Annotated in this window: 50 protein-coding genes (1 of these 50 cut by a window edge); 27 read left to right on the top strand and 23 right to left on the bottom strand. The window is 68.3% G+C overall.

The features are described from left to right. Together ABD210_RS17350 and ABD210_RS17345 are read left to right on the top strand one after the other, a co-directional pair. Window positions 1-432 carry the final stretch of a 3-deoxy-7-phosphoheptulonate synthase gene (locus tag ABD210_RS17350; protein ID WP_344112601.1) on the top strand. 672 nt of this gene lie to the left of the window's left edge, so the window shows 432 of its 1,104 coding nt (coding positions 673-1,104); the start codon falls outside the window, past its left edge; its stop codon occupies window positions 430-432. Between the two features lie 157 nt (window positions 433-589). After that, window positions 590-1,003 carry an ester cyclase gene (locus ABD210_RS17345; protein ID WP_344112600.1) on the top strand — a complete coding sequence of 138 codons (414 nt, stop codon included), beginning with the start codon at window positions 590-592 and terminating at the stop codon, window positions 1,001-1,003. A gap of 458 nt (window positions 1,004-1,461) precedes the next feature. Here ABD210_RS17345 and ABD210_RS17340 read toward each other — a convergent pair whose 3' ends face one another. Beyond that, window positions 1,462-2,475, bottom strand: coding sequence for a LacI family DNA-binding transcriptional regulator (locus ABD210_RS17340; RefSeq protein ID WP_344112599.1), 1,014 nt, complete (start codon window positions 2,473-2,475; stop codon window positions 1,462-1,464). A 138-nt stretch (window positions 2,476-2,613) separates the two neighbouring features. On the opposite strand from ABD210_RS17340, the gene ABD210_RS17335 reads away from it, so the two are divergent. Genes ABD210_RS17335 through ABD210_RS17325 form a run of 3 tightly spaced genes read left to right on the top strand, consistent with a single transcriptional unit; the run spans window position 2,614 to window position 5,487 of the window. After that, window positions 2,614-3,621, top strand: a complete 1,008-nt coding sequence (locus ABD210_RS17335; RefSeq protein WP_344112598.1) for a substrate-binding domain-containing protein — start codon at window positions 2,614-2,616, stop codon at window positions 3,619-3,621. A 1-nt stretch (window position 3,622) separates the two neighbouring features. Beyond that, entirely contained in the window at window positions 3,623-4,642 is a 1,020-nt protein-coding gene (locus ABD210_RS17330; protein WP_344112597.1) for an ABC transporter permease, read from the top strand. Beyond that, complete coding sequence (locus ABD210_RS17325) at window positions 4,639-5,487, top strand: ATP-binding cassette domain-containing protein (protein ID WP_344112595.1); 849 nt, start codon at window positions 4,639-4,641, stop codon at window positions 5,485-5,487. The genes ABD210_RS17330 and ABD210_RS17325 overlap by 4 nt, the downstream gene beginning before the upstream one ends. Here the strand turns inward: ABD210_RS17325 and ybaK are convergent, their stop codons facing one another. After that, on the bottom strand, window positions 5,488-5,979 hold the full coding sequence (gene ybaK / locus ABD210_RS17320) for a Cys-tRNA(Pro) deacylase (protein ID WP_344112594.1): 492 nt from the start codon (window positions 5,977-5,979) through the stop codon (window positions 5,488-5,490). A 17-nt stretch (window positions 5,980-5,996) separates the two neighbouring features. Continuing rightward, a complete protein-coding gene (locus tag ABD210_RS17315; RefSeq protein WP_344112593.1) occupies window positions 5,997-6,710 on the bottom strand; it encodes a helix-turn-helix transcriptional regulator in 714 nt (237 codons plus the stop codon). An 84-nt stretch (window positions 6,711-6,794) separates the two neighbouring features. Between ABD210_RS17315 and folE the strand changes: the two genes are divergently transcribed. Continuing rightward, a complete protein-coding gene (folE, locus tag ABD210_RS17310) occupies window positions 6,795-7,445 on the top strand; it encodes a GTP cyclohydrolase I FolE (protein ID WP_344112591.1) in 651 nt (216 codons plus the stop codon). Between the two features lie 77 nt (window positions 7,446-7,522). Here folE and ABD210_RS17305 read toward each other — a convergent pair whose 3' ends face one another. Then, a complete protein-coding gene (locus tag ABD210_RS17305) occupies window positions 7,523-7,843 on the bottom strand; it encodes a hypothetical protein (RefSeq protein WP_344112590.1) in 321 nt (106 codons plus the stop codon). Between the two features lie 415 nt (window positions 7,844-8,258). Between ABD210_RS17305 and ABD210_RS17300 the strand changes: the two genes are divergently transcribed. Both ABD210_RS17300 and ABD210_RS17295 read left to right on the top strand, forming a co-directional pair. After that, on the top strand, window positions 8,259-9,707 hold the full coding sequence (locus ABD210_RS17300; protein ID WP_344112589.1) for a 3' terminal RNA ribose 2'-O-methyltransferase Hen1: 1,449 nt from the start codon (window positions 8,259-8,261) through the stop codon (window positions 9,705-9,707). Next, window positions 9,707-12,283, top strand: coding sequence for a polynucleotide kinase-phosphatase (locus ABD210_RS17295; protein WP_344112588.1), 2,577 nt, complete (start codon window positions 9,707-9,709; stop codon window positions 12,281-12,283). The genes ABD210_RS17300 and ABD210_RS17295 overlap by 1 nt, the downstream gene beginning before the upstream one ends. Window positions 12,284-12,292: 9 nt before the next feature. On the opposite strand, the gene ABD210_RS17290 is transcribed toward ABD210_RS17295, so the two are convergent. From ABD210_RS17290 to ABD210_RS17280, 3 genes are all read right to left on the bottom strand, one after another. Continuing rightward, complete coding sequence (locus ABD210_RS17290; RefSeq protein ID WP_344112587.1) at window positions 12,293-12,874, bottom strand: TetR/AcrR family transcriptional regulator; 582 nt, start codon at window positions 12,872-12,874, stop codon at window positions 12,293-12,295. A 55-nt stretch (window positions 12,875-12,929) separates the two neighbouring features. After that, on the bottom strand, window positions 12,930-13,793 hold the full coding sequence (locus ABD210_RS17285) for an aldo/keto reductase (RefSeq protein ID WP_344112586.1): 864 nt from the start codon (window positions 13,791-13,793) through the stop codon (window positions 12,930-12,932). A 785-nt stretch (window positions 13,794-14,578) separates the two neighbouring features. Beyond that, entirely contained in the window at window positions 14,579-15,556 is a 978-nt protein-coding gene (locus ABD210_RS17280) for a carbohydrate kinase family protein (protein ID WP_344112585.1), read from the bottom strand. A 95-nt stretch (window positions 15,557-15,651) separates the two neighbouring features. On the opposite strand from ABD210_RS17280, the gene ABD210_RS17275 reads away from it, so the two are divergent. From ABD210_RS17275 to ABD210_RS17260, 4 genes are all read left to right on the top strand, one after another. Next, the gene (locus ABD210_RS17275) at window positions 15,652-16,293 is read left to right on the top strand and encodes an O-methyltransferase (protein ID WP_344112584.1); all 642 of its coding nucleotides are present in this window, start codon (window positions 15,652-15,654) and stop codon (window positions 16,291-16,293) included. Further along, window positions 16,290-16,931 (top strand): ABC transporter ATP-binding protein, encoded by a 642-nt coding sequence (locus ABD210_RS17270; RefSeq protein ID WP_344112583.1) that lies wholly within the window; start codon window positions 16,290-16,292, stop codon window positions 16,929-16,931. Before ABD210_RS17275 ends, ABD210_RS17270 begins: the two co-directional genes overlap by 4 nt. Next, entirely contained in the window at window positions 16,928-18,490 is a 1,563-nt protein-coding gene (locus ABD210_RS17265) for a DUF6297 family protein (protein WP_344112582.1), read from the top strand. Before ABD210_RS17270 ends, ABD210_RS17265 begins: the two co-directional genes overlap by 4 nt. A 131-nt stretch (window positions 18,491-18,621) precedes the next feature. Beyond that, window positions 18,622-19,035, top strand: coding sequence for a hypothetical protein (locus ABD210_RS17260; RefSeq protein WP_344112581.1), 414 nt, complete (start codon window positions 18,622-18,624; stop codon window positions 19,033-19,035). A 247-nt stretch (window positions 19,036-19,282) separates the two neighbouring features. Here ABD210_RS17260 and ABD210_RS17255 read toward each other — a convergent pair whose 3' ends face one another. Both ABD210_RS17255 and ABD210_RS17250 read right to left on the bottom strand, forming a co-directional pair. After that, window positions 19,283-21,520, bottom strand: coding sequence for an RICIN domain-containing protein (locus tag ABD210_RS17255; RefSeq protein ID WP_344112580.1), 2,238 nt, complete (start codon window positions 21,518-21,520; stop codon window positions 19,283-19,285). A 170-nt stretch (window positions 21,521-21,690) separates the two neighbouring features. Then, a complete protein-coding gene (locus ABD210_RS17250) occupies window positions 21,691-22,602 on the bottom strand; it encodes a peptidoglycan recognition protein family protein (protein ID WP_344112579.1) in 912 nt (303 codons plus the stop codon). Between the two features lie 314 nt (window positions 22,603-22,916). Here ABD210_RS17250 and ABD210_RS17245 point away from each other — a divergent pair, with 314 nt between their 5' ends. Further along, complete coding sequence (locus ABD210_RS17245) at window positions 22,917-23,276, top strand: hypothetical protein (protein WP_344112578.1); 360 nt, start codon at window positions 22,917-22,919, stop codon at window positions 23,274-23,276. A 202-nt stretch (window positions 23,277-23,478) separates the two neighbouring features. Continuing rightward, window positions 23,479-24,453, top strand: coding sequence for an aldo/keto reductase (locus ABD210_RS17240; protein WP_344112577.1), 975 nt, complete (start codon window positions 23,479-23,481; stop codon window positions 24,451-24,453). Here ABD210_RS17240 and ABD210_RS17235 read toward each other — a convergent pair. The 3 genes from ABD210_RS17235 to glnA all read right to left on the bottom strand — a co-directional run bounded on the left by ABD210_RS17235 (window position 24,437) and on the right by glnA (window position 27,418). Further along, window positions 24,437-24,736 (bottom strand): hypothetical protein, encoded by a 300-nt coding sequence (locus ABD210_RS17235; RefSeq protein ID WP_344112576.1) that lies wholly within the window; start codon window positions 24,734-24,736, stop codon window positions 24,437-24,439. The genes ABD210_RS17240 and ABD210_RS17235 overlap by 17 nt on opposite strands. A 32-nt stretch (window positions 24,737-24,768) precedes the next feature. After that, on the bottom strand, window positions 24,769-25,830 hold the full coding sequence (locus tag ABD210_RS17230; RefSeq protein WP_344112574.1) for an LLM class flavin-dependent oxidoreductase: 1,062 nt from the start codon (window positions 25,828-25,830) through the stop codon (window positions 24,769-24,771). A 163-nt stretch (window positions 25,831-25,993) separates the two neighbouring features. Further along, window positions 25,994-27,418 (bottom strand): type I glutamate--ammonia ligase, encoded by a 1,425-nt coding sequence (gene glnA / locus ABD210_RS17225; protein WP_344112572.1) that lies wholly within the window; start codon window positions 27,416-27,418, stop codon window positions 25,994-25,996. Window positions 27,419-27,586: 168 nt separating this feature from the next. Here glnA and ABD210_RS17220 point away from each other — a divergent pair, with 168 nt between their 5' ends. Together ABD210_RS17220 and ABD210_RS17215 are read left to right on the top strand one after the other, a co-directional pair. Next, window positions 27,587-28,051, top strand: coding sequence for an RDD family protein (locus ABD210_RS17220; RefSeq protein ID WP_344112571.1), 465 nt, complete (start codon window positions 27,587-27,589; stop codon window positions 28,049-28,051). Between the two features lie 40 nt (window positions 28,052-28,091). Next, window positions 28,092-29,006 carry a GIY-YIG nuclease family protein gene (locus ABD210_RS17215; RefSeq protein WP_344112569.1) on the top strand — a complete coding sequence of 305 codons (915 nt, stop codon included), beginning with the start codon at window positions 28,092-28,094 and terminating at the stop codon, window positions 29,004-29,006. 26 nt (window positions 29,007-29,032) lie between these two features. On the opposite strand, the gene ABD210_RS17210 is transcribed toward ABD210_RS17215, so the two are convergent. The 4 genes from ABD210_RS17210 to lipA all read right to left on the bottom strand — a co-directional run bounded on the left by ABD210_RS17210 (window position 29,033) and on the right by lipA (window position 32,501). Then, the gene (locus ABD210_RS17210) at window positions 29,033-30,310 is read right to left on the bottom strand and encodes a class I SAM-dependent methyltransferase (protein WP_344112568.1); all 1,278 of its coding nucleotides are present in this window, start codon (window positions 30,308-30,310) and stop codon (window positions 29,033-29,035) included. Between the two features lie 84 nt (window positions 30,311-30,394). Beyond that, a complete protein-coding gene (locus ABD210_RS17205; protein WP_344112566.1) occupies window positions 30,395-30,766 on the bottom strand; it encodes a VOC family protein in 372 nt (123 codons plus the stop codon). Between the two features lie 69 nt (window positions 30,767-30,835). After that, complete coding sequence (locus ABD210_RS17200) at window positions 30,836-31,531, bottom strand: DUF4191 domain-containing protein (RefSeq protein WP_344112565.1); 696 nt, start codon at window positions 31,529-31,531, stop codon at window positions 30,836-30,838. A gap of 25 nt (window positions 31,532-31,556) precedes the next feature. Continuing rightward, window positions 31,557-32,501, bottom strand: coding sequence for a lipoyl synthase (gene lipA / locus ABD210_RS17195; RefSeq protein ID WP_344112563.1), 945 nt, complete (start codon window positions 32,499-32,501; stop codon window positions 31,557-31,559). Between the two features lie 75 nt (window positions 32,502-32,576). On the opposite strand from lipA, the gene ABD210_RS17190 reads away from it, so the two are divergent. The 5 genes from ABD210_RS17190 to ABD210_RS17170 all read left to right on the top strand — a co-directional run bounded on the left by ABD210_RS17190 (window position 32,577) and on the right by ABD210_RS17170 (window position 38,061). Continuing rightward, window positions 32,577-34,046 (top strand): sensor histidine kinase, encoded by a 1,470-nt coding sequence (locus ABD210_RS17190; protein ID WP_344112562.1) that lies wholly within the window; start codon window positions 32,577-32,579, stop codon window positions 34,044-34,046. Continuing rightward, complete coding sequence (locus ABD210_RS17185) at window positions 34,039-34,719, top strand: response regulator (RefSeq protein ID WP_344112561.1); 681 nt, start codon at window positions 34,039-34,041, stop codon at window positions 34,717-34,719. The genes ABD210_RS17190 and ABD210_RS17185 overlap by 8 nt, the downstream gene beginning before the upstream one ends. A gap of 199 nt (window positions 34,720-34,918) precedes the next feature. After that, on the top strand, window positions 34,919-35,818 hold the full coding sequence (locus ABD210_RS17180) for an ABC transporter ATP-binding protein (protein WP_344112560.1): 900 nt from the start codon (window positions 34,919-34,921) through the stop codon (window positions 35,816-35,818). Continuing rightward, window positions 35,815-36,987 (top strand): ABC transporter permease, encoded by a 1,173-nt coding sequence (locus ABD210_RS17175; protein ID WP_344112558.1) that lies wholly within the window; start codon window positions 35,815-35,817, stop codon window positions 36,985-36,987. The genes ABD210_RS17180 and ABD210_RS17175 overlap by 4 nt, the downstream gene beginning before the upstream one ends. 108 nt (window positions 36,988-37,095) lie before the next feature. Then, a complete protein-coding gene (locus tag ABD210_RS17170; RefSeq protein ID WP_344112557.1) occupies window positions 37,096-38,061 on the top strand; it encodes a LysR family transcriptional regulator in 966 nt (321 codons plus the stop codon). A 98-nt stretch (window positions 38,062-38,159) separates the two neighbouring features. On the opposite strand, the gene ABD210_RS17165 is transcribed toward ABD210_RS17170, so the two are convergent. Both ABD210_RS17165 and lipB read right to left on the bottom strand, forming a co-directional pair. Next, window positions 38,160-39,719: a hypothetical protein gene (locus ABD210_RS17165; protein ID WP_344112555.1), complete on the bottom strand. Its 1,560-nt coding sequence runs from the start codon at window positions 39,717-39,719 to the stop codon at window positions 38,160-38,162. 196 nt (window positions 39,720-39,915) lie between these two features. Beyond that, window positions 39,916-40,647 carry a lipoyl(octanoyl) transferase LipB gene (lipB, locus tag ABD210_RS17160; RefSeq protein ID WP_344112554.1) on the bottom strand — a complete coding sequence of 244 codons (732 nt, stop codon included), beginning with the start codon at window positions 40,645-40,647 and terminating at the stop codon, window positions 39,916-39,918. Between the two features lie 120 nt (window positions 40,648-40,767). Between lipB and ABD210_RS17155 the strand changes: the two genes are divergently transcribed. After that, window positions 40,768-42,654, top strand: coding sequence for a protein kinase domain-containing protein (locus tag ABD210_RS17155; RefSeq protein WP_344112553.1), 1,887 nt, complete (start codon window positions 40,768-40,770; stop codon window positions 42,652-42,654). Window positions 42,655-43,431: 777 nt separating this feature from the next. On the opposite strand, the gene ABD210_RS17150 is transcribed toward ABD210_RS17155, so the two are convergent. Further along, window positions 43,432-43,800, bottom strand: a complete 369-nt coding sequence (locus tag ABD210_RS17150; RefSeq protein ID WP_344112799.1) for a hypothetical protein — start codon at window positions 43,798-43,800, stop codon at window positions 43,432-43,434. Here ABD210_RS17150 and ABD210_RS17145 point away from each other — a divergent pair. Further along, a complete protein-coding gene (locus tag ABD210_RS17145) occupies window positions 43,684-45,291 on the top strand; it encodes an HNH endonuclease signature motif containing protein (protein WP_344112551.1) in 1,608 nt (535 codons plus the stop codon). The genes ABD210_RS17150 and ABD210_RS17145 overlap by 117 nt on opposite strands. 500 nt (window positions 45,292-45,791) lie before the next feature. On the opposite strand, the gene ABD210_RS17140 is transcribed toward ABD210_RS17145, so the two are convergent. The 3 genes from ABD210_RS17140 to lpdA form a co-directional block, all read right to left on the bottom strand. After that, entirely contained in the window at window positions 45,792-46,706 is a 915-nt protein-coding gene (locus ABD210_RS17140) for a TIGR01777 family oxidoreductase (protein ID WP_344112550.1), read from the bottom strand. A 245-nt stretch (window positions 46,707-46,951) separates the two neighbouring features. Next, window positions 46,952-49,015, bottom strand: coding sequence for a 2-oxoglutarate dehydrogenase, E2 component, dihydrolipoamide succinyltransferase (sucB, locus tag ABD210_RS17135; protein WP_344112549.1), 2,064 nt, complete (start codon window positions 49,013-49,015; stop codon window positions 46,952-46,954). Between the two features lie 112 nt (window positions 49,016-49,127). Next, window positions 49,128-50,528, bottom strand: coding sequence for a dihydrolipoyl dehydrogenase (gene lpdA, locus ABD210_RS17130; RefSeq protein WP_344112548.1), 1,401 nt, complete (start codon window positions 50,526-50,528; stop codon window positions 49,128-49,130). A gap of 173 nt (window positions 50,529-50,701) precedes the next feature. Between lpdA and ABD210_RS17125 the strand changes: the two genes are divergently transcribed. Continuing rightward, the gene (locus ABD210_RS17125; RefSeq protein WP_344112547.1) at window positions 50,702-51,016 is read left to right on the top strand and encodes a hypothetical protein; all 315 of its coding nucleotides are present in this window, start codon (window positions 50,702-50,704) and stop codon (window positions 51,014-51,016) included. A 75-nt stretch (window positions 51,017-51,091) separates the two neighbouring features. Here the strand turns inward: ABD210_RS17125 and ABD210_RS17120 are convergent, their stop codons facing one another. Further along, window positions 51,092-52,585 (bottom strand): leucyl aminopeptidase, encoded by a 1,494-nt coding sequence (locus ABD210_RS17120; protein ID WP_344112546.1) that lies wholly within the window; start codon window positions 52,583-52,585, stop codon window positions 51,092-51,094. A 105-nt stretch (window positions 52,586-52,690) separates the two neighbouring features. Between ABD210_RS17120 and gcvT the strand changes: the two genes are divergently transcribed. The 3 genes from gcvT (at window position 52,691) to ABD210_RS17105 (ending at window position 57,100) form a co-directional block, all read left to right on the top strand. Further along, the gene (gcvT, locus tag ABD210_RS17115; protein WP_344112544.1) at window positions 52,691-53,797 is read left to right on the top strand and encodes a glycine cleavage system aminomethyltransferase GcvT; all 1,107 of its coding nucleotides are present in this window, start codon (window positions 52,691-52,693) and stop codon (window positions 53,795-53,797) included. A gap of 493 nt (window positions 53,798-54,290) precedes the next feature. Next, on the top strand, window positions 54,291-55,298 hold the full coding sequence (locus tag ABD210_RS17110) for an ABC transporter permease (RefSeq protein ID WP_344112543.1): 1,008 nt from the start codon (window positions 54,291-54,293) through the stop codon (window positions 55,296-55,298). A 41-nt stretch (window positions 55,299-55,339) separates the two neighbouring features. Then, window positions 55,340-57,100 (top strand): ABC transporter substrate-binding protein, encoded by a 1,761-nt coding sequence (locus ABD210_RS17105; protein WP_344112542.1) that lies wholly within the window; start codon window positions 55,340-55,342, stop codon window positions 57,098-57,100. The last annotated feature ends 47 nt before the right edge of the window (window positions 57,101-57,147 follow it).

Here is a 57,147-nt window from a genome sequence, read left to right as displayed (position 1 = left end):
GCTCCCGCGATCCTGCATACCCGCGGCAACCCCGACTGCCATCTCGTACTGCGCGGCTCGGACGCCGGGCCGAACTACGACGCCGGCTCCGTCGCGGGTGCTCAGGAGTTGCTGCGCAAGGCGGGTCTGCCGGAGCGGGTCGTCGTCGACGCGAGCCACGGCAACAGCCGCAAGGACCACCGCCGCCAGCCGGAGGTCGCCGCCGAGATCGGCCAGCAGGTGGCAGGCGGCAACCGGGCGATCGTCGGGGTGATGCTGGAGTCGTTCCTGGTGGAGGGCCGCCAGGACCTCGACCCGACCCGCGAACTCACCTACGGCCAGTCGATCACCGACGCCTGCATGGGCTGGGAGACGACCGAGGAAGTGCTCGAGGGACTCCGTCAGGCGGCGTTGGCACGGCGACCTACTGGCGATCGCGGGCCGCGCCTCTGATGACCTCGCTGACCTGGCCATGACTGCCTCTTGCCAGCGAGCGTCGGGGGGAGGAGCGTGAGGGAGATCAGGGGGCGGCCGGGGCTGGTCATCGGGGCCTGTCGCGTGGGCCTGGGGCATCTGTGCGCGGACCGGCGCCCCGAAGGGGAGCAGGGTCATGTCAAACATCGAGCTTCACCAGGACGTGCACCGAGCGATGAGTGAGAAGGGGGCCGAGGAGGCCGCGGAGTACTTCTCGCCGGACATCGTCCTCACCGACGAAGCCCGCGGTCTCACGCTGAAGGGCAAGGAGCAGGTGACCGGCTGGCTCGCGGCCTGGAAGTCCGCGTTCTCAGACGCCCGGATCGCCGACGCGACCTACCTGGAATCGGGTGACTGGACGATCTCGCGGTTCCAGGGCCGGGGTGTGAACGACGGCCCGCTGGGCGAACTGCCAGCCACCGGCCGGCAGTTGGACCTGCCGTTCTGCGAGTTGGTCCGCTGGCAGGACGACCAGTCGGTGGAGGTCGCGATCTACTACGACACCGCCAGCATCATGGTCCAACTGGGCCACATGGACCCGCCTGCCTAGAGACCAAGGCAGAGGTTCCCGGCAGCCACTAAGCCCTTGCGTCCGAAGAACCGCGGGGCAGGACCTCCGGTTCTTCGGACGCAGCCGCGCGGGTGCTTGCGGGCGCTTGCGTCCGAGGTGCCGTGGGGCTGGACCTCCGGTTGTTCGGACGGAGTCGCGTGGGCGCTGCTCGCGGGCGCTTGCGTCCGAGGTGCCGCGGGGCTGGACCTGCGGTATTTCGGACGCAGCCGCGCGGGGCGCTTCCGTCCGAGCGCAGCTCACGGGCGCTGGCGTCCGAAGGACCGCGGGGCTGGACCTCCGGTTGTTCGGACGCAGTCGCACGGGCGCTGCTCGCGGGCGCTTGCGTCCGAAGGACCGCGGGGCAGGACCTCCGGTTGTTCGGACGCAGTCGCACGGGCGCTGCTCGCGGGCGCTTGCGTCCGAAGGACCGTGGGGCAGGACCTCCGGTACTTCGGACGCTAGCGGTGGGCTGGGGTGCAGCCGCAGGACTCGCGGTGCATGATCTCGGCGGGGAGGCGGACCGTTTGCGGCGGCGCGTCCGGGTCGGTCATGCGGCGGAGCAGCAGTTGTACTGCGCGGGCGCCGATCGCCGCGGACGGTTGAGCGACGGTGGTCAGGCCTGGGCTGAACAGGTCCGCCCAGGCGAAGTCGTCGAAGGCGGCAACGGCGAGATCCCGCGGCACCCGGACGCCGGCGGCCTTCAGGGCGGCGAGCGCGCCGATCGTCATGTTGTTGTTGGCGGCGAACACCGCGGTCGGTGGATCGGGAAGATCCAGCAACGCCAGCGCCGCCTTCCGACCGCCTTCGCTGGTTGACGATCCGTCCAGAACCAGTGACGGATCGACAGGCAGTTCCGCCCGCTGGTGGGCGAGGCGGTAGCCGCGGAGTCGCTCCGCGCTGGTGGAGAGCCCGGCGATGCCGGCGACCATACCGATCCGGGTGTGACCGAGCGAGATCAGGTGGTCGACGACCGCCGCGGTCGAGGCCTCGTTCTCGACGCCGACCTGGTCGACCCGCAGGTCCGGGTCGATCCGGTCGACGATCACATATGGCACTGGGTGGTCCCGCAGCAGCGGCAGCGTGAGCTCGCGCCAACCGACGGCCGGTGCGATGACCAGGCCCTCGATGTGATGGGCGAGCAGGTTGGCGACGGTGGATGCCTCATGCCGGGCGTCGTCGCGGGTGTCCACGATGATGACGTTGAGCCCGGCCCGGGTGGCCTCGCCGTCGATGCCCTGGATGAGCTCGACCCAGTACGGGTTGGAGGCCGCGGTGATGGCCAGGCCGATCGTCTGGTTGGACCCGGCAGCCAGCGACCGCGCGATCGGGTGGTGCTCGTAGCCGAGCAGCCGCATCGCGCGATGCACCTGCTCCCGGGTCTTCGGCGCGACCAGGCGGGTCCCGTTGACGACGTGGGAGACCGTGCTCACCGAGACTCCGGCGGCGCGGGCGACGTCGGTCATCGTGACCATCCGTGGATGGTGGTCGCCCACGGTCCTTTGCGCAAGGGTTTGCGCAAAGGCTTGCGAGCGGTTCCGGCCCGGGTCTAACTTCGCGACACCCCCGCTCGGGTCCTGGTCCCGGGCGTCCGGACCCCGGAGGGCAGATCCGTGGCACCCAGAAAGTGGCATCTTGCTGTGGCCGTGCTGTGCATGACCAGCGTCGCCGCCTGCACCCAGACCAAGTCGGGCAGCGACAGCAGCGGCGGCTCGAGCAGTGGGCCGGTCAAGGTCGGCCTGGTCACCAAGACCGACACCAACCCGTACTTCGTCAAACTGCGCGAGTCCGCCAAGGCCGCGGCCGAGGCCAAGGGAGCGACCCTGATCGCGGTGGCCGGGAAGTTCGACGGCGACAACGAGGGCCAGGTGGCCGCCATCGAGAACCTCGTCCAGCAGGGCGTGAAGGGCATTCTGATCACGCCGAGCAACTCCACCGGCATCCTCGGCGCGCTGAAGCAGGCCAAGGACAAGGGCGTTCTGGTGATCGCCCTCGACACCGAGACCGACCCGAAGGACGCCGTCGACGCCACCTACGCGACCAACAACGTGACCGCGGGTGAACTGCAGGGCAAGTACGTCAAGGCCTCTCTCGGCCAGACAGCCCCGAAGGTGCTGCTGATGGACGGTACGCCGGGCGGCACGGTGGACCAGCAACGGCACCGCGGCTTCCTGCAGGGGATGGGCCTCAAGGACGGCGACCCGGCCATCCTCGGAGCCGCCCCGACCAACGGCGACCAGAACAAGGCGCAGGCGGCGATGGAGAACCTGCTCCAGCGCAACGCGAGCATCAACGCCGTCTACACGATCAACGAACCAGCCGCTCGCGGCGCCGTAGCGGCGCTGGCAGCCAAGGGCCTCTCGGGCAAGGTCGCGGTCGGGTCGATCGACGGTGGTTGCCAGGGAGTCGCCGACGTCAAGGCCGGCAAGTACCTTGCCACCGTGATGCAGTTCCCGAAGAAGATGGCCGAGCAGGGCGTCGACGCGGTGGTTGCCTTCGGCAAGGACGGGACCAAACCGTCGGGCTTCCAGGACACCGGCGCCCAGCTGATCACCGACAAACCCCTGCCGGGCCTGGACAGCAAGGACAGCACGTGGGGCGCCCAGAACTGCTGGGGCTGAGATGGCGACGCGCACGGAGGCCCGAGCGGCCGACACCGACAGCGGCGGGGCGCTAGGGCTGCGGAACCGCACGACGGACGCGTTCCTGCACAATCCCGCGTTGGGGCCGCTCGGCGCGCTGATCATCGCGGTGATCGTCTTCAGCGCGACCACCAGCACGTTCCTCACCGTGGACAACCTGTCACTGGTGGTCCAGCAGTCGCTCGTGGTCGCCACCCTGGCTCTCGGCCAGACCCTGATCGTGCTGACCGGCGGCATCGACCTGGCCAACGCCGCGATCATGGTGCTCGGCACGATGCTGTTCGCTCGGCTGGTGACCGAGGGAACCGTTCCCGTGCTGGCTTTGCTGGTCGGGTTCGGGGTCTGCGCGTTGCTCGGTGCGGTCTCCGGTGGCCTGGTGACGTGGCTCAACCTGCCGCCGTTCATCGTGACGCTCGGCATGCTGACCGTCATCCTCGCGATCGGCCGGCTCTACTCGCAGGGCAACTCCTGGCCGGTGACCGACTCGTTGCTCGGCGTGCTCGGCCAGGGCGGGTATCTGTTCGGCCAACTAAGGGTCACCCACGGGATGACACTCGCCGTGGTGATGTTCGCGATCGCCTGGTACGCGCTGACCAAGACCGCCTGGGGTCGCCATGTGTATGCCCTGGGCAACGATCCGGAGGCGGCCCGGCTGACGGGTATCCATGTCGGCCGGACCCGGTTCAGCGTCTACCTGATCGCGGGTGTCATCTATGCGTTCGCGGCCTGGCAGGCGCTCGGCCGGATCCCCAACGCGGACCCGAACGCCTTCCAGACGGGCAACCTGGACAGCATCACCGCCGTGGTGATCGGCGGCACCAGCCTGTTCGGCGGTCGGGGCAGCGTGATCGGCACGGTGGTCGGCGCGTTGATCGTCGCCGTACTGCGAAGCGGGCTGACCCAGGCCGGTATCGACAGCCTCTACCAGGACGTCGCGACCGGCGTACTGGTGATTGCCGCCGTCGCGTTCGACCAGTTGGCGCGCAGGAGATCACGATGACCAGCCCAGCAGCAGCTCCCGAAACAAGCCCGGCGACCACCCCCGCTCTGCAGGCCCGCGGCCTGGTCAAGCGGTACGGCCGGGTGACTGCGATCGACGGCGCCGACTTCGACCTGTACGCCGGCGAGGTACTCGCCGTGGTCGGGGACAACGGTGCCGGCAAGTCGAGCCTGATCAAGGCCTTGTCGGGCGCGCTGATCCCGGACGAGGGCCGGATCCTGCTCGACGGTCAGGAGACGCGGTTCCACTCGCCGCTGGAGGCCCGGCAGGCGGGGATCGAAACCGTGCACCAGACCCTGGCGCTGGCCCCGGCCATGGACATAGCGACCAATCTCTTCTTGGGTCGGGAGTTGCGCCGGTCCGGGCCGGTGGGCTCGCTGTTCAGGTTGCTCGACCAGGCCTCGATGCGCCGGCAGGCCCAGGAGCAGTTGGATGCCCTCGGCATCGAGACGGTGCAGCACATCGGGCAGATCGTGGAGACCCTCTCCGGAGGTCAACGTCAGGCGGTCGCCGTCGCGCGGGCGGCGATGTTCGGCAGCCGGATGGTGATCATGGACGAGCCGACCGCCGCGCTCGGCGTGAAGGAGTCGCGTCAGGTGCTGGACCTCATCCGCCGGATCCGGGATCGCGGCATGCCGGTCGTGCTGATCAGCCACGACATGCCGCAGGTGTTCGAGTTGGCCGACCGGATCCACGTCCATCGCCTCGGCCGCCGGGTGGCGGTCGTCCGGCCGGCCGATGCCACGATGAGCCAGGTGGTGTCGCTGATGACGGGAGCCCTCCGCATCGGCGACGAGGGCGCCCCGCCCGACGTCACCGATCAACCCGCACCGCGGATCAGTTGATCAGCGGGCGATCGGTGCGGTTCGGGCCGTGGTGATGGAGATCAGGTCAGTGGGGGAGAGGCCGAGGTCCAGGCCGCGGCGGCCGCCGGAGACGTAGACGGTGTCGTGGTCGGTGGCGGTGCTGTCGACGACCGTCGGCAGTTGCCGCTTCTGGCCGATCGGGCTGATCCCGCCGACCACGTAGCCGGTGATCCGCTCGGCTGCCGCGGGGTCGGCCATTGCTGCCTTCTTGCCGCTGAGCGCGGCCGCGACTGCCTTCAGATCGAGTTGCTTGTCCACCGGCACGACACCGACCGCGAGCTTGCCGTCCACCTCGACGAGCAATGTTTTGAACACCTGCGCTGCTTGGAGTCCCAGCGCTTCCGCGGCTTCGAGCCCGTAGGACTTCGCGGCGGGGTCGTGTTCGTAGGCGTGGGTGGTGAACGGAAGCCCTGCCTTGGTCAGGGCGACGGTCGCCGGGGTTCCCTGCCCGCTCTGCTTGGTCTTGGCCACGCGCCGAGCCTAGTGCCCTAGTGCTTTGCGTCCGTCGTGAGGCGAACGCAGCAATGACCGGCATCGGGGCTGAGTTCGGCTTCGAAGTCCGCGTTACCGAGGCCGCGGAGCAGGCCGGTCAGCAGGTGCTGGTTCATCCCGCAGACCAGGGCGGGATGTTCCTTGGCCAGCGCGTGGAACGGGCAGTTGCCCAGCAGGATGGCGTTGCCGTCCCGCCGAGGCTCGAATCCCTGCGCCTCGAGCACTCTGGTGAGCGTGTCGATCCCAGCGAGTGTGTCGTCGGCGTTCGTCGGGAGGCGCGTGGTGCGGCCTGTCCGGCCGAGAGTCTCGCCGTACTGGTCGGAGCGGCGTGCAAGTGCTTCGCGAGCGGGTTCTCCGGAGGCCTCGGCGTCCTCGATCGCGGCGGCCAGCAACCGGCCGGCCACGTCGTACGCGCGTTCGGGGAGTGAGACCTCCACTTCTTTGTCGGAGCGTCGATATAGCTTGGCTGGACGGCCGGCACCTGGTCCGAAGCGGCCGGTACGGCGCTCGAACACCACGGACAGCAGGCCCTCGTCGGCCAGCTTGTCGAGGTGGAAGGCGGCGGTCGTGCGGGGGAGTTCGAGGGCGGCGGCAGCTTCGTCCCTGCTGACCGGCGCGGGCTGGCGGACCACGTGTTCGTAGAGCCGCCGGCGGGTCGGTTCCTCCAGCGCGGCGACGGCGACCACGCTGGTCAGCCGTGATTCGTCCACGACGGCAGTCTATAGCCAACTTTCGTTGACTAAATAGTGAACCAGCTTCTAAAGTCGAACACTCTTGACGTTGGAGGAGCGCAGATGACGACGATCCGCTCGGCGGCCGAACCCTTCACCCCTGACGACGACGTCGCCGAGGGGGCCGTTCCACCGTTGCACGTCGTCGGCGGGCGGGCCGAGATCGACCTGCCGGCGGCAGAGCGGGCGATCTCGGATCTGCTGGTGGCGCTCGGGCGTGATCCGAGCAGCGACCACCTGGCCGACACCCCGCGCAGGGTCGCGCACGCGTACTCCGAGCTGCTGACGCCGCGGGAGTTCAACCTGACCACGTTCCCGAACGACGAGGGGTACGACGAACTGGTGCTGGCGCGGGATATCCCGGTCCAGTCGCTTTGCGAACACCACATGCTTCCGTTCCAGGGGGTGGCGCACGTCGGGTATCTGCCGGGCGAGCGGATCCTCGGGCTGTCGAAGCTCGCCCGCGTCGTCGAATTGTTCGCGCGGGACCTGCAGGTGCAGGAGCGGCTGACCAAGCAGGTGGCCGACTGGCTGCAGGACCAGCTCGCACCGAAGGGTGTCGGCGTGGTGATCGAGGCCGAGCACCTGTGCATGTCGCTGCGAGGGGTCCGCGCCCCCGGTTCCCGCACAGTCACGTCGGCCCTGCACGGCATGCTCCGCGAGAACGCCGGCTCCCGTCAGGAGTTCTTCGCCCTCACCGGCATCAACGCCTGACAGCGCAGTACGAATCACCCGCGCCAGGCGGACGCGCAGTACGGACGGCGCGGGCGGGCGCGCAGTACGGCGGTGGGTCAGGCGGTTGCGACGACCGGTGGGTGGTGGGTGTGGCGGCCGGTGGCGAGGATGTGCGCGACCTCGCCGGGCAGGAGGTCCGTGCCGGGCACCGGTTCCATCTCCGAGACGTCCAGCCAGCGCACCACGGTCGCACCGCAGTGGCCGTGCACGGCGAGGATGGAGTCGAGGTCCGGCCAGACGGCGGTGGAGGGGTTCTGGCCGTGCCAGCGGAGGGCGACCGATCCGTCGGTGAAGACGCATCCTTCGGCGACCGTTCCGGTGCCGGAGACTCCGCTGATGTCCGCGTGCCGGACGAGTTCGAAAGTCTGGGGTTTCACCGGCGGACCTCTTCGGTCCTGGCTGTGATTGCTGCGCGCTGACTGTTCCTGCTGGGTTGGCCTGAGGGAGCTGCCATGGTCCTTTCCCCGTGGTTCGGCGTGGTCGGATACTCGCCACAAACCGGGGGACCGGCACGGACTGTCAGCGGGGAAGGACGGCCTGTAGCGACTCATTGTCTGCAAAACAAGCTAGAACCAAACCGGCCTGACACGCCAGAGCTAACCGGGCGTGTCTCAACCTTCGATCTGCCGCAGCCCGCCAGCCGAAAAGCCTCGGCAGTAGCGTTTCGCCCCCTTTCAGGCGGGAACACGGCCTCCTCCTGACAAAGGTGGCTGCTGAAATTCGGTACTTCTGACAAAGGCCGCTGTGGAAATGCACGGGCCGGATGAACAGGTGGCGTGGTCGAATACGGAAGTGTTCCTGACCATCGGCACCACCTCGACCGGTCTCAGCGCTCCAGCGACGGAGCTCGGCTTCCTGTTGCACAAGAACCCGGCGCGCCCGCAGTCGTTGAGCGTCGCCGGCGGCACGGCGCATGTCGTGTACCCGGAGGCGACGGACGAGCGGTGCACGGTCGCCTTGCTGCTGGAGGTCGACCCGATCGCCCTGGTCCGCTCCGGCAAGGGCAGGGCCGCCGAGGGATTCACGCTCGGCCAGTACGTGAACGATCGCCCGTACGCCGCTTCCAGCCTGCTCGCCGTTGCCCTCGGCAAACTCTTCCGTACTGCGATGATCGGCCGCTGCGACGCACGCCCCGAACTGGCCGCGCGGGCGATGACGCTGGACATCCGCGTGCCGGCTCTTCCCTGTCGCGGTGGTGCGGCGATGGCCGCGCGGCTCTTCAGCCCGCTGGGGTGGTCCGTCGACGCGCGGCCGGTTCCGCTCGATCCGGAGATCCCCTCGTGGGGAGACTCGCGGTACGTCGATCTGCGGCTGCACGGGGATCTGCGGCTGGCGGACGCGCTGAACCACCTCTACGTACTGCTGCCGGTGCTCGACGATGCCAAGCACTACTGGGTCGGTTCCGACGAGGTCGACAAACTCGTGCGTGCGGGCGAGGGCTGGCTCGGCAGTCATCCGGATCGCGAGCTGATCTCGAGCCGCTACCTGGCCCACCGCAAGCGCCTGACCGACTCGGCCTTGGAGGCCCTCGACCGCCTCGCCGAGGTGGATGGTGAGTCGATCGTCGACTCGCAGGAGGAACCGCTCGCCGAGGTAGGCGACGATTCGCCGGCTGAGGGGGATCGGCGGTTTTCGCTGGCGGTTCAGCGGCGTACTGCGGTGGTCGAGGTTCTGCGCGAGCTCGGGGCGCGGCGGGTGGCGGATCTCGGGTGCGGCGAAGGTGTGCTGGTCGCCCAACTGCTGAAGGACTCCTCGTTCAGCGAGGTGGTGGCGACCGACGTCTCGGCGCGGGCTTTGACGTACGCCGAGCGGCGGCTGCACGTGGACGAGATGTCCGACCGGAAGCGCGAGCGGCTGCGGCTGTTCCAGTCTTCGGTGACGTACGCCGACGCACGTCTGGCTGGGCTGGATGCCGCGGTCCTGATGGAGGTGATCGAGCACGTCGATCCGCCGCGACTGCCCGCTCTCGCGCACGCAGTCTTCGGCGCCGCCCGTCCTGGCAGTGTCGTGGTGACCACGCCGAACTCTGAGCACAATGTGCGTTTCGAGACATTGCCGGCCGGCGCCTTCCGGCACCCGGATCACCGGTTCGAGTGGACTCGCGCGGAGTTCCAGGACTGGGCTGCGTCAGTCTGCCGGGTCTATGGGTACGACGTGTCGTTCCGGGCGGTCGGGCCGGATGATCCCGAGGTCGGCCCGCCGACCCAGCTCGCCCTGTTTCGCCTGAAGGAGGCCGCGTAATGGCGCGCATCGACATCCCCGCGCTCAGCCTCGTCGTGCTGATCGGCGTCAGCGGCTCAGGAAAGTCCACCTTCGCTCGCAAGCATTTCCTCGGCACCGAGGTGATTTCCAGCGACTTCTGCCGCGGGCTGGTATCGGACGACGAGAACGACCAGGCGGCCACCAAGGACGCATTCGACCTGCTGCACTACATCGCGTCCAAGCGTCTGGCTGCCGGGCGACTGACCGTGATCGACGCGACCAACGTGCAGCCGGAAGCGCGAAAGCAGCTGGTCGCTCTGGCCCGCGAGCACGATGTGTTGCCGGTGGCAATCGTTCTGGATCCGCCGGAGAAGGTCTGCCTGGAACGCAACGCGCAGCGGCCTGATCGGCAGTTCGGCCCGCACGTGGTGCAGCGGCAGCGGCAGCAGCTTCGCCGCGGCCTGCGTAGCCTCAAGCGGGAGGGCTTCCGCGGCACGCACATGCTTGGCGGCCTCGAGGCGATCGATGCCGTCAGCATCGAACGGACCCGGCTCTTCAACGACCTGAAGGACCAGACCGGGCCCTTCGACATCATCGGCGACATCCACGGCTGCCGCGTCGAGCTCGAGCAGTTGCTCGTCGACCTCGGCTACACGATCACCAGGGACGCCCACGGTCGCCCCATCGACGCGGAGTACGCCGCCGGGCCGGCATCGGTCGGCGACCAGGCGAGCCCTGGCTCCGTCGGGTCGGTGCGTCGGGTCGTGTTCGTGGGGGATCTGGTGGATCGGGGGCCCGACACGCCGGGCGTGCTGCGGCTGGTGATGGGGATGGTTGCCGCCGGCCACGCTTTCTGCGTGCCGGGCAACCACGAGGACAAGCTGCTCCGGGCGCTGCGCGGGAAGAACGTCAAGGTCACGCACGGGCTGGAGGAGTCGCTTGCCCAGCTCGCGGCCGAGCCGGAGGAGTTCCGGACGGCGGTCGAGACCTTCATCGACGGGCTGATCTCGCACTACGTGTTCGACGACGGCAAGCTGGTCGTCTCGCACGCCGGGCTGGTCGAGCGGATGCACGGCCGCACCTCCGGCCGGGTCCGCGCCTTCTGCCTGTACGGCGAGACGACGGGTGAGACCGATGAGTTCGGCCTGCCGCTGCGCTACCCGTGGGCCAACGACTACCGCGGCCGCGCGATGGTCGTCTACGGGCACACTCCGACGCCGGAGCCGGAGTGGATCAACAACACGATCTGCCTCGACACGGGCTGTGTCTTCGGCGGCGCCCTGACCGCGTTGCGGTACCCGGAGCGCGAGCTGGTCTCGGTGCAGGCATTCGAGCAGTACTACGAGCCGGCCAAGCCGTTGCAGGCGGCAACTGCTGCGGCCCGCGAGCCCGACGTGCTCGACATCACCGACGTCACCGGACGCCGGGTGATCGAGACCTCGACGCACGGGCGGCTCAGCGTGCGCGCCGAGCAGGCGGGTGCGGCGCTTGAGGTGATGAGCCGCTTCGCTATCGATCCGCGGTTCCTGCTGTACCTGCCGCCGACGATGAGTCCGGTCGCCACCTCGCCGCTGCCGGGTGTGCTGGAGCACCCGACCCAGGCGTTCGAGGCGTACAAGGGCCAAGGGGTCACCGAGCTGGTCTGCGAGGAGAAGCACATGGGCTCGCGGGCCGTCGTACTGCTGACCCGCGACGACGACGTGGCCGAGAAGCGGTTCGGGCTGGCCGGTCGTGGTGCCGTCCACACCCGGACGGGTCGGTCGTTCTTCGATGCCGAACTGACCGATGAGTTCCTGCTTCGGTTGCGGGCGGTTGTCGAGGAGGTCGGGCTGTTCGACGAGCTGGACTCCTCGTGGCTGCTCCTCGACGCCGAACTCCTGCCATGGAGCGCCAAGGCCATCGACCTGCTGAAGAACCAGTACGCCGCTGTCGGCGCGGCGGCTCGTGCTTCATTGCCTGCGGCAACTGCTGCGCTGGAATCCGCCGTCGCGGCGGGGCTTGACGTGGGTGATCTGCTCGCGCGGACCCAGCGGCGGACGGTCAACGCGTCCTTGTTCAGCGAGGCCTATCGACGGTATTGCTGGCCGACCGAAGGGCTCGACGGAGTACGGCTGGCGCCGTTCCAGGTGCTTGCCTCCGAGGGGGCGACGTACCAGGAGAAGCCGCACGCCTGGCACTTGGCCGTGGCGGATCGTCTGGTCGCGGCAGCGCCTCCGTTGATCACGCAGACCCGACGGCTCTTCGTGGACGGGGAGTCGTGGGCCGAGGGCATCGCCTGGTGGCAGGAGCTCACCGAGGCCGGTGGTGAGGGCATGGTGGTCAAGCCCGCCGCGAACCTCGTCCGCGCGGTGAAGGGGCTGGCGCAGCCCGGGTTGAAGGTTCGCGGGCAGGAGTACCTGCGGATCATCTACGGCCCGGACTACACCGAGCCTGCGAACTTCGAGCGGCTGCGGAACCGCAACCTCGGGCACAAGCGGTCGATGGCGCTGCGGGAGTACGCCCTCGGACTGGAGGCGCTGGAACGGGCTGCTCGAGCCGAGCCGCTCTGGCGCATCCACGAATGCGTCTTCGCCGTGCTCGCCCTCGAGTCGGAGCCCGTCGACCCGCGGCTCTGACTCCCCGCGCTAGTGCTTCAGCAGGCCGTGGAGGGCGGCCGACGAGATCGCGTCGGCCTCCTCCTCGGTCAGCGGAGCATGCCCGGTCATCAGCCGGAAGATCAGCGGTCCGAAGAGGACGTCGGTCGCCGTCCCCGCGCTGATCTCCGGGTTGGCGTCCCCGCGGTCGAGCGCGCGCTGCCAGAGTTCACCGATTGCCGCCCGTCTCGCATCCAGGAAGTACTCCCGGAAGTACGGCGAGGCGGCCGGGTCCGTGACACTTGCCGCCAGCAACTGGGCGAACACCTTGCCGTGCCGGCCGGCGTAGAACTTGCTGACGTGGCGGACCTGCTCGGTCAGGTCGGCTTCGGTGTTTCCCGTGTCAGGCAAGGGGATCTCGGCCGCCATCTCCCTGCCGAACGCCTCGGCCGCGATCGCCGTACGGGACGGCCAGTGCTTGTAAATCGTTGCCTTGCTCACCCCGGAGCGGGCGCTGATCGCGTCGACTGTGGCCGCGGCCAGGCCGCCTTCGGCCAGCAGGTCCTTGGTTGCGCAGAGCACCGAATCCTTGGCCTTCAGGCTGCGCGGATGAGCGGACTGCTCAAACATCATCGTGGTCCTTGGCGCCGAACCCAACGGGACGCGTCGGTGACGAAGCAGACGCTCATCAATCGACCGCCTCGGTGAGCCGGGCGAACTCGTCGTCGGTCAGGTTGATCTTGGCGGCGTTGACGTTGTCCTCGACGTGCGCGACAGAGGACGTGCCGGGGATCGGCAGCATCACGGGGGAGCGCTTGAGGAGCCACGCGAGAGCGAGCTGCGACGGGCTCGCGTCGTGCTCACGGGCGATCGCATCGAGCGGGCCGCCGGCCTTGGCGAGACCACCTGTGGCGAGCGGGAACCAGGGGATGAAGCCCAGCCCGTTCTGCTCGGCGTACTCGAGGACCGGCTCGTCGTCGCGCTGGCTGAGGTTGTAGAGGTTCTGCACGGACACGATCGGGGCGGTCTTGGTCGCCTCCTCGAGCTGCGCGACGCTCACCTGGGACAGGCCGAGGTGGCGGATCTTGCCTTCCTGCTGCAGGGTGGCCAGCTCGCCGACCTGGTCGGCCAGCGGTACCTTCGGGTCGATCCGGTGCAGCTGGAGCAGGTCGATCCGCTCGAGGCCGAGGTGTCGGAGGCTCAACTCCACCTGCTGACGGAGGTACTCCGGGCGGCCGATCGGGACCCAGCCGCCGGGGCCGGTACGGGCGAAGCCGGCCTTGGTGGCGATCACCAGGCCTTCGGGGTACGGATGCAGCGCCTTCTTCAGCAGCAGGTCCGCGACGAACGGGCCGTAGGCGTCGGCCGTGTCGATGAAGTTCACGCCGAGCTCGACCGCTCGCCGCAGTACGCGGACCGCCTCGTCAGGGTCGCGCGGCTCGCCCCAGACGCCTTCGCCGGGGAGCTGCATGGTGCCGTACCCGAGTCGGCGAACGGTGAGGTCGCCGCCGATGGTGAATTCCCCGGACGCGACTGCGACTGCTTCGGACATTTCCATCTCTCCTAAGTAAACTGAACGTACAGTTCACTTTAGTCCGCGGATCTCCTCGCACAAGCGCTCGCTAGGCCACTCCGCGGAGGGGGCTCCGCGCGAGGCCGCCAGGCGGCAGGTTCTCGCGAGGCAGCTACGCGGAGGGTGTACGCGGCGCGCGGGTGATTGTTTCAGGGAGGGGCTTGCTCTCGCTCAGCGGTGGATGCGGTTGCGCCCGCTCGCGGAGGGGTTACCCCCTGAAAGTGTGGGTTGCCCCATCAGATTCAAGTGGGGCAACCCGCAAGATCAGGGGGTAACCCCTCCGCTGGAGCTGAGGGGCCCGGGCCGTGGGAACGGGGTGCGCCCGGGCCGAAGGGCGTTGCCCCTGCGGGGCCTGGGGGCCGTGGGCAAGGGGGTACGCCCGGGCCGAAGGGCGTTACCCCCTGCGGTGGTTACCCCTAGCACTAACCGGAGTTTGTGATGTTGCGGGGACGGGCCCGGACTGCCAGCGGTCACGAAGCGGCGACCTTGAACACCAAACAGGGGCCGCGGACACGAAATAACGTGTTCAAGGCCCCGACTACCTGTCCCACGCCCCCACTCTTGGTCAGGGCCGCACCCACCCTCCGCGGCCCCCCGCCGAAAGGCATCACGAACTACGGCTGTCGTAGTAGGTGGAACCGGGGGAACGGCCGACACCTGGCGCGGATCCGGGGCGCTGGCCGAACCGCCCGCGCAGACATCCGAGGCGGCGCCTTCGGGGAGGGAGCCGACGGAGGAGGGGCGGTTCGGCGTACGGGTGGAGTTTAGAGGTCCAGGGCCTTCGCGGCGGTCGTTGCTGCGGGGTCGCCGTAGGCGGTGGCTAGGCGGCGGAGGAAGGCCGGGCGGTCGAGGGTGTACTCCTGGGTGCCGACGGTTTCGAGGACCGTGGTGGCCAGGGTGCAACCGATCTGGGCGGCCGCTTCGTGGTCGAGGTTGGAGGCGCGGCCGGTGAGGTAGCCGGCGCGGAAGGCGTCGCCGCCGCCGGTCGGGTCGACCAGGCCGGGGGTGGGGACGGCGGGGATCTTGGCGATGATGCCGGCGGCGTTCTCGATCACTACGCCGTCGCCGCCGTGGGTGGTGACGCGGACGCCGACCCGCTCGAGGATCTCGCCGTGGCTCCAGCCGGTCTTCTGGACCATCAGGCCGGACTCGTACTCGTTGCTGAACAGATACGTCGCGCCGTCGATCAGCTCACGGATCTGCTCACCGTCCATCCGGGCGAGCTGCTGCGACGGGTCCGCGGCGATGTCGATGCCGTTCGCCTTCGCCAGCGCGGTGTGCCGGAGCATGCCGTCCGGGTCGTCCGCACCGATCAGGACGAGGTCGATGCCACCCGTCGCGGTGTTGATCGCGCCCAGGTCGAGCTCCCGCGCCTCGGCCATCGCGCCGGTGTAGAAGGAGGCGATCTGGTTCGCGTCGAGATCCGTAGTACAGGTGAAGCGTGCGGTGTGCAGGTTGTCGCAGATGCGGACGTGGGTGATGTCGACCCCGGCCGCCTCGAGCGCGGCGCCGTAGTCGGCGAAATCCGAGCCGACCGAGCCGACCAGCAACGACTGCTGCCCGAGCTGGGCCATGCCGTAGCAGATGTTCGCGCCGACGCCGCCGCGGTGCACGACCAGTTCGTCGACCAGGAACGACAACGACACCTTGTGCATCTGCTCTTCGAGGAACTGGTCCTTGAAACGTCCAGGGAACGTCATCAGGATGTCGGTCGCGATCGATCCGGCGACGGCGATCTGCATACTGGGGTCTCCTCGGAGGGGTGGTTGTCGAGCGGTCTGGCAACCCGTAGAGACTACAGGCGACGGAACCACGACGCAGAGGACGGCGGGATTCGATGGGCAATCAGGTTCTGGTGACCGAGGAACTGCACGACTACATGGTCGAGCACGGGATGCCGCTGGACGAGATCGCGCGGGACCTGGTCGAGGAGACCCGGGCGCTCGGCGGGGTTTCGCAGATGCTGACGACGGCCGACCAGGCCGCCCTGATCACCCTGTTGACCCGGCTGACCTCAGCCCGTCGAGCCGTGGAGATCGGAACCTTCACCGGTTTCTCGGCGCTGGCGATCGCGCGCGGCCTGCCGGACGACGGGCAGCTGATCTGCCTGGACGTGAGCGAGGAGTGGACCTCGATCGGCCGGCGGTACTGGGAACGAGCCGGGGTCGCGGACAAGATCGAGCTCCGGATCGGCGACGCGCACGAGTCCGCCGCCGAGCTGGAGGGCGAGTTCGACCTGGCCTTCGTGGACGCGGACAAGCCCGGCTACATCGAGTACTTCGAGCGCCTGGTGCCTCGGATCCGGCAGAACGGGTTGCTGCTGTTCGACAACACGCTGGCCGGCGGCCGGGTGGTCGGCGAGCACGCGCAGGACCCGGTCGACCGCAAGGAGTTCAACTCGCACATCGCCAAGGACGAGCGCGTCGACGTGGTCATCCTCGGCATCGGCGACGGGCTGACCCTGGTCCGCAAGCGATGACGAAGGCCGCTCCCCGGCTCGCTGTCAAAGGACTGCGGCACCTGTACGCCGATCGCCCGGTGATCGAGGACCTCACCTTCACCCTGCGGGCCGGCCGGGCGATCGCCCTGGTCGGCCCGAACGGCGCAGGCAAGACCACGGTGCTGAAGTGCATCGTCGGTTCGGCCGAGCCGGCGGCCGGTCAGATCCTGTTGGACGGCCAGCCGATCGACGAGCGGGCCGAGGTGGTCCGGCGCGACGTCGCGTCGCTGCTAGACGACCTCGACTTCTTCCCCGACCTCAGCGCCGCCGAACACCTGGACCTGCTGGCCCGGGCACACGGCAACCCGGAGCCGGAGGATCTCGTGGACACCCTGCTCGACGACGTCGGCCTACTGGCCGCCGCGGACCAGTTGCCGGGGTCGTTGTCGTCCGGTCAGCGTCGCCGCCTCGCGCTGGCGACCGCGTTGGTCCGGCCGCGGAAGCTGCTGGTGCTGGACGAGCCCGAGCAGCGGCTCGACACGGCGGGCATCGCCTGGTTGGCGGAGCGGTTGGTGGTGGAGAAGAAGGCCGGTACGTCGATCCTGTTCGCGAGTCACGACACGGCGCTGGTGGACGCCGTCGCTGACGAGACCGTCGCGCTGACCCCGCTGCCGTGACCGCCGCATCGCGTGAGGGGCCGGTCGTCTTCGACCCGGCGGACTTCGGTGCGATCCCGAAGTCGAAGGAGCTGCGCAGCTGGATGCGGAAGGTCCGCCGCGGCAAGGCGGATCGCACGATGTGGCAGCAGTTCGAGGACATCTACCTGGTCGTCTTCGCGCTGGCGATGCTCGGTGCGACCGGCGGCAACGTCGTGGTGAACCTGAACGACCGCTCTGCGGCCTGTACTTCGGGATCGTGCGCCTGGTTGCTCGACACTGTGCCGTTCATCCTGGTGCCGCTGCTGGTGTCGACCATGTTGCGCGGTCTCCTCAGCGTCGGACCGGTGTCGGCGTCCCGTGCCACGGGCTTCTGGCTGCTGGCGACTCCGGTGGATCGCGCGTCGCTCCTGCGGCCGTCGTACCGGCTGGTGATCTCCGTGGCTGCTGTGGTCGGCGCTCTTGCGGCAGTTGTCGGCTGGGCGTTGTTCGGAGCTGCCTGGTCCACTGTCGGCGAAGCGGCCGTACTGACGACGGTTCTGCTCATCTGCACGGCCTGTGCGACCGTGTGGGCTCAGCAGACCGCCGTCCGCTCCCGCTGGGCCTTGCGCGTTGCGGACGGCCTGCTGCTGCTTGCTGCTGTGCCCGCGCTGGTCCTGGCTGCGCGTCCGAAGGAAGCAGCCTCCGGCCTATCCAGCGCCGGCGTCGTAGTTCTCGGGCTCGGGCCCGTCCGGCAGGAGCCGCTGCTCAGTCCGGCGGAGACCAGGCTGTTGGTGATCGGACTCATCGCCTTGGTGGTCGCTGCGGTCCTGGTTGTAGTCACCGCGCAGTCGCTCGACAAGTTGAGCCGGGCGTCCGTGGTCGCTGGTGGAGACCTGCTGGCCGGTATGGCCGGTGCGGCGATCACCTTGGACGTCAGCTTGCTGGCTGATGTGGTCGCCGGACGCCACTGGCAGCAGGTGGGCCGCGTGAAGTCACGACGCGGCCGGGGATCCCTGGTGAAGGCGCTGATCCATCGCGAGTTCCTGCGCGTACTGCGGTGGCCCCGGCGCTTGGTGCTCGGGTTCGCCCTCCTGGTGGTTCCCTACGCGGTGGCCGGCACCGGGTACGACGTACTGGTGCCCATCGCGGCCGGGCTGGCTGGGTTTGGAGCCGCGCGTCCTCTTATGGATGGGCTGCGCTCGGTGTGCCGGTCCACTGGACTCGTACGGGCGCTCGGGATGGATCTACGCGAGCTGCGCGTAGCCATGTCCGTAGTACCGGGGTTGTTCGTGTTGCTGTGGACTGCGCTGGCTTTGCCTGCGTTGGGCGATCCAGCTGTGGCGTTTGCTGTTGCTGGTGGTGTGCTGTCGGGGATCGTACGACAGGCGTCCGCGCGGCCGCCGTCGTACAGCGGGCCGCTGGTGGCATCACCAATGGGTGCGATCCCGCCGGGTTTGTTCTCCCAGCCCATGCGCGGCTTCGACCTGCTCCTGCTGTGCCTGGCGCCGGTCCTGCTCGGCCTGAGCTCCACCTGGATCGTGGTGGTTCCCGCCTTCGTCTGCGCCGTGATGTTCGCCGTCAAGCCCAAGCAGGCCTGACTGCGCTTTGTTGCAGGGGAATGAGCGGCTCGGTTGCGGCTTGGTAAATGCGCTCGCCGACGCACCTGACTGGCCCACTCCGAAGGCACGCTGGCCGCGTCACGGGGACCGGCTGGGGCGAGGAGACCGAGATGAACGAGGCGAAGCCGCAACCGCGGGCGACGGTTGAGCCGCGGTTCCGGAGCCGGGACGTGACCGCGCTCCTGCTGCTGCCGTTAGGCGGGTTCATCTATCTCGTGGGCTGGGCGGCCGGCGTCGCGCTGCTCTGGACATCTGATCGCTGGACGACGACAGAGAAGTGGTTGGGCACACTGGTGCTGCCGTTCGGGCTCCTGCCGATCCTCATGCTCGGCAGCTTCGCCGGCCGCGTATGCCGCGGCACCCCCGCTCCAGGTCAGACAGGCTGCACGGGCGCCTACTTCCCCGGCTGGTTCGATATCCCGGTCCTCGCCGCGTTGATCGCGGCCCAGTTCCTGGTCCTCGCCTACCTGATCAAGAACGCCCGCCCGAACCGCTCACTCCGTGATCAGCCGGTCGCGAGATAGCCATTCGCGCTCGATCTCACGGGGCCGCAGCTGGATCCCGGCCACCGCTAACGGGTTCTTCGTCCGGTAGCGCCCAATTTTGCCGCCAGTGGCAGAAGAACCCGCCAGCCGACGCGTCGGCAGCCTTCACCAGGCCCAGCCGCGCGCGGTGCCGGAGGCCGTTGGCTGGCGACGCGCCGGGCCGAACGGGATGGTCACCCTCAGCGCCCTGCGGGTCCTGAAGGCCGCAGGGCGCTGAGGTGGTCCGCTAGGGGTAGTTGACCCACTGGGCGACGTTGGTCGACGAGTTCGACGGGCCGCCGGTGTTGTTGATGACGTGCGCGATGGTGCCGGTGCCGCCGAGCGATACGGTGACCATGTTGTGGAACTTCACGCCCGCCTTGTTCGGCACCTCGAACGCGCGATCCGCCACGACGCTCGAATTCGCGCTGAAGTAGCAATAGCTGCCCAGCCCCCAGGCCTCGTGCGTGGTGACCGAATCAGCGACCTTGTACGCCGCATAGCCGCGGGTGGATCCGTTCATCCAGGCTGCCTGGTTCGGCGGGTCGTACGGCATCTCGTTCTGGTAGAAGTACGTCCTCCCCCCGTTGCCGTTCCAGATCGTCTGGTACTTCTGGTAGTGCTCGACAAACAGCCCGTACGCCGTGACGTCGTTGCCGTTGACAACCAAACCGGTGTCGGCCGTGTTGCTGCTCCAGCCGACCCCATAACTGTGGTCACCGCGCCACAACCAAGTGTGGTCGATGATCACGTTGTTGCTGTTGATCCGCAGCGTCTCGGTCGCCTTGCCGACTGCGGCACCACCGATCCGGAAGTACACGTCGTGCAGCGAGGTCGGGTTCGCGGAGTGGTTGGCCGAGGAGCCTGTCGGGCCGATCTCCATCAGCAGCGGCGAGTTGGTCGGCGCGGCGTCGATCAGCAACCCGGCGATCTTCACGCCGTCGACATCCGCGACCGTGATCGACTGCGTGCCACTGGTCGGCATCAACGTGGCCAGGCCGAGACCAAGTACGACGGTGTTGGCGCGGTTGATTCGCAGGGTGTCACTGAGCCGGTAGACGCCCGGGGTGAACAGCAGGTCCTTGCCGGCGGCAAGCTGCGCGTTGATCGTCGCCGCGGTGGCGCCGGGCTTGACGATGTAGAACTGGCTGATCGGCAAGGACTGCCCGGCCGGGTTGCCGCCCGTCCAGCCAGGTCCGGCCGAGTTCGTCTTGACCGCCGGGACGAAGACCTGGTAGTTGCCCGCAGCATCGACGTACAGGTATGGCTTCTCCCGGACCACAGGGGTCTGCGCGACCTTCGTGTACGGCGGGTTCGGGAATGCACCGGCCGGCGCGTTCAGCGCACCGACGAACACCATGTTCCAGTTCTGACCAGTCCAGCTACCCCAGTTGGTGTTCCGCGAGAGCCACTGCTGCTGGCTGCCGGACCGGACCTGGCCGTCTACCACGGTGTCGGCCATGAAGCCGCCGCTTGCCCAACCGCCGTCGTCCAGCGCGAGGTTGCCCTTGAGGTGGTTCCGGCGGTACGACGAAGCCTGCGAGACGGCCCAGCGGTCGAGACCACCGGGCGGATTGATGGTCAGGCCCTCGGCGCCGCGCCAGAAGTTCTGCGTCGCGTTCTGCGGCGGGAACCAGTCGGCCTCGACGTGCACCGCGCCGTTGATGGTGACGCTGTCCGGGGTCAGGCCGAGACCGGCGACCTGGGTGTAGAAGCCGACGTTCGCGCTCACGTTGTACGCGCCCGGCTTGAACAGCAGCGCGAACCGGTTCTCGCCGAACTGGTTCGTCTCCTGCTGGCTGAAGACGGAGTTCAGCTTGCTCTGGATCGTGCCGGCCGACATCGACGGGTCGAAGATCGAGACATTCGGGCCGAGGTCGGGCTGTCCGGCCGGCGGCTGGGTCGGGGGAGTGCCGTCCACTGGGTTGATCCTGAACGATTGGGCCGCAGTCCCGTTGCAGGTGTACTGCTGCAGTTGGAGGCCGTCCGCGGTCGAGGCCGACGGGACGTCGAGGCACTTGCCGCTGTTGCGGTTGACGAGGTGGTAGGCGCCGTCGGCTTCCTCGACCGGCAACCATTGCTGGTTGAGCCCGTTGCTGTAGGACCACAGCTGGATCAGCCCGCCGTCCGCGGTGGAGACGTTGGTGACGTCCAGCGCTTGGGCCGCGTTGTTGAACGCGTTGACGCGGACGTAGCCGTTGGTGGTCGGCTGGAACTGCCACTGCTGGGCGGTGCTGCTGTTGCAGGTCTGCTGCTGGACAGCCGTCCCGTTGGCCGTGGCGGCTGCCCGTGCGTCCACGCACTTGCTGCTGTTCTTGCTCACCACGGTGTTCCAGCCGGTCGGCGAGATCGCGGCGCTCGCGTCCGGCGACACGGCGACCGTCAGAGCGGTCGCCGTCACCGCGGCCACCAGGGCCGCGGCAATGGCTGCGAATACACGTCCGCGGCTGGGTGGGGGTCGGAGCGGGGCGACTCCTGGAGTCATCTGACTCTCCTCTGAACTTGTGGGGGCGGGCGTCGTCCGGGAGCGCGGGTGGGGAGTGCGCGTTCGGCCGACGGTCCTAAGGAAAGCTAACTTCCTTACTTAATTCAAGAGTCAGAGAAAGTCCGTGGTGGTTTCGGAACCGCTTCCGGTCCCCGCCGCGCGGTGGCCGCTCAGCGGTTGTCGGCGACGGGTTGGCCGGCGACGGGTTGGCCGTCGACGTGCGTGGCCGGCTCCGTGGGCGTCGCCGGGTCGACCGGAGTGCCGGGGTCGACGGGTGGGCTTGCACTCGCGTTGGGGAGGGCGGCCAGGATCGCGTTGAGGCGGCGGACGTAGTCCTGGTAGCGGCCCGCCTCCTGGTTGATCAGGCACTGCACCCGATTCGCCAGATCGGAGTACCGCTGTGCTTCGGCCTTCTCGAACTTCCTCAGCTCGGCCAGTACTTCGTCAGCGTTCGCCATGTCATCTCCATCAGGTCCGGCCCGCAGTACTGCGGCCAGGTCGGTGCGGAACTTGTTCATCGGGCATCGGCCCGGGTCGTTCTTGCGCCGGGTGTGCTCGCGGTGCCCGATCACCGAGAGCGCGGACCACCCGTGGAAATCGCAGATCGCGGCGGCGTGGAGCAGCGCAGTACGGTAGGCGGCTGCCGTCATCGAGTGCGCCCCGTCGTACCGGATCTCGTTGCCGTAGTAGTGCAGATTGCCGTTCACGTTGTCGGGGCCGGGACTGAGCTCGGCGGCATAGCCGCGGTAGTCCTGCGTCGACACGTGGTTCAGCGTGGCGAGTGAGCCTGAGCCGGCGTGGTTCGCGCGGCCGATCGCGCCGACGTGCAGGTCGCCGTCCAGGTCGGTGGCCACGTTGCACAGCGGTCCGGGGATGCCTTCGTCGGGCCGACCGCGCACGAACAGGAAGTTGAGGTAGTCGTCGGTCTGAGAGTTGCTGCCGGTGTGATGGAGGATGATCCCGCGCGCATCCGTGATGCCGCCGGGCCGCCCGCGCGTCCGCCAGCCGGGGTACTCCCGGAACTTCACCTTCCACTTCCGCAGCGCACCAGCAAGCTGGTCAGCCGTCATCGGCCTGGCCACAAGCAGCTCCTCACTTCAACCGATAGCCAGCACGCCAAACCAGCAACGCGGAGTGGCGGACCCCGTGCTCTCGGTAATCCCCAGCTAAACCCTTGCCGCCGGATTCGTTGGCCCTGGACTCATCGGCACAGACCCAGGAACCTACCGACCCACGACCCACCACGTCGAGCAGTTTGCCAAAGACTGTCGTGGCGCCTGGGTCCCGGATCGAGCAAGCAGGGCGCGGATCGTTCAGAGATGGATACGGCCGATGCTGCGTAACGTTCAACATTTCTGGGCGATATACCGGAGGTAATCGTTTAGAGGGGGAATAGATGTCTCAAGTAGTCCGTAATGCCAACCGCGTCGCAACGACGATCAACGTAGTGAAGATCGTCCTGCTGGCTTTCAATGCCATCGCCGGCGTCATTCTCGTCGTCAACGGCGCAGTGGGTTCTCAGCAGCAGTCCATCAACTCGTTGACTGGCGAGATCGAGACCTCCCATGCCGCGGCTGTCTACCTGATCATCGGGGGCCTAGCCACGCTGGTACTGGGATCGTTGCTCATTTATGTATTGCTCGGCTGGTTCGAGCATGTACTGCGCACCCTGGCGGCGCTGGTGGAGAACACCCAACCCGTAATGGTGGGCACGCCGGACCTGCCGCCGATCGCGAACACCGGCCCAGCCTTCTGACCCGCGATATCAGGCGCGGTTTGTGCTGCGATCATTGCCGCAAACCTAGTTTTGCAGCCACCGGCCGGACCGTGTTTCCGGTGGCGTGCGTCTGCGGATTCATCGCTGGGAGTTGTCGGGGTCAGTGAGATTTCTTGTTGGACCGGAGGTCGTCGCGGGTTGAGGATGCTGGGAAGCGTTCGCCGACTACTCGGAGGATCACGTGACGAAGACTGCTGATCGTTCGCTCGGCACCGGTGGTCCGACCGTCAGCGCGCTGGGCATGGGCTGCTGGGCGATCGGTGGACCACACGCCAGGCAGGGCAACCCCGTCGGCTGGGGTGCGATCGACGACGAGGAGTCGAAGCGGGCGTTGCGCCGCGCTTTCGACCTGGGCGTCACCTTCTTCGACACGGCCGATGTGTACGGCTGCGGCCACAGCGAGAAGTTGATCTCGGCCGCGCTCGGCGCTGTGCGGGACGAGATCGTGATCGCGTCCAAGGCCGGATACACCTACGACGAGGAGACGCGCGAGGCGCCGGGGGAGAACGGCGACCCGGAGTACATCCGGTGGGCCTGCGAGCAGACTCTGCGGCGGCTAGGAACCGACCACCTCGACCTGTACCAGTTCCACCTCGGCGGCTACGACCTGGACCGGGCGGACGACGTACTGGCGGTCTTCGAGGAACTTGTTGCTGCAGGCAAGGTCCGGGCGATCGGCTGGAGCACGGACAGTCCGGAGCGGGCCGCGTTGTTTGCGAAAAGCGAGCACTGCAAGGCGATTCAGCAGTCCTTCAACGTGTTCGGCGGCAACGCCGAGGTGCTGGCACTGTGCGAACAGCGGGGTCTGGCGAGCATCGTCCGCGGGCCGCTCGGGATGGGCCTGCTGACCGGCAAGTTCGACAAGGACAGCACACTGCCGGCCGACGACGTACGCCACGGCTGGGATTTCCGGACCGGCGGCCAGGCCGAGTCGCTGCGCCGGCTCGACGCGATCCGCGAGATCCTCACCACCGACGGCCGAACCCTCGCCCAAGGCGCCCTCGCCTGGCTCTGGGCCCGCAGCGACGCCTTCATCCCCATCCCCGGCTTCAAAACCGTCGCCCAGGTAGAAGAAAACGCCGCCGCCCTCAACCACGGCCCGCTCTCCGCAGACAGTCTGGCCGAGATCACCACGGTCCTCAGTCGAACCAGTTGAAGATGACGTCGCCGAGGCGGTCCGCGCCGTGGTACGTGATTGCTGCGCGCTCCCGGTCGCTCAGGGCGCTGAGGTCCCCCGTCTCGGACGACCGCTCGAGCTCCTCCGCCGTCGCGACCTGAAATCCAGCAGTCACGTAGTACTCCGCTCCTGGCACGTCCGTGAACGGCAGCTTCAGATGCCGTACGCCGGGATCCCGCTGAGCCTGAGCGCTCGACGCAGCTGAATCCCGTTCCTGCGTGGACGCGGGAGCTGGGTCCAGCCCCTCACGTGGTGGGTGCATGGCGAGCTGTCGTTCCCTGGACTGCCAGTAGGTCAGCTCAGTAGCGGTAGTAGTTGGTCGCCGACGCGGACGATCTCATCGTGGTAGGGGGTGTCGGAGAGGATGAAATGGGTGATGCCCAGGTCCTGGTACTTGCGGAGTGACTTCGCCACATCATCGGCGGATCCGACGAGCCAGGTGGTGCCGGCGCCACCGCCGCCGTATTTGCCGGGGGCGGTGTAGAGGTTGTCGTCCAGGACGTCGCCTCGGTCGGCCAGGTCGAGGAGGCGTTGCTGTCCCACTGCCTTGAAGCGCCGTGGTGGGCTGCTCGTGGTGCCCTGGGCCTCGGCCATCTTTGCGACCTTGGCCTCGGCTTCGGCCCACGCCTGGTCGGTGGTGTCACGGACCAGGGTGGTGATCCGGAGCCCGAACTCGAGTGGCGCGTGCTCGCGACCAAGCTCGGACTGCAGACCCTTGAGCCGCTCGATGCGCTCAGCGACGCCGTCGAGCGGTTCGCCCCAGAAGAGCTGAACGTCGGCATCCGTGGCCGAGACGCGTTCCGCGGCGGGGGACGCGCCACCGAAGTACAGGCGTGGGTGTGGTCTGTTCTCGCGCGCGACCGGGCGGGTGGCGACCGTGGATCCGGTGACAGAGAAGTAGTCACCGGCGAAGGTGACGTCCTCTTCGGTCCAGAGTCGGCGCACTACCTGGAGGAACTCCTTCGTGCGGGCGTACCGCTGGGCCTGGTCGCCCTCGGAGTCGCCGTAGGCGGCCAGGTTGTCCTGGCCGGAGACGATGTTGATCAGAAGCCGGCCTTCGGAGAGCTGGTCGAGGGTGGTCGACGCCGACGCGAAGTGTGCGGGGTGCCAGTAGCCCGGGCGGATCGCCACCAGTGGCTGGAACGTTGTCGTCCGGGCTGCGAGCGCCGTGCCGACAGTCAAGGTGTCGGGACGGCCCCAGCCGGTGCCGAGCAGTGCGCCACCCCACCCATGCTGCTCCGTGAGCCGAGCCAGCTCGGTCAAGCGCTCCAGGCTGTTGTGGCCCGCGACGGCGTCGTCGCCCCGGTGACCGGGGTCGACCTGATTGGGGATGTACCAGAGGAATTCGAGACTCATGTGTGGCCCCTTCGATCCAGGACGACCGCCGGCTGAGGCGGTCGTGGTGACCCGAAGAAGTGTATTCCAACTGAATTACTAGATATTAGACCGTCTCATCTGCCGGTGACAGTGAACGAGCCCACCCGCGAGAACGCGGATGGGCTCGTCGGACGGCCGGAACTCAGACGTCGTAGTACAGCTCGAACTCGTGCGGGTGCGGACGGAGCTGGATCGGGGCGATCTCGTTCTCGCGCTTGAGGTCGATCCACGTCTCGATCAGGTCGGAGGTGAAGACGTCACCCTCGAGCAGGAACTCGTGGTCGGCCTCGAGCGAGTTGATCACGGCCGGCAGCGAGGTCGGGACCTGGCTGACCGACGCGTGCTCCTCGGGCGGCAGCTCGTACAGGTCCTTGTCGATCGGGTCCGCGGGCTCGGTCTTGTTCCGGATGCCGTCCAGGCCGGCCAGCAGCTGGGCCGAGAAGGCCAGGTACGGGTTCGACGACGGGTCCGGGCAGCGGAACTCGATGCGCTTGGCCTTCGGGTTCGAGCCGGTGATCGGGATCCGGATGCAGGCCGAGCGGTTGCGCTGCGAGTAGACCAGGTTCACCGGGGCCTCGAAGCCCGGCACCAGGCGGTGGTAGGAGTTCACCGTCGGGTTGGTGAAGGCCAGCAGCGACGGGGCGTGCTTCAGGATGCCGCCGATGTACCAGCGGGCGACGTCGGACAGGCCGCCGTAGCCGGCCTCGTCGTAGAACAGCGGGTCGCCGTTGCTCCACAGCGACTGGTGGCAGTGCATTCCCGAGCCGTTGTCACCGAAGATCGGCTTCGGCATGAAGGTCGCGGTCTTGCCGGCGTCCCACGCGGTGTTCTTGACGATGTACTTGAACTTCATCAAGTCGTCGGCCGCGGTGAGCAGGGTGTCGAAGCGGTAGTTGATCTCCGCCTGGCCCGCCGTACCGACCTCGTGGTGGGCGCGCTCGACGGACAGGCCCGAGGCCTCGAGGTGCTTGGTGATGTCGTTGCGCAGGTCGGCGAAGTGGTCGACCGGCGGTGCGGGGAAGTAGCCGCCCTTGTAGCGGACCTTGTAGCCGCGGTTGCCGCCCTCTTCGACCCGGCCGGTGTTCCAGGCGCCGGCGACGGAGTCGATGTGGTAGTAGCTCTCGTTCTGCTTGGTCTCGAAGCGCACGTCGTCGAAGACGTAGAACTCGGCCTCGGGGGCGAAGAAGGCGGTGTCGGCGATGCCGGTCGACTTCAGGTACTCCTGCGCCTTGCGGGCGATGTTGCGCGGGTCGCGCGAGTACGCCTCACCGGTGAGCGGGTCGTGCACGAAGAAGTTGATGATCAGCGTCTTGTCCCGGCGGAACGGGTCGACGTAGGCCGTGGTCGGGTCGGGCAGCAGGGACATGTCCGACTCGTGGATCTGCTGGAAGCCCCGGATCGACGAACCGTCGAACTGGAGGCCGTCCTCGAAGACCTCGGGACCGAAAGATCCGACCGGGACGGTGAAGTGCTGCATGATGCCCGGTAGGTCACAGAAGCGGACATCGATGAACACGACGCCCTCGTCCTTGACGTAGGCGAGCAGCTCCTCAGCGCTGGAAAACATACGTACTCCTCGGGGTGGCTCAGAGATTCCTACTGAACGTAGGCCCTGCCCATTACTCGGCAGTGACCCCAATGTTTCGGGGATGTTACGCCCAGCGTGGTCCGCGCTGACCCACTGGAGCGCGGCCGGGGGCAGTGAGAACCTCAGCCGCGCACATAGGCTTGCATCATGGCATCAACTGCGCAATCCGGGGCAGGACCCACCGAAGAGTTCCGCTATCCGGGCAACCGTCTCGGATTGCCCCCGGACGGATCGGGCTCGGTGGCCGGCTGGGGACGCAGGGTGCTCGCCCTGTTCGTCGACTGGCTGATCGCCGGCCTGATCGCCTCCGCGATCACCAGCAAGCCCTTGTGGGCCGGTGGCAACGACCTCAACACGGCCCAACTGGTCGTCTTCTTCGCGATGTCCGCGGTGCTGACCGGCCTGGCCGGAGCCACCATCGGCCACCGCCTGTTGGGCCTCCGCGTCATCCGCACCCAGCCCGGCGGCACCGGCTACTCAGCCCAGGTAGGCCTGCTGGGCGGCGCGATCCGCACCTTCCTGATCTGTCTGGTGCTCCCCGCAGTCGTCTACGACCGAGACCGCCGAGGCCTCCACGACCGAGCCGCCGGCACCGTGGTCGTCCGCCGCTAGACCTGGTACTGCGGGGCTGCCGCAGGTGAGCATGTCCCTTATGACTGCACCGCGTTCCGTCGCCCGTCGGCTTCCGCTCGAGACGGGCGTCTACCGGTTTCGCGACGGCGCCGGCAAGGTGCTGTACATCGGCCGGGCCCGCAACCTGCGCCGACGCGTGCAGTCGTACTGGACCAACCTCGGCGACCGCCCGCAGCTGGCCGGGATGGTGCGCCGCATCGCCCGCATCGAAAGCGTCTGGTGCGACTCCGAGCACGAGGCGGCCTGGCTGGAACGCAACCTGCTGGAGCACTCCAAGCCACGCTGGAACCTCGCGGAGGGTGGCGCGGAGGTCGCCGGCTACATCCGTTTCGACGATGGGCCGAGCCGGCCGGGGCTGCGGTTCGTGCACACCGTTACCGCGGCCGCGCCGCACTTCGGTCCATACCTCGGCGGTCTGCGGATCCGGCAGGCGATCTCGGCGCTCCACCGCGTGCTGCCCCTGCCGTACACGAGCGCCGCCGACGGTTCGGCACGCGAGTTCGCCCGGCTGTTCGGAATCGGGCCGGCTGACCGCGAGACGCTCGTACGGACCGCGATGTCCGTGCTCGAGCGCAACGTGGCGGCGGTGACGGCGCTGCGTGCCGAACTGGTGCGCCGCCGCGACCGGGCGGCTACCGAACTCCGGTTCGAGTTCGCGGCGAAGTTGCAGGACGAGATCGCGGCGTTCGACTGGATCGTCGCCGAGCAGAAGGTGTCCCGGCTCGAGCCACACGAGGTCGACGTGTACGGCTGGGCGGACCGCGTTCTCGTACGGTTCCAGATGGAGGCCGGCCGGGTGTGCCGGTGGACGCAACGAGCCGCCTCGGAGCAAACCGCGCGGGACCGGGTGGCGGCGACCCCCGCCCACTGGCGCACGTTCGCGCAACGCAACGCCGAGCTCGCGGCCACGCTGCTGCGCGACCAGAAAGCTTGACTCAACCACGTGGGGGATCCCGCGGACTAGCGCTTGGTGAGCAACAACTGCACGTCGTCCAGATACCCCGCGCGGAACCCAGCCTCGGAGTACGCGAGATAGAACTCCCACATCCGCCGGAAGGTGTCGTCGAACCCGAGCCCGGCGATCTGGGGCCAGTGGTCGATGAAGCGGTTGCGCCAGATCCGCAGGGTGCGGGCGTAGTCGGCGCCGAGGTGGCGGATCACCTGCGCCTGCAACCCGGTGTGCTGCGCCGTGACCTCCTGGATCGCATGGACCGACGGCAGCAACCCGCCCGGGAAGATGTACTTCTGCACCCAGGTGAACGTGTTCCGCGTGGCGAGCATCCGCTCATGCGGCATCACGATCGCCTGTACTACGGCGACGCCACCCGGCGCGAGGCGTCGTTCGATGGCGCCGAAGTAGACCGGCCAATAGTTCTCGCCGACGGCCTCGATCATCTCCACGCTCAGTACCGCGTCGAACTCGCCGATCTGGTCGCGGTAGTCCCGCAGCGCGACCTGGACGCGATCGCTGACACCAGCGTCCGCGATCCGCCGCTGAGCCATCAGCGCCTGCTGCGAGGCGATGGTGATCGCCGTCACCCAGGCACCGCGCTGAGCCGCGCGGATCGCGAGACTCGCCCAGCCGCAGCCGATGTCGAGCACCCGGGAGCCTGCCCGGACACCGGCCGCGTCAAGGATCGAGTCGAGTTTGCGGAGTTGCGCGTACGACAGCTCGTCGTACGACGCGGTGGCCAGCTCCGCGGCGGCATCGGCGGCGAAGTACGCGGCGGAGTAGGTCAGCGTGGGGTCGAGGAACTCGGAGAACATCGCGTTGCTGAGGTCGTAGTGCCGACTGACGTTCTCGCGGGCACCCGCGCGGTCGTTCTCCTGGTCGCCGGGTTGGCTGCGGGTGACCAGCCAGCGCAGCGACTGGGCCCATTTCGGCAGCAGATGACTGTCCCGCTCCGAGCTGAACCGCTCGGCGAAGGGCACCAGCAGGTCGGCCAGATCTGTCTCGGGCGAAGGATCCCAGTCGCCGGCCAGGTAGGCCTCGCCGAAGCCGGAGCCCGCGTCCTGCCCGAGCCGGTCGAGGAAGGGTCCGCTGCGGTGCACCTGCATCTCCGGACCGCCCTGACCGTACCGGCGGTTGTCCAGCACGATGGTGGCCGGCAGGTCGCGCGCGATGAAACGGATCGCGGCGAGCGCACCGGCCCGGCGTACCGGGTTGGAACGCGGGCGCACCAGCGAGGGCCAGGTCTCCGCCACCGGCTGATGCACGGCCGGGTACAGATCGGTCATCTTCTACCTCTGGTTTCGGTCCGTTCCTGGTCGCACCCTAAGGCCGGCGGATGACCGAAGGGCGCGACACTCGGAACGGTTTGTTCACCCGGCCCGTTGGCCGAGGATGAGCAGGTTGCCGTCGGGGTCCTCGGCGCGGGCCTCGCGCTCGCCCCAGGGCTGGTCGACGGGCTCGTGCACGATCCGCGCGCCGGCGGCCCGGATCCGATCGACCATCGCCTGGATGTCGTCGACATAGAGCCAGAGCGAGATCGCGGCCGGACCCTCCGGGGTCTTCAGCGCCGGGTCGTGGCCGAGGCCGACGGAAGCCTTGCCGAAGCGGACCGAGACGTACGCCGGGACGCCCTCGGGCGGGAACTGGTAGACCTTCTCGCCACCGAGCACGTCGGTGTAGAACGGCAGCAGCCGCTCCAGATCAGCAGTCGTCACGATAGGGAAAACGTCGTCGACGGCCATCGGGTTACCTCCTCGTTCGTAGGGATGATGTCACCCTTCCTGACGAACGAGCAGACAGCGGATCGACGGTCAGCGGCCCTTCATGGCCTGCCGGGCGCCCTTGAGGCTGGTCGGGACCGGGCCCTTGGGCATCGGCACCTGCGGGCGGACCGCGTCGAGCGCCTTCAGCCGCTGCAGCAGGTCGGTGATCTCGGACGGTTGCAAGGCGGCCGGCAGCTTCATCACGTGCTTGGTCAGCTTGCGGATGTCGATCTCGCCCTCGCCCTGACCGGCCATGATCTCGATCACCGGCGCGCCACCGGCGACCCGGGTGTGCTTCTTGCGCTCGGCCGCGAGCAGGTTCTTCACCCTGCTCGCCTGCCCCTCGCCGACCAGCACGATGCCCGGCCGGCCGACGACCCGGTGCACGATGTCCGCGTTCTTGGTGACAGCTACGGCCGGGGTGACGTTCCAGCCGCGGCGCAACGTCTGCAGCGCGGAGGCGGCGGCGCCGGCCTGGCCCTCGATCTGGCTGTAGGCCGCCTTCTCCACCCGCCGGCCGAAGATGATCGTGGTGGCGAGCAGACCGAGCGCGACGCCGAGCGGGATCAGCACCAGGGGCTGGCCAATGATCAGCCCGACGACCACGAAGATCGCGACCACGCCGAGGAAGATCCCGGCGAGCACCAGCCCGATCCGGGGGTCTGACTTCTTGGTCAGCTGGTACGCCGACCGGATCTGCTTCAGCCGACTGGTCTTCTCGGCGGGCGCGTCGTTCTTGGCCATCTCAACCTTGTCTGTCTGGAGAGCTTTAGGCGTTGGTTGCCGCAGACGTCATCCGCGACTCCACAGCCTGACGGTACAGGCGACCGGCCCGGTAAGACGAACGCACGAGCGGGCCGGACATGACTCCGGCGAAACCGATCTCCTCGGCCTCGTCCTTCATCTCCACGAACTCCTCCGGCCGGACCCAGCGCTCGACCGGGTGGTGCCGCACCGACGGGCGCAGGTACTGGGTGATCGTGATGATCTCGCAGCCCGCGCCGTGCAGGTCGCCGAGCGCCTGGCTGACCTCCTCGCGGGTCTCGCCCATGCCGAGGATCAGGTTCGACTTGGTGACCAGGCCGTAGTCGCGGGCCTGGGTGATGACGTCCAGCGACCGCTCGTAGCGGAAGCCCGGGCGGATCCGGCGGAAGATCCGCGGCACCGTCTCGACGTTGTGCGCGAACACCTCCGGCCGGGACGAGAACACCTCGGCCAGTTGCTCGGGGACCGCGTTGAAGTCGGGCGCGAGCATCTCGACGCCGGTGTCGGGGTTCTGCTCGTGGATCTGCCGGATCGTCTCGGCGTACAGCCAGGCGCCGCCGTCCTCGAGGTCGTCGCGGGCGACGCCGGTCACGGTCGCGTACCGCAGGCCCATCTTGGTGACGGACTCGGCGACACGGCGGGGCTCGTCGCGGTCCAGCGCCAGCGGCTTGCCGGTGTCGATCTGGCAGAAGTCGCAGCGCCGGGTGCACTGGTCGCCGCCGATGAGGAAGGTGGCCTCGCGGTCCTCCCAGCACTCGAAGATGTTGGGACAGCCGGCTTCCTGACACACCGTGTGGAGCTCTTCGGATTTCACCAGCGCTTGGAGCTTCTGGTACTCCGGGCCCATCTTCGCGCGCGTCTTGATCCACTCGGGTTTGCGCTCGATCGGGGTCTCCGCGTTGCGCACTTCGAGTCTGAGCAGTTTCCGTCCTTCTGGGGCGATCGTCACGCCCACCAGAGTACGCGGCGCCGGACAGGAGCAATTCACCGGACAGAACCTGTTCCACCCGTAGGCTGGTCAACCATGTCCAGCTCCCTACCGGCCGCCGACTCGGCCCGTACTGCGCTCAGCCCGGCCGCGGGTGATTCCGCCACCGCGGCTTCGGGTGGTTCCGCGCCACCCGGCGGCGCTGCGGGATCGGGTGCTTCGACGGCGACCGGAGGTTCGACGGCGCCGGGTGGCTCGGCCGGCGAGTGGCAGCGGCCCGGGCCATCCCGCCGGGAGCAGCGGCAGGACCTGGTACTCGGAGTCGGCATGGCTGTCGCCGGCGTGATCGGCACTGAACTGGCCAAAGGCACCTCGCCTGGCCCCGTCGAGATGGGGATCGGCGGCGCCGAGGCCTATGTACTCAGCGCGGCCGTCGCGCTCCCGCTCTGCTTCCGGCGCAGGTACCCCCTGACCGCGCTGCTCGCCGTGTCCGTGCTGTTCTTCATCGCCGGCGAGCGGGTCCCGTTCGCCTTCGCCGGCAACCTCGTCACCCAGGCGTGCATGTTCATGGCCATCTACGCAGCGTCGGCGTGGTCCAGGGACCGCAGGCGGATGAAGGCGACCATGGTCCTCGTCTTCGTCGGCATGTTCTGCTGGCTGGTCTACGGCTTCGTGAAAGCGCTGCAGGACGACACCATCAAGGGAGCCGCGCAGGGCATGCTCTCGCCGTACGTGTCCTTCGTACTGCTGAACATCGCGCTCAATGTGCTCTATTTCTTCGGCGCCTACTTCTGGGGCCGCACCGCATGGCGAACCGCCCGGCAGCGGCATGTGCTCGAGCAGCAGGCCGTCGAGCTCGCCGCTCAGCAGCAGGCGAACGCGCGACGCGCGGTGATCGACGAGCGGCTCCGGATCTCCCGCGAACTGCACGACGTCGTCGCCCACCACATCAGCAGCATCGGCGTCCAGGCAGGCGGTGCCCGCCGGGTGATGGACACTGCCCCGGATGCGGCGAAGGACGCCCTCGCCGTGATCGAGGACTCCAGCCGTACCGCGGTCAACGAGATGCGCCAACTCCTCGGCATGCTCCGTGCGGCTGACCCCGACCTCGACGAGGAGATCGGCGTACCGGCCATCAAGGCGCCGCAAGGAGGGGCGGATCGGCTGCCGGCGTTGGTCGCCAACGCGAACGGGGAGGGCTTGTCTGTCGGGTTCCACCAGATCGGGCATCCGGTCGACCTGCCGCAGACCGTCTCGGTGTCGGTCTACCGGATCGCGCAGGAGGCGCTCACCAACGTTCGCCGGCATTCCACCGCGCGGACTGCTCACGTCACGCTGCGGTATCTGGGCGAGAGCGCGGTCGAGGTCGAGGTGATCGACGACGGCCGCCCGAAGCACGCGCCGGTCGGCAGCCGGCTGGGTCACGTCGGCATCCGTGAGAGGGTCAGCCTCCTCGGCGGCGAGAGCGAGATCGGCCCGCGCCCGGTCGGCGGTTTCCGGGTCCGCGCCCGGATCCCGCTGGCGCCGGCCGCGGTGAGGCAGAAGGAGAACAGCAACGATGAGTGAGCCCGGTACACCGATGCGCGTCCTGCTCGTGGACGACCAGGACCTCGTCCGGGCCGGGTTCCGGATGATCCTGTCGGTTGAGCCGGACATCGAGGTGGTGGGGGAGGCCGCCGACGGTGAACGTGCGGTGGAACTCGCGGAGAAGCTTCGGCCGGACGTCGTCCTGATGGATGTCCAGATGCCAGGGCTGGACGGGATCGCCGCGACCCAGCGGATCGTCGCCGCCGACGCCGGGAAGGTGGTGATCCTGACGACGTTCGACCGGGACGACTACCTGTTCGAGTCCCTCGGCGCGGGTGCCAGCGGGTTCCTGCTCAAGAACACCGCGCCGGAGGATCTGGTGGAGGCGATCCAGGTCGTGCACTCGGGACATGCCCTGCTGGCTCCCGAGGTGACCCGGCGGGTGATCAAGCGGTTCACCGGTGGTGGCGAGCGCGTCTATCGCCCGGACCTGGTGGCGGACCTGACGGAGCGGGAGCGCGAAGTCCTGGGGTTGATCGCGCGCGGTCTGACGAACACGGAGATCGCGAACGCGCTGTTCGTCGGCGAGGCGACCGTCAAGACCCATGTGTCCCGCGTCCTCCTGAAGCTGGGCCTGCGCGACCGCGTCCAGGCCGTCGTCTTCGCCTACGAATGCGGTCTGGTCGTCCCCGGCGACGAACAGACCGCCTGATCCTGTACTCCGGGCTGCCCGCGGCCTGGCGGACCGGCGCGGGTCCGCGGTCTCATCCCTGGGGATGAGACGCGTGATCACACTGCGGGCCGACGTCCGATCGGGGTCGCGCTGACTAGCGTGGGAGTCACTTCCATGCGGGAGTGGTCGGGCGTGCGTCCGGCCAGGGGGCTGAAGCAGCAGAGGAACGGTGAACGGGATGCTGAGCGTTGCTGGGTTGACCCGGCGGTTCGGTGATCACCTCGCGCTGGACGACGTGAGTTTCGACGTGGTGCCGGGTCGGATGACCGGTTTCGTCGGGGCGAACGGGGCCGGCAAGACGACGACGATGCGGATCATCCTGGGCGTGCTCGCCCCCTCCGCCGGTGTGGTGGAGTGGAACGGCCGGCCCCTGACGCAGGCGGTGCGCCGGGACTTCGGGTACATGCCGGAGGAGCGCGGCCTGTACCCGAAGATGAAGATCCGCGACCAGTTGGTGTTCTTCGGCCGGCTGCACGGCCTCGACTCGCTCGAGGCGTCCGAGCGGACCGACAAGCTCCTCGGACGGCTGGGCCTGACCGAGCGCGCCGGGGACACGCTGGAGACGTTGTCGCTCGGCAACCAGCAGCGCGTCCAGATCGCGGCTGCGCTCGTCCACGAGCCGATCGCGCTGGTGCTTGACGAGCCGTTCAGCGGCCTCGACCCGCTCGCCGTTGACGCGATGGTCGACCTGCTCCGCGAGGAGGTCACGGCGGAGGTGCCGGTGCTGTTCTCCAGCCATCAGCTCGAACTCGTGGAGCGGCTGTGCGACGACCTGGTGGTGCTGTCGCGCGGCAAGGTCGTTGCCGCGGGCCCCGTTGCGGAACTCGCCGCTGGGCCGACCACGACGTACCGGCTGGTCGTCGATGGTGACACCGGCTGGCTGCGCGACGTACGCGGGATCAAGGTCCGCGATGTCGACGGTGCGACGGCGCTGTTCGATGTGGAGACGGGTGAAGAGGGACCTGAGCAACAGTTCGTGCAGGAGGTTCTGCGTGAGGCGATGAGCCGCGGGGCGGTGCTCGAGTTCGGGCCTGAGCGGGTGGCGTTGAGCGATGTCTTCCGGGAGGCGACCCGATGAACAACGAGACCCTGCGGCATCCGTGGCAACTGGTGGCGCAACGCGAGATCAGTACGAAGATCCGGGACAAGACTTTCCTCGGGTCGACCGCGTTCATGCTGATCCTGGTGATGGCCGCGGTGGTCATCCCGGCGCTGCTCACGGGTCACGGCGGCGCGGACAAGATCGCGGTACTGGACGATGCCGGCGCCAAGGTCGTGCAGACAGCCGACGCGACCAAAGGCGGGGGAGCCTATGAGGTCACGAAGGTGGCGGATCAGGCGGGCGCGGAGCGGTTGGTTGCCGACGGCGACGTGAAGGCCGCGCTGCTGCCGGGCGACAACGGGTACGTCGTACTCGGCGACGACCAGGTCGACACGGACCTGCAGAACAACCTGCACGAGGCGGTGGTCAACCTCGGGATGGAGCAGAACGCGGCCCGGGCGGGCCTCACCCCTCAGCAGTTGCGCGCGAACACCGAGGTCCAGGAGCGGCTGCTCAACCCGGGGCCGCTTCCCCAGATCGTGGCCGGCTTCGTCAACATCGGGCTGGCGCTGGTCTTCTACATGACCGCGCTCGGCTTCGGCATGATGATCGCGCAGAGCGTTGTGCAGGAGAAGGAGAGCCGGGTGGTCGAGATCCTGGCCGCGGCGGTGCCGATCCGCGCGCTGCTGTGGGGCAAGGTGATCGGCAACACAGTGCTCGCGCTGTCACAGATCGTAGTGATCGCGGCCGCGTCGCTGATCGGGCTGCTGGCGACCGGGCAGGCCGACATCCTGAAGGTGGTCGCCCCGGTCGCGGGCTGGTTCGTGGTGTTCTTCGTGCTCGGGTTCGTGGCGCTGGCCGGGCTGTGGGCGGTGGCCGGCTCGCTGGCCACCCGGCAGGAGGATCTCGGCTCGACCACGCTGCCGGGCCAGATGATCCTGATGATCCCGTTCTTCTTCTCGGTCTTCGCGGGCTCGTCGGCCAAAACGGTCGCGTCGTTCGTCCCGATCGCATCGTCGATGGCGATGCCCGGGCGGATGCTGACCGAGGACGTGCCGGTGTGGCAGCCGCTCCTGGCGATCTTGATCCTGGTCCTGGCGACCGTCCTGATCGTGCGGCTCGGTGCCCGGCTGTACGAGCGGACGCTGCTGCAGACGGGCCGACGATTGGGCTATCGCGAGGCGATCACGCTCAAGGCGTCCTGACCTATCGTGACAGCTCCGCGAGCGTTACAGGCTTTCCGGGGTCTGTAACGAAACCGCAACACGCGATACCTGTGTCCTGTGCGCGGACCTGGACTACGGTCACAACGCATGAACGTCGAGCTGCGCCACCTCCGGGTGGTGGTCCTGGTGGCAGAAGCGGGGTCCGTAGGGCGGGCCGCCCGCTGGTTGAAGGTCAGCCAGCCGAGCCTCACGGCGCAGCTGAAACGGATCGAGGCCGCGTTCGGCGGGGAGCTTTTCGAACGCTCCCGCACCGGCGTCACCCCGACAGCACTGGGCCGGTATGCCGTGGACCGGGCGCGCGCGATCCTCGTCGACGTGGACCACCTGTCCGCGACGGTCTCCGCGATGACCGCGGTGGAGTCCAGCGCGGTCCGGCTGGGCGGATTCCCGACCGCGCCAATGTCGGGGATCGCGAGCCGGTTGCGCGACCACGGCGAGATCGAGCAGGTCAGCATCGAGGTCGAGTGGGCCACGAGCGTGCTGCTCCAACAGCTGGAGAGCGGCCGGCTCGACTTCGCGCTGCTGCGGGAGTTCCCCGGGTTCGAGCTGCGGCTCCCGTCCGGCGTCGAGGCCTGCACGATCGTGGAGTCGGAGTCCGCCTACGTCGTACTGGCAGCCGACCACCCGTTGGTGACGGCCAATAGGCACCGCAGTGAGATCGACCTGGCGGATCTGTCCGACGAGGAATGGATCGGCGAACCGCCGGACGACAGCGGCTTCCACGTGCTCTTCCGCGACGCGTGCGAACAAGCCGGCTTCGCTCCGAGGGTCGAGCACCACTCCGTCGACACCTCAGTACTGATGGGCTTCGTCACCAGTGGTCAAGGCGTCGCGCTGATCTCGCCCACGTCGTACCGGATGCTTTCGAGCGACGTAACCACCCGCCCCCTGGCAGGCGACCCGATCCACCGTCGGCTGATGCTCGCCTGGAGCACGGAATCTCCCCGGGCCCAGATGGCCGCGGATGTCTGCAAGATGGCAATCCATGCCTACGACGAGGCTTTCGCCGAGCACGCCCGCCGAGGCCAACACCAACACATGCACGTCGCCTGAGTCGCCAACGGCCCGGCCCGACCCCTAGGCGCGCGGCCAACCCCAGCCTCGCGCGCCAACCCAGCCTCAGCCGTGCGTCGGCGCGGGGGAGGCCGGGTTCAGGCGCCGGCGGGGCGGAACTGACTGGGGAGATCCATCACCCGAGGAGCTTGCGGACGGCCTTCCTCGGGAAGGTTCGGATTCTCGAACGCCCCGAAGAAGTGCTCGCCGCTGTCGTCCACGTCCGGCCCGTCCATCCGCTCGCGGTACTGCTGCCCGACCTCCTCGTTCCGCCCGAGCTCCGGCTGACTCCGCTCATCCGCGCCTTGTCCGGCCGGCTTGGGCCCGGCAGACGATGTGACCGCTGTAGGCCCAGCGGCTTCCTTGGGAGCAGCTGAACCGGTCGACGCCGTCGAAGCGGAGTCACTCGGTGTGGAGGAATCACTCGGTGTGGAGGAAACAGAGGCATCGCCTGAAGCCGCCGCGGATGTTGGCGCGGATGCTGCGGGGATGGCATTTGAGGGCTCCGGGGTGGCCGGGGTATCACCCGCGGGCGACGGGCCTGCGGGGGCGGCCGGAGTACCAGTTGCGGGTGAGGCACCTGCGGGGCTGGCCGGAGTACCAGCTGCGGGTGAGGCACCTGCGGGGCTGGCCGGAGTACCAGCTGCGGGTGACCCGCCTGCCGGCGTACTGCTTGTCGGTGCGGCGGAAGCGGGCGGCGGGTTGATCTGCGTCTCGTCGTCCGCGCGCTCGGTGCCCTCGGCAACGGTCTGGTCAGCTACCTGCTGCTTCGGCTCCTGCACAGCCATTTCGTCAGGTTCGTTCATCTTGTTGTGCCCGTCGGCACCACCGTCGGCCTCGTCCGAACCTTGATCCGCTACTTGGTCCGCTACTTGGTCCGCTGCCTCATCGTCCGACGGGACCTGAACGGTTTCGTCGCGATCGGTCGGCACCAGGACGGTTTCGTCGTCAGCCTCGGCTCGACGATCCTCATACTCGTCATACCCGTCGAACTCAGGATCCCGGTCAGCGTTAGCGAACTGGGTCGTCTGGTCGTCAGCAGGGTTCCGCGGCGGGAACGGCGTCGGGTCCTCGTCGAACAGGTCCTCGTAGCTCGTGTTCCCGGCGCTGCTGCCGAACCGGTTGTCGACACTCGTCGGATAGTCGCCGCCGGCAACCGGATAGCCGGCCCCGGCAACCGGATACGCCGCAGCCACCTCGGCAGCCTGCTGAGCCTGCGCGGCCTCCTGCTCCCGCTGCAGCCGCTCGGCCTCCGCACGATCACGGCGACGCCGCTGCACCGCCCGGACGATCGACTGGATCGCATACACCAGCGAGATCACCGCAAGAATCGGCACCACGCCGTTCAACGTGTACTGCTTGATCCCATCGATCATCCCGGTCGTCACCCCGGGAACACTGGTGAGGAAGTTCGTCGTCCGGTTGGGAATCCAGTGCACGGCGTAGATCATCCCGCCGAAAGTCAGCGCCGCACCGAGCGCAGCCGCGCCGGAGAAGTACGACACCACGGTCCAGAAGATCAGCGCTCCAATGCCATAGGCAAGCGCCATCTCCTTCGCATTCAGCTCGATGCCGCCGGCAGCCGCCAGTACTCCGAACACGGCCGGCCCAGCCAGCGCAACGACGACGCCGAGGAGGAAGCCTAAGAATTTGGACACATCCCCACCGTAGCGACGTTTTCGCTCCACACAGCGACGACACTTCGCGCACGCCCCCCAACCCTCGTCACTCCCTGTCCCCACGCCACCTCACCACGCACACAGGCATGACCTTGCGCACGGTTGAAACACGAGCGCTGAACTCGAACCGGTGCACGGTCGGGGGCGTGCGTTGAAGGACGTACCTAAGGACGCGTCAGGGGAGGGGGGTCACGGCGAGGCCGTAGGTGATTCCTGCTGGGGTCGGGTCGTCTTCGTGATCCAGGTCGGGCGTCCGCTCATACGGCTCCCACGCCAGCATGCGGTCGAGGTGACGCCGCACCGGATCAAGCACTTCGGCGACTGCGACCTGCCGGCCGAGTTCCTTGGACAACGTCGTCACATCGGCGTCGGAGATCCCGCACGGCACGATCCGATCGAACCACGCCAGGTCGTTGTCGCAGTTCAAGGCGAACCCATGCATCGTCACGCCCTGGGCGACCCTGATCCCGATCGCGGCGATCTTCCGCTCGCGACCCCGCTCGTCCGCGGGCACCCAGACCCCGCTCCGCCCCTTCACCCGTCCCGTCCGCACGCCAAGGTCGGCGCACACCGCTATCAGGGCCTCCTCCAGCCGCCGCACGTAGTCCACGACGTACACGTGTGAGGCGAGCTTCACGATCGGATAGCCGACCAGCTGACCCAGCCCGTGCCAGGTGATCTTGCCGCCACGGTCGACATCGACCACCGGCGTACCGTCCAGCGGACGCTCATGCGGCTCGGTGCGCTTGCCGGCCGTGTAGACCGGCGGGTGCTCGAGCAGGATGACCGTGTCGGACCCGGTGCCCTCGGCAACGTCTGTGTGCAGACGGCGCTGCTCCGCCCACGCCTGCTCGTAATCGACCGCGTCGGCGCCGAACCCGGCCTGCACGTAGTTGATCTCCCTCACGTCATTGAGTGTATGTCGCTCGCTTCGGCGCCGGTCGCCGCCATCCACAGGCCCCTTTGTCGGCGCCGCCATGTGGATAACTTCCGCGCTGCTGACGGCGATTCGTGCACTCTCTCTGGCATGGCACTCGAAGACATCGCCGGCTACAGCTTGCGCCGCGGCCTCGGGTCCGGTGCGGCCGGTTCTGTCTGGTTGCTCCGCGATCTCGGCTCCGGCCGGCACGCCGCGCTCAAACGCATCTCGGCAGCTCGGGTCCCGGCTGTCGAGGAGTTCCGTCGCGACCTCGCGCTGACCCGATCCATCGACTTCCCGCACCTGGCGCGCCTGCTCGACGTACGGCAGACCGACCGCGAATGGCTGCTGATCAGCCAGTACGTCGCGGCCGGCACACTGACCAATCTCCTCGACCGCCGGGAACCGCTCTCCCCGGGCGAACTAGTCACGCTGCTCAGTCCACTCGCGCAAGCCCTCGCCATCCTGCACCGGTCCGGCCTGACCCATGGCAACGTGAGCCTCGCCAACGTCATGTTTGACGCGGAAGGCCGCCCTGTTCTCACCGACGCGGGCCTACGTCTGCTAGCGGCTCCGACGCCACAGTCCGCCGAGAACGATCTAGCCGCGCTCGCAGAAATCGCCAGGGCGTCCGGGGGAGACCCCCGGATCTTCACACCAGAGCTGTTCACCGGCGACGGCGACGAAATAGCCCGCCGAGTACTGCGCTTGGCCGCCCCGGAGCCAATCAACCTCGGCTTCGGCGACGACGCCCCAACCAGTACCGCGTCTCCGAGTCCGGCGGAAACAAGCGGGGCCGCCGCTCATACCGCTGTCGTCAAACCCCGGGAGTCCGGCCGTCCAGGCCCAGCTGGCACATCCCTCGAACCAGCCGCGGCAACCGACGACGACGCAATCACTTCCGGCGGCGCCATATCGCCACCCGAGGGCTCGGGCCGCAGCCTGCCCAGCTCAACCGCTGATGCAGGAGCAACGGTGGCACCGATGATGCTCGAGGACCTGTACATCGGCGCCGCCAGGCCGGGAAGTGGTGTGGTGACGCCGGGAGCGGAAGCCAGAGTGGTGACGCGAACAACTACTTCGAGCGAGGCAGGAGGCAGTCGGCGCACAGCAGGACGCGCCACCCGCAGCCACGCCCGGAACCGCCGCCGCACCCGGATCCGCCAAACCCGGAACCGCGGCCACACTCGCAACCGCGGCCGCCGACCGGCCCTCGGCTTCAGCGCCCGCCTTTCGTCGAACCTTCGCGCGTACGGCCTCTTGGCTGTGGCTGGCCTAGCCGCGTTCATCGTGCTCATCTTCGGCCTCATCACGGTCGGCGTCCTCGGCAGCCCTTCAAGCTCCTCCGCCTCAGCAGCCGACAATCAAGCCGCCACGGCCGACGCGACAGTCTCGGCCGACGCCACCGCGGCTACTCCAACGCCTACAGCGGTCTCGAAGGGCACCCCAGCCGGCGGCACGGCGCAAGTTACTCCGGCAACCCCAGGCGACCCCGCAAAGCCGGCCACTCCCGCGACCCCCGGTGACAGCACGACGCCCCGCGTTCCCACTGTTTCCGGCGATCCTCTGGCGCCACGCTATCCAGCGACACCGCCGGGTTCAGCAGCTGAAACCAGCCGATGGCTGAGGGCTCTGCAGGCCCTCGACGTCCAAAGATCTCGAACCTTCTCGACCCTCAACGTCGCCGGCCTAGACGCGATCTATGTCCCCGGAAGCGCGCCCTGGAAGTCCGACAAAGCCCTGCTCACGTCCTACCGCGACCAGCAAGTGCGCATCGAAGGCCTCAGCATCCAGATCCAAAGCCTCGCCGTCGAGGAGTCGAGCCCCAATACGGCGGTCCTACGCGTCGTGGACCGCCTGATCTCCGCCACAGCCATAGACAAGTCCGGCCGCCGAACGCCACTCCCATCCGGCCAACCGACCCGTCGCCGGATAACCCTCAAGACAACCCCACCATCGACCGCCTGGCGCATCACCGAAATAACCACCCCCTGAGCGGACCCGAGCCGTATTACGCGAGCTCACCCGACCCGACCTGGGCCGAGCCGACCGACACACCCTGGTTCCCCGCTACTGGGCGGACCTGTACGGCACCATGCCGTGCTGGGCCTCCGCTGTACGGCACCATGCCGTGCTGGGCCTCCGCGTGCCGAGCTGCGCGTGAGCGTGTCGAGCTGGGCTAAACCGCTGCTGGTGTTCACAGAAGCGGGCTGAGGCGAGAAGGCCGAGCCGAAGCCCCGACCGAAGCCGTAGCTGGCGCCGCGACCAAGCCGCGCCGGGCCGCTGCACCGGGCCGGGTCGGGTCGAGCCGGGCCTTCTGTCCATCGGCTTGTTAGTCGATGGACGTCATGTGCTCAGCGGCGCGTCTTCTGCAAGGGACGGTGCGGTCTATTTGCAGCTGTGTGCCACCTGCCTTCGTCGTTGGCGCATGGCTCTGGCTGCCGGCCGGTTCGTCCCGAATGTGTTCCGGCTCTCGTTTTGTTGTGGATAACCGGGTCGGATGCGGCGTGTTGGTGTCCACAGGGCGGGGGTTGTTGTGGACAACGTGACCAGATCCGTCCGGTCACGGAATCCCTTATTTATAACGGGTTCCGGGGCCCGGAAACTGTCGGTGGCCTGATCTAGAGTCATCGGTATGGAACTCGTGGAGGTGCGGCCGGTGTGGTCGATGAGCGACAGCGAAAAGCTGTCGGCTCTCGACGCGCTGCACGACGAGTCCGCCCGGCGTGAGACCTACCGGCTGCAGTTGATGGCGGCGCTGGAAGAGACCGGCTATGCCCGGCAACTCGGCGCCACCGACATCGCCGGCCTGCTGGCGGCCCGGCACCGGCTCAACGCCGCCCAGGTCCGTGCCGACCTCAAACTCGCCACCACCTTGGCCAGGTACCCGCTGGTCGCCGCGGCGCTGCCCACCCCCTTCGACCCATCACCGACGACATCACCGACCCCATCACCGGCGGTGTCGCCGACGACAGCACGGACGACATCACGGACGACAGCACGGACGACATCCCCGGCGGCGTCGTGGACGGTGTCACCGGCGGTGTCGTGGACGGTGTCGCCGACGGCGGCATTGTCGGCGCGGTCGAGGACCCACCCGATGCCGACCAGGGGGTTTCGCGGCCGCCGGTGTGGCTGCATGTCGGTCAGGCGAGGGCGATCGTGGCGGTGTTGGACAAGGTGCCGGCGGCGGTGCCGGTGGAGCATCTGGTCGCGGCCGAGGAGCAGTTGGTCGAGGCCGGTCGGGAGTTCAGTCCGGTGGAGTTGCGGCGGCTCGGCCGGCAGGTTCTGGACATTCTGGACCCCGATGGTCGCGAACCGGGCGAGGACAGGGCCTATGACCGTGAATCGCTGCAGTTGAGGAAGACCGATCATGGGGTCAGGTTCCACGGTTATCTTGCCAACGAGAACGCCGAGGTGTTCAACGCTGTCATCTTCGACAACGCCAAGCCGCACAAGACCATCGACGGCCGGCCGGATCCTCGTTCCAAGACCAAGCGGCAGGCCGACGCGCTGACCACCGCGATCACCGTCGCGGCCGACAGTGGCCAGACCGGTAACAGCGCGATCAAGCCCCACATCAGCGTCACCATCGACTACCACGCCCTCACCGGCGCCCTCACCGGCACGAGCCAGACCGGCACGGCGCCAGGGAAGGGCGCCGGGCATGCACCGGCCGGCACGAGCCGGACCGGCCCTCTGCCCGGGATCGACCTGCTCGCCGGCCTCACCCCGACCGGGCGGCTCGGTGGGATTGGGCGGCTGGGCGGGGGCGGCGTGCGGGCTGGGGGGTGTGGTGAGTTGATCTATGGGGGGAGTCTGTCGGCGTCGGCGGTGCGGCGGCTTGCGTGTGATGCGGGGATCTTGCCGGTCGTGTTGGGGTCGAACTCGCGTCCGTTGGATGTTGGTACCGAGAAGCGTTTCGTCACCGATGCGTTGCGGCAGGCTCTGATCGTGCGTGATCGGGGCTGTGTGGTGTGTGGGGCGCCGCCGATCATGTGCGATGCGCACCATCTGGTCCATTGGGCCGAGGGCGGGCCGACGACGCTGGACAACCTGGTCCTGCTCTGTAAGCACGACCATCGCGGCGCCCATAACGGCTATTGGGATATCGCGATCATCGACGGTGTGGTGAGTGTCGCGCGCCCGGACTGGGCCGACCCCGACCCGGTCCGCCTCCGGCCATGGCGACCACCACCAGCACCGCCGGACCCACCCGCATCCTGCCCGGGCGCCGAATGCACCCCGGCCACCGACACGACCACCGACACGGCCACCGACACGGAGACGGACACCGACGCGGCCACGGAGACGGGCACGGCCACGGGCAGCTTGTTGCCGTCGACAACCGATCGGGCCCGGTCGGCTCAGCCTGCCCGGGCATGGCCCTACACCACGGACATCGCCTGGATCAGCGCCGAGGAAACCGCCCGCCTCAACCCCTGGGGCGACGACGAACCCCACCAGCCCACACCCCCGCGCCCCCAATCCGGTCCGAGCACCGACATCACCACCTGCACCTCACCGTGGGGCGACGAACACGACCCCCCAACCCCCGGCCCGGAACCCGGACCGGTAGCTACACCGGCGCCGTGGAGCGACGAACACGAGTCCTCAACCCCCGGCTCCTAGCCCGGACCGGCAGTTACACCGGCGCCATGGAGCGACGAACACGACTCCTCAACCCGCTCGGCAGCTACACCGGCGCCGTGGCGCGACGAACACGACTCCTCAACCCCGGCCCCTAGGCCGCAACCCGGACCGGCAGCTACACCAGCGCCGACCCCGCTGTCGCGGCTGCGATCGCCGAGCAGCCCGGTGACGGTCGCGCCTACCGCGAGTCAGACCGGGAACGTACCGCGCTGCCGGTCCCCGTATTGGGAGCACGCAAACTCGCGTGCTGTGATCTCCCGGTATGGAGAGCTCGCAAACTCGCGTGCTGTGATCTCCCGGTATGGAGAGCTCGCAAACTCGCGTGCTGTGATCTCCCGGTATGGAGAGCTCGCAAACTCGCGCGCTTTGACATCTCGGTATGGATAGTTCGCAAACACGCGTGCTCAGAGAAGGCGCCCCGGCGGCGGCGATTGTCACCCGCTGAGCGAGCACCAGTGGCCGTGTTCGTGGGGGCAGATTCAGCGGGGATCGAGGCGGGACGTATCAGCGTGGAGGGCGGCGGCCAAGGCCGCAGCGGGGGTGGGGTGGGTGAAGGAGAAACCGGTAGCGAGAAGTTTGGCGGGGATCGCCTTCTTGCTGCCGATGAGTTCCCAGGCGAATTCGCCGAGGACGGTGGTGAGAACAAAGGAAGGGACCGGGATCAGGGCCGGGCGGTGGAGGGCAGTGGCCAAGGCCTGCGTGAACTCTTGATTGGTGACCGGGTTCGGGAGTGTCACATTGACCGGACCGCTCAACTCGTCGTGTTCGGCGACGTGGCGGACGGCTCTGAGCCAGTCGGTGAGGGAGACGATCGGGAAGTACTGCTTGCCAGATCCGAGGCGGCCCCCGAGGCCGAGACGGAACGGTAAGGAGAGCAGCTGGAAAGCGGGCGCGGATCGGTCGAGGACTACGCCGGTGCGGAGGGAGGCGACTCGGCTGCCGGCTTCGCGGGCGGGGGCGGCCGCCCCTTCCCAGAGGCGGACGACGTCGGAGAGGAAACCTTCGCCTAGTTCGGATTCCTCGGTGAGTTCGCGGTCGCCGCAGTCCTTGCCGTAGCCGCCGATACCGCTCTGGGTGATGAACACCGGCGGCCGATCGAGCTGAGCGGCCGCGGCGGCGAGGGTTGCGGTCGTACTGACCCGGCTCTCGCGGATGAGTTTCCTGTACGTCGGGGTCCAGGGGCGGCCGATGTTCGCGCCGGCCAGGTTCACCAGTACGTCGGCGCCCTCGAGCGCGGCAAGATCCAGTTGACCCTGCGCGGGGTCCCAGCGGACCTCGCTCGGCAGGCTCGGTTCGCCACGGACCAGCCGTACGACCTGGTGGTTGTCGGCCGCAAGGTCACGGGCGAGGGCTTTGCCGAGGAAGCCGGACGAGCCGGCCAGCACGTACTTCATCGTCGGATCCTCCCAGGGATCGACTCGGAGGTCATTGACTCGCCGCCAGGTCGCGGGCGTGTCGAGGGTCAGGTACCCGTTGCCAGTCGCTGCGGAAGCACAACGCCCGCGACCCGCTCCAGATCACCCACCCGTTCCGTCATTCGTCGCCACCCAGGCAGCGGATGGTTGCCATGGATTGCATAAACGAAGCCGACCCGTCGCGAGGTGGAGCCTGGCGGCGGGTCGGCAGTGAAGGTGGTGGGTCAGACGTCGAACTGGGCTTCTTCGAGGCGCTGCTTGACCGCGGTCAGGTAGCGGGCCGCGTCGGCGCCGTCGACCAGGCGGTGGTCGTAGGTCAGGGCCAGGTACACCATCTGCCGGATCGCGATCGTCTCACCGAGCTGGGGGTGGGTGATCACGACCGGGCGCTTGACCACTGCGCCGGTTCCGAGCATGCCGACCTGCGGCTGGTTCAGGATCGGCGTGTCGAACAGGGCGCCGCGGCTGCCGGTGTTGGTGATGGTGAAGGTGCCACCCGCCATCTCGTCCGGCAGCACCTTGTTGTTGCGGGTGCGGTCGGCGAGATCGGCGATCTTCTTCGCCAGGCCGGCGATGTTCAGGTCGCCGGCGTTGTGGACGACCGGGACCATCAGGCCCTTCTCGGCGTCCACCGCGATGCCGAGGTGCTCGGCCGCGTGGTAGGTCACCTCGTCCTTCTCGCTGTCGATCGACGCGTTCAGCTTCGGGTACTGCTTGAGCGCGTCCACGGCGGCCAACGCGAAGAACGGAAGGAAGGACAGCTTGACGCCCTCGCGGGCCTCGAACTCGGCCTTCTTCGCGTTCCGCAACTTGGCGATCTCGGTGACGTCCACCTCGACCACAGTGGTGAGCTGCGCCGAGACGTGCAGCGAGTTGACCATGTGGTTGGCGATGGCCTTGCGGATCCGGCTCATCTTCTCGGTGGTGCCGCGCAGCGGGCTTACTGCAGGCGCGGACTTCGCCGCGGCTGGAGCGGACGCCTGAGCTGCAGCAGGGGCCGGCGCGGCCGCAGCTGCCTTCTTGGCCTCGGCGGCGGCGATGACGTCCTGCTTGCGGATCCGGCCGCCGACGCCGGTGCCCTGGACGGAACCCAGGTCGACCTCGTGCTCGGCGGCGAGCTTGCGGACCAGCGGGGTCACGTAATTCGGGCCCTCGGAGGAGGAGCCGTTCGACGATGCAGCCGGAGCGGAAGGTGCCGGGGCGGTCTGGGTCGGCGCACTCTGCGGAGCCGGTGCGGCCGCCGGGGGCTGAGCCGCAGCCGCCGGAGCCTGCTGCGGTGTCGGAGCTTGCTGCGGTGCCGGCGCCTGCTGCGGTGCTGGTGCCTGCTGGGGCGCCGGGGCCTGGGCGGGAGCGGAGGCGGCGGCAGCCGGAGCGGCCTGCGTCGGCTGAGTCTCCTGCGTCGACTGGGCAGGCGCGGAGGCGGGGGCCGACTCGGCCGGAGCCGATGCGGCGGGGGCGGACTGGGCCGGAGCCGATGCGGCGGGGGCCGACTCGGCCGGAGCCGAAGCGGCGGGGGCCGAGGCTGCCGGAGCCGATGCGGCGGGGGCTGCGTCGCCGGAACCTACGATCGCGAGCTCGGCGCCAACCTCTACGGTCTCGTCCTCGGCGACCTTGATCTCCAGCAGTTTGCCGGCGACCGGGGACGGGATCTCGGTGTCGACCTTGTCGGTGGAGACCTCGAGCAGCGGCTCGTCCACGGCCACGTCGTCACCGACCTGCTTGAGCCAGCGGGTCACGGTGCCCTCGGTGACGCTCTCGCCCAGGGCCGGCAGGGTCACCGACGTGCCGGAACCGCCCGACCCACCAGATCCACCCGAACCATTGCCGGACGAAGCAGGAGCCTCAGCCGGAGCCTGCTCAGATGAAGCAGCCGGAGCCTGCTCAGCCGGAGCCTCTTGAGCAGCAGCCTGCTCGGCGGGAGCCTCAACAGCCGGAGCCTCGGCAGCGGGAGCCTCGGCGGCCGGCGCCTCAGCAGCGGGAGCCTCTGCAGCGGGAGCCTCAGCCTGGGGCGCGGCCTCAGCCGGCGCATCCGGAGTACCGGAGCTTTCGCCGGCGTCGCCGATCACGGCCAGTTCGGCGCCGACCTCGACGGTCTCGTCCTCGGCGGCCTTGATCTCGAGCAGGGTCCCGGCGACGGGCGAGGGGATCTCGGTGTCGACCTTGTCGGTCGAGACCTCCAGCAGGGGCTCGTCGACGGCAACCGTGTCGCCGACCTGCTTGAGCCAGCGGGTGACGGTTCCTTCGGTGACGCTCTCCCCGAGGGCCGGCAGGGATACAGAGGTCGGCATGACGGTCGTTGCTCCTTCGTCTGATCGGTCTCGTGTCAGCCTACGGTGCCGCTGGAACGGGCGAGAGCCGGGTCACAGCGGACACGCCCGCCCGTCCCAACGGCATCAGAAGCTACTCATGAAAGTGCAGAGGCTTCCCGGCCAGCGCCATGTGCGCCTCGCCGAGGGCCTCGGTCTGGGTCGGGTGGGCGTGCACCAGGGGCGCCACGTCGGCCGGGAAGGCCTCCCAGTTGTAGATCAGCTGGGCCTCGCCGATCAGCTCGCCGACCCGGGAGCCGACCAGGTGCAGGCCGACCACGGCGCCGTCCTTGGCGCGGACCAGCTTGACGAAGCCCTGGGTCTTGAGAATCTGACTCTTGCCGTTGCCGCCGAGGTTGTAGTTGAGGATCTCGACGTCGCCGTACTTCGCGCGAGCCTGCTCCTCGGTCAGGCCGACGGACGCGACCTCGGGCTCGGAGTAGGTGACGCGCGGGATGCCGGTCTCGTCGATCGGCGTCGGGTTCAGCCCGGCGATGTGCTCGGCGACGAAGATGCCCTGCTGGAAGCCGCGGTGTGCGAGCTGGAGGCCAGGCACGATGTCGCCCACTGCATACACGCCGGGCACGCTGGTCTGCAGGTGCTCGTCGACGGTGACGAAGCCGCGATCGAGCGCGACGCCGACCTCCTCGTAGCCCAGGCCGGCGGTGTTCGGGCCGCGGCCGACGGCGACCAGCAGCAGCTCGGCCTCGATCACCTCGCCGCCCGCGACCGTGACCTTGACGCCCTTCTCGCCGACCTCGACCGACTCGAACGGCGTACCGGTCTTGAAGGCGATCTTGCGCTTGCGGAACGCCCGCTCGAGCGTCTTGCTGCAGTCGGCATCCTCGGCCGGAACCAGCCGGGGGAGCGCCTCGACGATGGTCACCTTGGTGCCGAACGAGGTCCAGGCACTCGCGAACTCGACGCCGATCACGCCGCCGCCGAGCACCACCGCGGACTCGGGCACCCGGTCCAGCGTCAGCGCGTGCTCGCTGGCGATGATCCGCTCGCCGTCGAGCTCGAGGCCGGGCAGCGACCGCGAGTAGGAGCCGGAGGCCAGGATGACGTTCCGGCCTGTGTACGTCGTACCGCCGACCTCGACCGTGGTGGGCGACGTGAGCCGGCCCTCACCCTCGATGACGGTGATGCCGCGGGACTTGATCTGCCCCTGCAGGCCTTTGAACAGCCGGTCGACGACGCCGTCCTTGTACTTGTTCACGCCGCCCATGTCGACGCCCTCGAGCGTCGTCCGTACGCCGAACTGCTCGCCCTCGCGGGCCGAGTCGGCCACCTCGGCGGCATGCAGCAGCGCCTTCGTCGGGATGCAGCCGCGGTGCAGGCAGGTTCCGCCGAGCTTGTCCTTCTCCACCAGAGCCACCGACATACCCAGTACTGCGGCGCGCAGCGCGGCGGCATACCCGCCACTGCCTCCGCCGAGGATCACCAGGTCATAGGTCGCGGTGCTGTCTGCGGTGCTGGATTCTGGGCTCGTCACAGGTTCCTCCGTGGGCGTCAGGTCGGTGGGCGGCCCCGGATCGCGGAGTTCCGGCCCGGGCGTCATCTTGTCACCGGGGACCCCAGATGTCGCTCTCGGGCCTGTACCGCGGCGGCGCGACGGGGGATCCCGAGGTCCGCGATGGGCTTGCGGGAATAGGGGACACTTACTGCATGAAGTGGTTCCGTCGGCACAGGCCGGGCACGATGCGCAAGTCGGACAATCCCGACCAGGCGCACCTGCGGGAGTTCGCTCAGACGCGGCAGGGCGTCGAGGGTTTCGTCGAGCCGCGGACCGCGGTGACCGAGTACACCCTGCTCCTGGTCGCGATCGACGGTGAGTGGACCCGTCGCCGCGTTCCCTCGGTCGAATGGGCGCACAAGTTCGCGAACAACCTGGGCATCCCGTCGTACGACGCAGCCGTGGTCGGCTACCCGCCGCGGATGCGGGAGTACAACGCCCGGCAGAAGCGGAACGGCACCACCTGAGCCTGAGCCTGAGCCCGATGCCGAGGCAGAGGCTCAGGCAGCGGCTGGACGCTCCCGCCGGGTCGTCGGACGAGGTCAGCTGGCCGAAGCGGCCAGCTCCACCAGCGTGCGGACGGCGTAACCGGTGCCGCCGGTCGGGGTGTAGCCGGAAGGCCCGCCGTCGTTGAAGGCCGGGCCGGCCACGTCCAGATGCACCCAGTCGATGCCGTCGGCAACGAAGTCGCCGAGGAAGGCGGCCGCGGCCAGCGCGCCGCCCCACGGTTCGCCGGTGATGTTCGCCAGGTCGGCGACCTTCGAGTGCGAGCGCAGCTTGTCCAGCATCTCCGAAGGGATCGGCAGCGGCCACATCCCTTCCCCGGCGGCGATCGCGGCGTCGACCACCCGGTCGCGGGCGGTGTCGGCGTTGGCGAACGCGCCGGCCACCTTGGTGCCCAGGGCAATCACACAGGCACCGGTCAGGGTGGCCACGTCGATGATCAGGTCGGGCTGGTCCTCGGACGCCCGGACCAGCGCGTCACCCAGGACGAGCCGGCCCTCGGCGTCGGTGTTCAGGACCTCGACCGTCTTGCCGCCGTACATGGTCAAGACGTCGGACGGCCGCGCGGCCGAACCGGAGGGCATGTTCTCCGCCATCGCGGCGTAGGTGGTCACCTGGACCGGCAGGCCGAGCCGGGCGATCGCGATGGTCGCGCCGATCACGGCCGCGGCACCGGCCATGTCCGACTTCATGCTGATCATGCCGTTCGCGGTCTTCAGCGACAGGCCGCCGGAGTCGAACGTGATGCCCTTGCCGACGAAGGCGAGGTGGGTGACCGGCTTCTTCGGCGTGTAGCTGAGGCGGACCAGCCGCGGCGGGTTGGTCGAACCCTGGCCGACACCGAGGATGCCGCCGTACCCGCCCTTGGCCAGGGCCTTCTCGTCCAGCACCTCGACCTTGACGCCGTGGTCCTTGGCGAGCTTCTGCACCTGGTCGGCGAACTCGGTCGGGTGCAGGTCGGACGGGGGCATGTTCACCCAGTCGCGGACCTGGTGGACGGCGTCGGCGACCACCTCAGCGCGCTCCAGCGCGGCCTTGGCGTCCTTGTTGCGGGCCAGTTCCGTCAGCACGATGAGGTTGCCCGGGGCGTCGGTCGACGCTTCCGACTTGTAGGAGTTGAAGGAGTAGCGGCCGATCAGCGCGCCCTCCGCGACCGCGCGGACACACTCGGCATCCGGGGTCGGCAGGGCGAAGGCGACGGACTGCGCGGTCTTCGCCGCGCGCACGCCGACGCCGGCCGCAGTACGGAGGTCTTCGGTCTTCAGCGCGCCGTTCGGGGCGGCGCCGAGACCTACCGCGATGAGCAGGGCCGACTTGCCGGGCTTCGGGCCGGGCACCTTGGTGACCTCACCGGCCTTCCCGGTGGCACCGAGGCCGGACAGCACCTCCACCAGCTTCCCGCCGTACGCGGCGTTCACCGACTCGGTGCCGGCAGGCAGGGCGACGCCGCCGTCGAGCTTGACCACGCCGATGACCACGACGTCGGTCTTGACGCCGGCCGCATCGGACTTGCTCAGGGTGATGGTGCTCACGAAATCCTCAGTCCTCCTTGACCGGGTGGCAGGTGCGCCGGCCGTGACGGTACGTGAAATAGCTGCCTGTGCATGCTACGCGGCTCGTCCGGTAAGTTCCGCTGCATGACCGAGTCTCCCGCCTTGAAGAAGTCCCCTTTGCACGAGCGGCACGTCGCGCTCGGAGCCAAGTTCGCCGAGTTCGGTGGCTGGGAGATGCCGCTGGAGTACTCCGGTGTGGTGGCCGAGCACACCGCGGTACGGACCTCCGTGGGCGTGTTCGACGTGAGTCACCTGGGCAAGGCGACGGTGAAGGGCCCGGGCGCCGCGGCATACGTGAACTCCTGCCTGACGAACGACCTCGGCAAGATCGCGCCCGGCCAAGCGCAGTACACGTTGTGCTGCAACGACCGCGGCGGGGTGGTCGACGACCTGATCGCCTACCTGCATGGCGACGACGACGTGTTCCTGATCCCGAATGCCGCGAACACCGCAGAGGTCGTCCGCCTGCTCAAGGCCCAGGCGCCCGAGGGCGTCGTGGTGACGAACACCCACGACGACTACGCGATCCTCGCGGTCCAGGGTCACAACAGCGACGACGTCGTCGCGGCGATCGGCCTGCCCACCGGCCACGACTACATGTCCTTCGCCGTCGCCGACTACTCCGGTACGCCGGTAGTGGTCTGCCGGACCGGGTACACCGGTGAGCGCGGCTACGAGCTGGTCGTCCCGAACGAAGCGGCAGTCGCGGTGTTCGACGCGCTGCTGGCGGCAGGGGAGTCGTACGGCATCGTCCCGGCCGGTCTGGGCGCTCGCGACACCCTGCGCACCGAGATGGGCTACCCACTGCACGGGCAGGACATCTCCCCGGACATCACGCCGGTCCAGGCCCGGTCCGGCTGGGCCGTCGGCTGGAAGAAGGAGCACTTCTGGGGCGACCAGGCCTTGCGCGCCGAGAAGGAGGCCGGGCCGACCCGGATCCTCCGCGGCCTGCGCGCCGTCGGCCGGGGCATCCCGCGGCCGCACATGACGGTCGCGGACTCCGCCGGTACTGCGCTGGGCGAGGTCACGTCCGGCACCTTCTCCCCGACCCTCAAGAAGGGGATCGCGCTCGCCCTGCTCGATGCCGGCGTCAAGGAGGGCGACGAGGTGGCGGTAGACATCCGTGGCCGGCAGGAGCCCTTCGAGGTGGTCAAGCCGCCGTTCGTCACGGTCAACGTCCGCGAGAGCTGACTACACACAGAAGCGGGCGACGGTCATCCGTCGCCCGCTTTGTTGTGTCCCTGTCGAGGCCGGTAGGCCGGACCCGCGGTCGCGAGATCTTGGTCACCGGCGTCGGCAGTTGCCGGCTGAACGGGACCTTTCCGGCAGGTGACGAATTTCATTTCTGCTGGTCGCCGGAAAGGCACCCTCAGTGAGAATGTGGCACAAATTGGCCACTGACCGTGCTGTGCCGACGCATTTTGCGAAGGATTGATCGCGGAAGGTGACCATCCGGGGCAAATGTTCCGGTCCGGTACCCGTTCCGGTAACGATTTGTGCACTGGAGCCGGGCACCGCTGGTTTGGTGTCACAGTGTCAGGCAGGCTAGCGCGCGGCTGTGGAGGAATCGCCGTGTCAAGGGGATTTGACGCGAGCGCCCCACAGGGCAAAGGCTCGGCACGATCTACAGACCGTTGCCGGATCCGAACACCTGAATCTGGCTGACAAAGCTGACGGAGCGCGAATGAGTATTGGGTCACCCGACTCGACCGTAGGCGTCGAGGACCACCCGGCGTCGGCAGAGCCGGTTCGTGCGGCCACGGTCGCGCACGGCAAGTCGCCGACCCGCATCGCAATGGACCGGCTCCGCAAGGACAAGCTGGCCATGACGTGCGTCGGGATCGTGTTGTTCTTCATCCTGATCGCGGTGTTCGCGCCGTTGCTCGCCAAGCTCGAGGGCCAGACCTACGGTGCCTTCCACACCGAACTCGTCGACGAGTTCGGCTACCCGACCAGTGGCCCGAACGCGCAGCACTGGCTGGGTGTCGAGCCGAAGACGGGCCGCGACAACTTCGCCCGCTGGGTCTACGGTGCGCGTCCTTCGCTCATCGTCGCCTTCGCCGCGACGCTGTTCGGCACCATCGTCGGTGTGGTCGCGGGCCTGCTGGCCGGCTTCCTCGGCGGCTGGACCGACCGGGTGATCTCCTGGATCATCGACTTCGTCCTGAGCCTGCCGTACCTTCTCTTCGCCATCGCGCTGGTGCCGATCGTCGAGTCGATGCGCGGTGGTTCGTTCAACCTCACGCCCGAGGAACAGGCGTCGACACGGTTCTACGTGCTGATCTTCGTGCTGTCGTTCTTCGGCTGGGCGGGTCTGGCCCGGATCATCCGAGGTGAGGTGCTGTCGCTGCGCGAGCGCGAGTTCGTGCTCGCCGCCAAGGCGATCGGTGTTCCCACCCGCCAGGTGCTCTTCAAGGAGCTGTTGCCCAACCTGGTGGCGCCGATCGTCATCTCGGCCTCGCTCTCGCTGCCCGCGTACGTGACGGCCGAAGCCGGCCTGTCCTTCCTCGGTGTCGGCCTGGTCGAGCCGATCCCCTCCTGGGGCCAGACCATCGCGGTCGCCACCAACTGGTTCAAGGCCTACCCCTTGTTCCTGTGGCTTCCGGTGATCGGCATCACCGCTCTGGTGCTTGCCATGGCCCTTCTCGGCGACGCCGTGCGCGACGCCTTCGACCCCAAGACTCGCCGGTAGTACGGCGATTGCCCGAGCGGCAGAAAAGGAGAAACACGACAATGCAGTGGAAACGGATCACCGCGGTTGCGGCAACGGTCATGCTGGCCGTCGCAGCCTGCGGCAGCCCGTCGTCGAACAGTGGCTCGAACGGTGGCTCGAACGTCCAGCCGGGCGAGACCCAGGTCAAGGCGACGGACCCAACAGCCGTGGGGCCTGCTCCGGCAATCGACGGGTCCAAGAATGGTGGCACCGTCACGGTGCTGTCGGACGTCACACCGGACACCTTCGACCCGACGAACATCTACTACGTCGACGGAAACCAGATCGGCAAGCTGATGTACCGGGCGCTGACCCAGTACAAGCTGGACCCGAAGTCCGGCAAGCCGACCCTGGTGCCAGACCTCGCTGCCGACCTGGGCACGAAGTCGGCCGACGGTCTCACCTGGACCTTCAAGCTGAAGACCGGCATCAAGTACGACGACGGCACCCCGGTCAAGGCCGAGGACTACGCGTACGCGATCAAGCGGTCCTTCGCGCACGACCTCTATGACGCGGGACCGACGTACCAGATCCAGTTCTTCAAGGACGGCGAGAAGTACAAGGGCCCGTACGGCGCCGGCGGTGACAACTACTCCGGTGTCGAGACGCCGGACGACAGCACCCTGGTGATCCACCTGGCGAAGAAGTTCGACGACATGCCGTTCTACGCCGCCTTCCCGCTGTTCGCCCCGATCCCCAAGGCTCGGGACACCAAGAAGAACTACGAGCAGCGTCCGGCTACGACCGGCCCGTACAAGGTGGCTTCCTACACCCCGGGTACCGAGCTCAAGCTGGTCAAGAACACCAACTGGGACCCGAAGACCGACCCGGTCCGCTACCAGTTCGTCGACGGCTGGGACTTCAAGTTCAGCCAGGACCTGATCAAGGTCCAGCGCCAGGTGCTGGCCAGCTCCGGCCCCGACGCGAACGCGCTGAACTACACCAACCTCGACGTCAGCCTGCTGCCCGAGGTCAAGGACCAGGCCCAGCTCGTCAAGGGCCCGGGTCCCTGCACCATCACGCTGCCGATGGACACCCGGCGGATCCCGCTGGAGGTCCGGAAGCTCGTCGCGCAGGCCTACCCGTACGACGGGTGGCGCAAGGTTGCCGGTCTGAACCCGAACGACGACCCGCCCGCCAGCACCATCCTGCCGCAGGCCGTGCCGGGCCACGAGGACTACAAGCTGCCTGGTCTGACCGGAACCGGTCCGGGTGCGCAGGACGACGCGGTCGCCGCGGACGTCAAGGCGAAGCTGAAGGCGCTGGGCAAGGAAGGCTTCGAGCTCAGCCAGTACTACTCGATCGACGACAAGATCTCGACCCAGGTGAACGCGCTGCGCAAGCAGGTGTTCGAGAAGGCCGGCTTCAAGTACAAGTCGATCGGTGTGCCGAAGGCCAAGATCCGTACCTTCACCGGCGACCAGAACGCTCCGGTCAACCTGGGCAAGACCCCGGCCGGCTGGTGCTCTGACTGGCCGTCGCAGTCCAGCTGGTTCCCGGTGCTCTTCAAGTCCGACGCGGTTGCCCTGGGCAACAGCATCGGCCAGCTGGGTGACCCGAAGCTGGACACCGAGATCGACCGCGTGAACGCGCTCGACCCGGAGGGCCAGGTCAAGGAGGCGGGCAAGCTCGACAAGATGATCCTGGAGCAGTACCTCCCGCTGCTGCCGCTGTACTACAGCGCGTCCAACTTCCCCATCGGCAAGAACCTCGGCCACGTGGTGAACGACATGACGCAGGGTATGCCCGAGTTCACCTCGATCTACCTGAAGCAGCCCTGATCGATCGCCTGATCAAGGTGTTCGAATCTGATTGACGGGGTGGTGGG

This window comes from Kribbella alba (assembly GCF_039529635.1).
Lineage (GTDB): Bacteria > Actinomycetota > Actinomycetes > Propionibacteriales > Kribbellaceae > Kribbella > Kribbella alba.
Note: the sequence above shows the minus strand (reverse complement) of the source record. Positions and strands in the feature narration are given on the sequence as shown.

Bases quoted from the DNA above. Each gene is read 5' to 3' on its own strand.
- ABD210_RS17345 (WP_344112600.1), top strand. From the start codon at position 590: ATGTCAAACATCGAGCTTCACCAGGACGTGCACCGAGCGATGAGTGAG.
- ABD210_RS17340 (WP_344112599.1), bottom strand. From the start codon at position 2,475: ATGGTCACGATGACCGACGTCGCCCGCGCCGCCGGAGTCTCGGTGAGC.
- ABD210_RS17330 (WP_344112597.1), top strand. From the start codon at position 3,623: ATGGCGACGCGCACGGAGGCCCGAGCGGCCGACACCGACAGCGGCGGG.
- ABD210_RS17325 (WP_344112595.1), top strand. From the start codon at position 4,639: ATGACCAGCCCAGCAGCAGCTCCCGAAACAAGCCCGGCGACCACCCCC.
- folE (WP_344112591.1), top strand. From the start codon at position 6,795: ATGACGACGATCCGCTCGGCGGCCGAACCCTTCACCCCTGACGACGAC.
- ABD210_RS17295 (WP_344112588.1), top strand. From the start codon at position 9,707: ATGGCGCGCATCGACATCCCCGCGCTCAGCCTCGTCGTGCTGATCGGC.
- ABD210_RS17290 (WP_344112587.1), bottom strand. From the start codon at position 12,874: ATGATGTTTGAGCAGTCCGCTCATCCGCGCAGCCTGAAGGCCAAGGAT.
- ABD210_RS17285 (WP_344112586.1), bottom strand. From the start codon at position 13,793: ATGTCCGAAGCAGTCGCAGTCGCGTCCGGGGAATTCACCATCGGCGGC.
- ABD210_RS17280 (WP_344112585.1), bottom strand. From the start codon at position 15,556: ATGCAGATCGCCGTCGCCGGATCGATCGCGACCGACATCCTGATGACG.
- ABD210_RS17275 (WP_344112584.1), top strand. From the start codon at position 15,652: ATGGGCAATCAGGTTCTGGTGACCGAGGAACTGCACGACTACATGGTC.
- ABD210_RS17270 (WP_344112583.1), top strand. From the start codon at position 16,290: ATGACGAAGGCCGCTCCCCGGCTCGCTGTCAAAGGACTGCGGCACCTG.
- ABD210_RS17260 (WP_344112581.1), top strand. From the start codon at position 18,622: ATGAACGAGGCGAAGCCGCAACCGCGGGCGACGGTTGAGCCGCGGTTC.
- ABD210_RS17255 (WP_344112580.1), bottom strand. From the start codon at position 21,520: ATGACTCCAGGAGTCGCCCCGCTCCGACCCCCACCCAGCCGCGGACGT.
- ABD210_RS17245 (WP_344112578.1), top strand. From the start codon at position 22,917: ATGTCTCAAGTAGTCCGTAATGCCAACCGCGTCGCAACGACGATCAAC.
- ABD210_RS17235 (WP_344112576.1), bottom strand. From the start codon at position 24,736: ATGCACCCACCACGTGAGGGGCTGGACCCAGCTCCCGCGTCCACGCAG.
- ABD210_RS17230 (WP_344112574.1), bottom strand. From the start codon at position 25,830: ATGAGTCTCGAATTCCTCTGGTACATCCCCAATCAGGTCGACCCCGGT.
- glnA (WP_344112572.1), bottom strand. From the start codon at position 27,418: ATGTTTTCCAGCGCTGAGGAGCTGCTCGCCTACGTCAAGGACGAGGGC.
- ABD210_RS17220 (WP_344112571.1), top strand. From the start codon at position 27,587: ATGGCATCAACTGCGCAATCCGGGGCAGGACCCACCGAAGAGTTCCGC.
- ABD210_RS17215 (WP_344112569.1), top strand. From the start codon at position 28,092: ATGACTGCACCGCGTTCCGTCGCCCGTCGGCTTCCGCTCGAGACGGGC.
- ABD210_RS17210 (WP_344112568.1), bottom strand. From the start codon at position 30,310: ATGACCGATCTGTACCCGGCCGTGCATCAGCCGGTGGCGGAGACCTGG.
- ABD210_RS17205 (WP_344112566.1), bottom strand. From the start codon at position 30,766: ATGGCCGTCGACGACGTTTTCCCTATCGTGACGACTGCTGATCTGGAG.
- ABD210_RS17200 (WP_344112565.1), bottom strand. From the start codon at position 31,531: ATGGCCAAGAACGACGCGCCCGCCGAGAAGACCAGTCGGCTGAAGCAG.
- ABD210_RS17190 (WP_344112562.1), top strand. From the start codon at position 32,577: ATGTCCAGCTCCCTACCGGCCGCCGACTCGGCCCGTACTGCGCTCAGC.
- ABD210_RS17185 (WP_344112561.1), top strand. From the start codon at position 34,039: ATGAGTGAGCCCGGTACACCGATGCGCGTCCTGCTCGTGGACGACCAG.
- ABD210_RS17180 (WP_344112560.1), top strand. From the start codon at position 34,919: ATGCTGAGCGTTGCTGGGTTGACCCGGCGGTTCGGTGATCACCTCGCG.
- ABD210_RS17175 (WP_344112558.1), top strand. From the start codon at position 35,815: ATGAACAACGAGACCCTGCGGCATCCGTGGCAACTGGTGGCGCAACGC.
- ABD210_RS17170 (WP_344112557.1), top strand. From the start codon at position 37,096: ATGAACGTCGAGCTGCGCCACCTCCGGGTGGTGGTCCTGGTGGCAGAA.
- ABD210_RS17155 (WP_344112553.1), top strand. From the start codon at position 40,768: ATGGCACTCGAAGACATCGCCGGCTACAGCTTGCGCCGCGGCCTCGGG.
- ABD210_RS17150 (WP_344112799.1), bottom strand. From the start codon at position 43,800: ATGCAGCCACACCGGCGGCCGCGAAACCCCCTGGTCGGCATCGGGTGG.
- ABD210_RS17140 (WP_344112550.1), bottom strand. From the start codon at position 46,706: ATGAAGTACGTGCTGGCCGGCTCGTCCGGCTTCCTCGGCAAAGCCCTC.
- sucB (WP_344112549.1), bottom strand. From the start codon at position 49,015: ATGCCGACCTCTGTATCCCTGCCGGCCCTCGGGGAGAGCGTCACCGAA.
- ABD210_RS17125 (WP_344112547.1), top strand. From the start codon at position 50,702: ATGAAGTGGTTCCGTCGGCACAGGCCGGGCACGATGCGCAAGTCGGAC.
- gcvT (WP_344112544.1), top strand. From the start codon at position 52,691: ATGACCGAGTCTCCCGCCTTGAAGAAGTCCCCTTTGCACGAGCGGCAC.
- ABD210_RS17110 (WP_344112543.1), top strand. From the start codon at position 54,291: ATGAGTATTGGGTCACCCGACTCGACCGTAGGCGTCGAGGACCACCCG.
- ABD210_RS17105 (WP_344112542.1), top strand. From the start codon at position 55,340: ATGCAGTGGAAACGGATCACCGCGGTTGCGGCAACGGTCATGCTGGCC.